We start from the raw sequence: 56566 nt of genomic DNA, 5'->3' as shown, positions 1-56566 counted from the left end.
CGGCAGGTCGAGCAGCTCCATGATCGCGTTCCCGTCGAGATCGGGCCGGACGCGGTCGAGATCCTCGGCTTCGCGGAGCGCCTCGATCCGGCGCTCGAGGTCGTCGTAGGTCTCCTGCAGTCGGCGGGCGCGGCGCCGGTTGCGGGTGGTGCAGTCGGCTCGAACCAGCCGGTGAAGTCGGTCGAGCAGGTCACCGGCATCGTTCACGTATCTCCGGACGGCCGAGTCGGTCCACCGACCGTCGCCGTACCCGTGGAACCGGAGGTGGAGGAACACCAGCTGCGAGACGTCGTCGACCACGCTCTTCGGGTATTTCAGGGCCCGCATCCGCTTGCGGACCATCTTGGCGCCCACCACCTCGTGATGGTGGAAGCTGACTCCGCCGCCCTCCTCGTGACGGCGGGTCGCCGGCTTCCCGATGTCGTGGAGCAGCGCGGCCCAGCGCAGCACGAGATCCGGTCCGCCGTCCTCCAGGTCGATCGCCTGTTTGAGCACGGTCAACGAATGCTGATAGACGTCCTTGTGCTGGTGGTGCTCGTCGATGGTCAGCTGCATCCCCGGGATCTCCGGGATCACGCGATCGGCGAGCCCCGTCGCGACGAGGAGTTCCACCGCGTCGAGGGGGTGGTCGCCGCAGATCATCTTGTCGAGTTCCACCCGCACCCGCTCGGCGGTGATCCGCTCGATCTGGTCCGCCATCTCCCCGATCGCCCGTCGGACGCGTTCGGTCGGCGCGAAACCGAGCTGCGCGACGAAGCGCACGGCCCGGAGCATCCGGAGCGGATCGTCGTTGAACGACGACTCGGGCGCCGCCGGCGTGTCGATGACGCCGGCCAACAGATCGGACATCCCGTCGAGCGGATCGCAGAACTCCTGCTCGCCGCCGGGCAGCAGGCGGACGGCCATCGCATTGATCCGGAAGTCCCGACGCACCAGATCGTGTTCGAGGGTGTCGCCGAACGTCACCGTCGGGTTGCGGCTCTGCTGGTCGTACAGATCCGAGCGGAAGGTGGTGATCTCGATGGTCTGCTCACCCTTCGCCGCGCTCACCGTGCCGAAGTCGATCCCGGTGTCCCAGACGGCGTCTCCCCACCCGCGCAGGATCTCGGCGATCGCCTCGGGCCGAGCGTCGGTGGTGAAGTCGAGGTCGTTGCCGAGGCGGCCGAGAACCGCGTCGCGGACGGATCCGCCGACGAGGTAGAGCTCGTTGCCGCGGTCGGCGAAACGGTCGGCGAGCGGCGCCAGGACGTCACGCAGAGAATGCAGTGTCACCGCTGCCGCAGCCAGGAGGTCGGTGCGACGGTCGGCGCCGTCGGCGTCGGTCATCGGGCGTCGCGGAGCAGGGTCGGTCATGGGATCAGAGACTACCGACTCCCACGGGGCCCACCGGAGTTCGGCGGTCGCCCCGGCCTGTTAAGCGAACACACGGTAACAAGCGGCTAGCATCGGGGTGTGTCCGCTGAATCCTCGCTGCAGCGACCGGACGTCGGTTCCGACGGTCCGGCCGTCGATGGCGCCTCGGGTCAGCGGCCCGGCCGCAACGGCGCTCGCGGCACGGGTGCGGGGAGCGCGTCGGGGCCCGGCGAGGGCTCGTCGTCCGGCGGTGGACGGCAGTCCGGCGGCCAGCGGTCCGGAGGTCAGCAGCAGACGGTCGATCAGCAGTCGGGCAGTGGAAACGGCTCTCAGGGCGGGCGGTCGCGGCAGCGTCGCGGCCGACGCCGACGGGGTCGACGCTCCCGCAACGGTCAGCAGCGGGGCCCGGCGACGGCTGCCACCGACCAGTCCGCGAAGGGCGGCGACAAGCCGCGGCCGGCGGCGGGTCCTGCGGGGCCCGCACAGTCCACCGGCGCACGAGCCGGTGCGGGGAAGCAGGGGACGGGCCGTCCCGAGACGCCGGCGGCGACCGGCGGCGAGTCCGCCGACGGCGACGCGCGGACCAAGCCGTCCGATCTCGCCGGCCGCAACCGCCGCAACACCAACTCTCCGGCCTCGATGCCGCGGACCCGTCGACGGTCCGGGCGTCGTCCCGACCAGGACGGCGCACCGCGGCTCCACACGGTCCGCGAGACGTCGGCCGGCGGACTCGTCCTCTCCGACATCGACGCCCCCTTCGAGGAGTTGTCGGCCGCGCTGATCGGTCGCATCGACCGCCGCGGCCGGATGATGTGGTCGCTCCCCAAGGGGCACATCGAGACCGGTGAGACCGCGGAACAGACGGCGATGCGCGAGGTCGCCGAGGAGACGGGGATCAGCGGGACGATCGTCGCGCCCCTCGGCAAGATCGACTACTGGTTCGTCAGCGAGGGCAAACGGATCCACAAGACCGTCCACCACTATCTGCTGCGTTTCACCGGCGGTGAACTGTCGGACGCCGACTACGAGGTGAGCGCCGTCGCGTGGGTGCCGCTGACCGAACTGCCCCGGAAGCTGACGTACTCTGACGAGCGGCGTCTGGCGCGGATGGCCGAATCGGTGATCGCCGACCTGCAGAGTGATCCGGATCGATTGGCGGAGTCGGAGGCCAGTTGCCTCCGCACCGAGCCGAACGACTATGAGAAAGCCGCAGCCGCACGCAATCAGCGCCGAAACGAACCCCCGCCGGCTCCGAAGCCTCGCCGGCGGCGTCGTCGACCGCGCCGCAGTGGCTCCGGTGACAGCTGACCGCGGCGGGGGGAGTCGCCGGTCCATGCCCGTCGCGCCGTGGTTCGTCGGTGCCCAGACCCGTACTGCCCAGAACCGTGCTGGCCAGAACCATTCCTCCCTGTCTCGAATCACCCGGACGGCCGTCTCGCTGACGGCCGTCGTCGCGCTGCTGCTCATCGCGGTCGGCGTGACTCCGCCGTCGGCGCGCGCGGATCCGGCGAGCGCCGACGCGTATGCCACGCTCGCCCTCACCGAGGTGACGCCGTCGACGATCACCAGTTCCACGGGCGACACCGTGACCGTCAGCGGCCGCATCGTGAACACCACCGACCAGCCGATCACCGATGTCACCGCCCGGCTTCAGCGGGCCGAGCCGGTGCATGAGTCGTACCAGCTGCGCAGCGCGCTCACGGCGCCGGCGGGGGAGTACGGCGTGGCGGCGCCCTCCCGGCGGGTCGCCAACCGGATCGGTCCGCACAAATCGGCGGACTTCACCGTCTCGGTCTCGGTGCGATCGCTCGCCCTGAACCGTGCCGGCGTCTACCCGTTGCTGGTCGACGTGGTCGGCAGCCCGCAGGGCGGCGGCGTCGTCACCATCGCCGAGTCGCGCACCCTGCTGCCCGTGCTGAGTCTTCCGGCCGACAAGTCCCGCGCACGGGACTTCGTGGAACCCGGCAGCGGCGTCGCAGCCGATCCGCTGCTCGGCCGCGACGGTTCACTGGCCCCGAACACCTCCAGTCCCGCTGCGCTCACCATGCTGTGGCCGCTGGCCGCATCGCCCCAGGAGGCGGCGGGCGTGCTCGGCGGCGGCACGTCGGAACTGCGGCTCACCAACGACTCGCTGAGTCACTCCCTGCAACGCGACGGACGGCTGGGGCTCGCGCTCTCCGCCCTCGAGGAACTCACCGGAACCCGCGAGGACGGTGGCGGCGCCGAGGACGATCCGGTCCGCGATGCGCTGTGTCTGGCGGTCGATCCCGATCTGCTGACGACGGTCTCCGCGATGTCCGACGGATACGCGATCACCACCGATCCGGCCGACCCGGAGGCCTCCACGCACGAGGGTCAGGGCGCGTCGACGGCGGCGTCGTGGCTGCGGCGGCTCACGCGCGTCGCGGCCCGCATGTGCGTCACCGCTCTCCCGTACGCGCAGGCGGGTCTCGACTCCCTGGCGACCGTCGCCGAGCCGCAGCTCAGCGAGCGCGCCGTTCTGCGACCGTACGACGTCGTCGACTCCGTCCTGGGCGTCAGGTCGGTACGCGGTATGACGGTCCCCGCGACGGGCACCCTCACCACTGCGGGCCGGGATCTGCTCGCCGGACTCCGCGTCCGTGCGGCCGCGGTCGCGTCCACGTCACTGCAACCGATCTCGCCGGCCGACAGGTCCCCGACCTCGGGGATCCCGTCCGGACGCTACGGCGTCGGCAGCCTGTCGGTGCAGAGCTATGACGCCGCGGTGTCGGCCGCGCTGGGCGCCACCGGCATCACCCCGGTGGTTCCGGGGATCATGCCCAACTGGCAGCAACCCCATCTCACCGATGAATCGGCGGCGAGCAGACGCCAGACCGCGCTGGCCGCGCTCGCGTTCCCGATGCTCAGCGCCCCGCCTCCGGTCACCGACGACGGCGCGCCCCCGGATCGTCGCCTGCCGACGACCGGCCGCTCCGCATTCGTGATGCCGCCGACCTATTGGTCGCCGACCGTCGACGACGCCCGCGCCCTGCACAGCACGGCGTCGCTGCTGATCGCGTCGGGGACGGCCCGCCCCGTACCGTTCGCGACCGTCGTCGATCAGATGCCGTCGGCGAGCGCCCCCGCCCACCTCGAGGTCCCCGGTGACGTGACGCCGTCGGCCGCGGCCGGGCGCCCCGTGTCGGAGTCGGAGGCCTCCGCGGTTCGTGAACGCGTCACCGCCGTCGACCGGATGCAGGCGGCGCTGGTCGGTACCGCCGACACCGTGACGACGCCGGCCACCTACATGGCACCGCTGCGCGACGACCTCCTGCGCGCCCTGTCGAGCGCCTCGACCACCGACGCCGGCATCGCCGGGCATCCCCGGCGTGAACGTCTCACCGCGGTCGCCGTCACCCTGCGTCATATGCGCGAAGCCGTCGGCCTGCTCGACCCGAGCGGACGCTACACCCTGGCGTCCGAACGCAGTCCCCTGCTGCTCGTGGTCCGCAATTCGCTGGCGCTGCCGATCCGTGTCCGGCTCGACATCGACGCGCCCGACACCCTCGAGATCGGGGACCTGGGCACCTTCGAGATCCCGGCGAACGGTACGCGACAGCTCCAGATCCCCACGCATGCGTCGAGTTCGGAACCCGCGAAGGTGCACATCAGCCTGGTGACCTCCAGTGAGGTCCCGCTGAGTGCTCCCGTGGAGCTCTCGGTGTACGCCAACGCGTACGGCAAACCTCTCTTCTGGATCACGATCGGCGCGGCGATCGTCTTGATCCTGCTGACGGCCCGACGTTTGTGGCACCGTTTCACAGGTGAGCCCGATCCCGCCGATGAGGATCGGCCCGAACCGGATGAGCACGAACTGGAGTTGGCGACCCTGACGTATCAGCAACGACTCGCGGCCGAACGCGCCGAACCCGGACTCGTCGAGACCGACGTGAACGTGGACGGTTCTGCCGCGACGGCGTCTGACGACGGGGAGGCCGCGACCGACGAGGAGCGCCGATGACCGATCGTCGATCCCCGGCGGTGTCGCGGTCTGCGGCGGCGACCGTGGAGAATCAGCCCGACGATGCGAGCGTGATGCGGACGGGCGGCTCGATCGCCGTCGCGACGCTGACGAGCCGGATCACCGGTTTCGTCCGCACGGTCCTCGTGCTCGCCATGCTCGGCCCCCCGCTCGCCTCGGCGTTCCAGGCGGCGTATGTGCTGCCCGGCATGATCGCCGAGGCGCTGCTCGGCGCCGTCCTCACCGCGATCGTGATCCCGGTGCTCGTGCGCGCCGAGGTGGAGGACGCCGACGGCGGCGCGGACTTCATCAACCGGATCTTCACCCTCACGGTGACCGTGCTCGGCGCGGCGACCGTCGTCGCCGTCATCGCGGCACCGGTGCTGACCATGCTCAATGTGGGTGACGGCACGGTCAACCGGCCGCTCACGACGGCGCTCGCGTACCTGTTGCTCCCCGAAGTCCTGTTCTACGGTCTGACGGCGCTGTTCATCGCGATCTTGAACATGAAGGGTCTGTTCAAGCCGGGTGCCTGGGCGCCGGTGATGAACAACATCGTCCAGATCACCACGCTGGTGCTCTTCTACCTGACGCCCGGCGAGATCACGCTCAACCCGGTCCGCCTCTCCGACCCGAAGCTGCTGGTCCTGGGTCTCGGCACCACCTTGGGCGTCGTCATCCAGGTGGCGGTCCTGCTGCCCTACCTGAAGAAGGCCGGGGTGCAGTTGCGCATCAAGTGGGGCATCGACGCCCGCCTGCGCAGCTTCGGCAACATGGCCGTCGCGATCATCTCGTACGTCGTGGTCCTCCAGGTGGGACTGTTCGTCACGTACCGGATCGCGTCGGGCGCCACCGCCGCCGGCATCTCCGCGTACGCGACCCACTGGCAGCTGCTCCAGCTGCCGTACGGCGTCCTCGGCGTCACCATCCTCACCGCGATCATGCCGCGCATGTCGCGTAATGCGGCCGCCGACGACACGCGGGCGGTGATCGACGACATGTCGTTGGCGACGCGTCTCACCATGATCGCGCTCGTTCCGGTCGTCGCGTTCATGACGTTCTTCGGCCCCGCGATCGGCGTGGCGATCTTCAACTTCGGGAAGTTCGACGCCGAGACCGCCTCCCAGGTCGGCTCGGTGCTCGCGTGGGGTGCGTTCACCCTCATCCCGTACGCGATGACGCTCGTCCAGTTGCGGGTGTTCTACGCGCGGGAGGACGCGTGGACGCCGACGCTGATGGTCGTCGGCATCACCGGCGTCAAGATCGCGGCCTCCTACCTCGGTGCGGCCGTGTTCAGCGACCCCGAGATGGTGGTCCGCTGGCTCTCGTTCGCCAACGGGCTCGGCTACCTCGTCGGTGCCGTCGTCGGGCAGATCCTGCTGCACAAGCGTCTCGGCGTGGCCCGCCTGTCGGATGTCGCGCGCACCACGCTGATGACGATCGGCGTCTCGGTGGCGACCGCGGTCGTCGTGTGGGCGGTCGCCGAGCTGACCGGCCTGGCCCGCATGTCCACGCACGCCGGCAAGATCGGTTCGGTCGCCTACCTGGGGATCGTCGCGGTGGTGGTCCTCGGCGTCACGTACCTGATCCTGACCGCACTCAAGATCCCCGATCTGGTCACCATCAGCGCGTCGCTGATGCGTCTGGTCGGTCGTTTCGTGCCGGCTCTCGCACCGAAGGACGTCGTGGCCGCCGACCGGGCCCGCGATGTCACGATGACCGTGCAGTTCCCGCGGATCTCGCCGGACGACCCGACCCCGTATTCTGGTCAGGTAGACGTTCGTCGCCGCTTCGACCGTGGAACGGCGACGTGGCAGGAGTACTCGGTGCTGTCCGGCGGTGCCGTGGGCGAGACGATGGTGATACCGGCGGTCGGGGCGCCGCAGACCAGTCGTCCGCCGCGGCCGAGGCCGTCGGGCGCGGCGCCGACCCGTCCCCGAGGAGCACGCCCCATGGACGACCAGAGCGCAGGCGAGCCGCACGGTTCGCCGCAGGCTCCGGCGTCCGACGCTGCCGACGATCGGACCCCGGCGCGCGGTCCGTCCGAGGGGCCGACCCGAGTCATGGGTGTCCCGCCCGCATCGGCCGGAGCTCCGGCCGGTCCGCCGCGCGGCCCCCGACTGATCCCCGGGGCGGCGATCGCCGGCGGACGCTACCGGCTTCTCGCCAAGCAGGGCGGCACCCGCGGGATGGAGTTCTGGCGGGCCAAGGACACCGGCCTTGACCGCGAGGTCGGCCTCACGTTCGTCGACCCCGATCAGCGGGCTCCGGCGGTTCGCCCGGGGGACCACGGCCCCGCACAGGGACCGCAGGACGTGCTCAACCGCACGCGGAGCCTCGGCCAGCTCCATACGGCGGGCGTCGCGCGAATCCTCGACGTGGTACGCAGCGCTTCGGGCGGCGTGATCGTCACCGAATGGGTCGCCGGATCGTCGCTCGCCGAGGTCGCCGCCACCGAACCGTCGGCGATGGGTGCCGCGCGGGCGGTCCGGGCTCTGGCCGCGGGGGCCGAGGCGGCCCACCGTGCCGGCACGGTCCTCTCGATCGACCACCCGGACCGGATCCGGGTGAGCTCCGGCGGTGACGCCGTGCTCGCCTTCCCCGCCGTCGTTCCGGGCGACGAACGCGACGACGACGTCCGCGGGTTGGGGGCCGTCCTCTACGCCCTGCTGCTCAACCGGTGGCCGCTCGACGGCGACACCGGGCATCGGCTCGTGACGTCCAATGACGGCGGCGGTCGGGTCGGTGGCGGTCGAGTCGGCGGCGGTCGGGTCGGCGGCATGGTCCCTGCCGATCCCGACCCCGAGAAACCCGACCGGCCGGTGCCGCCGCGCACCGTGAAACCCGAGGTGCCGTTCGAGGTGTCGGCCGTCGCCTCGCGCGCCCTCGAGGGCGACCGCGGAATCCGCACCGCGGCGACGGTCCAGCACGTCCTCGACCAGGCGACCGTCGTGGACTTGAAGACCGACATGATCCCGCGCGTCGAATCGCGGCAGGCTCCGGTGTCGGTGGCCCCGCTCTCCCGTACCCGCAAGGAACGCCTGATGGGTGAGGGGGATGCCGGCCGGCGGAATGTCGCGCTCCTCGCCGGCGCCGGACTGTTCGTCCTGTTCCTGGTACTCGCGATCATCGTCGCGCTCACCAACATGTTCGCGTCGTCGTCGGACGAGGGCGACATCGACTCGATCCTCCCGGACGAGTCGTCGGTGTCGCAGTCGGCGACGACGCCCGGCGGCGTCTCGCTGCGGGGCATCTCCCTGCTCGACGTGTCGGATCAGCCGGCCGATTCGACGGCCGACCTCGAGCACGTGATCACCGGCGCGTCTCCCGCGTGGCGGACCGACACCTATCGGGGCAGCAGCCGGTTCGGCGGCCTCAAGGACGGGCTCGGTCTGGTCTTGGCCACCGGCGGCGACAGGACGGTGCACAAGGTCACGGTGGAGACGAGCACCCCGGGTTTCACGGTGGAGCTCCGGACGTCGGAGAGCAAGTCACCCTCCTCGTTGGATGCGACGACGAGGGTCGGGGGCGGTTCTGTCGGCGAACGCACCACGGAGCTGACCGTCGATTCGCCCGCTCCGGCGCCCTATCTCATCATCTGGCTGACGTCTCTCCCGGAGGGTCCCGACGGGTATCAGGCGGTGATCTCGCGGATCAGCGTGGAGTGAGTCGCCCCGCGGTTCGCGAAAATTCATTGTCATCTCCGGCTCGACATGGGGTCGAGTCGCGCGACCTTTCGTCGGTGATTACGTAGTATCGGATTCGATGACTACACAGGGTGCTGGGCGCATTTACGGGGGAGTGTCCGCGGCCGATCGGCAGAAGCTGCGGCGTTCCGCGCTGGTGGAGGCCGGCCTCGAGCTGTTCGGCACCGAGGGGTACCCCAATGTGTCGGTCAAGAAGATCTGCGACGAGGCGTGTCTCACCCAGCGGTACTTCTACGAGTCGTTCGCCGACCGGGTGGAATTGTTGGCTGCGGTGTACGAGCACTGTGTCGACATCGGTCGCAGCGCGACGATCGCCGCGGCGGCAGATGTGCTGGGGCGGATGGAGATCGAGGGCGACGCGGTCCCCGCCGTCGCGATCCCGGCGCTCGCCGAGGAGGCCCTGGGTGCTTTCATCTCCGCGCTGGTGGACGATCCGCGCCGCGCCCGCGTGATCCTCATCGAGGTCGTCGGGGTGGCCCCGGAGATCGAGAAGCTGCGACTCGGCGCGATTCACGACTGGGCCGATCTGATCGCCGGGTTCGCGTGCGGCGGGCGGCCGCCGACCCCGGCCCAGAAGTTGGCGGCCATCGGCATGGTCGGGGCGATCACGCAGTTGCTCGTCGACTGGCAGACGGCGATGAGTGCGCCGATCAGCGATGAGGCGGGTCCGGACCTGTTCAACGTCGAGGCGATCCATCGAGTCGTCACCGACATCTTCATCGCCAGCTACAACCGGATCTTTCGTCCCTGACCTCGCAATCATCACTTGAGGGCAGTCAGCACTTGAGGGCGGTCAGCGCTCGAGGGCGGTCAGCGCTTGAGGCGGGCCGTGATCTTCTCGATGGCGTCGTCGAGGTCGGCGATCACGAACAGCCACTCCGAACCGTCTCCCAGGGTGAGGCTCAGGCGTTCGCGTTTGCCGCCGGAGAAGAACTTCCCCGTGCCGGGCGCGCGTCCGGCCCCCGCCACGAAGGTCAACGCGACGGAGAATCGGGCACCGGCGGTCCGTTCGGACTTCGGTTCGAAGACGACGTGCGTCTTCGTCAGTTCGAGTCGGCCCGGAACGGCGAGGCGACCCATCGAACGGGCGGCGCGCCACGACGCCTGCGGTTTCTCGTCGGTCATGACCGTCAGCTTAGTGAACGTCTCGCCCGACGCCCGAGTGACCCGCACAGTGCGGTGTGTATCGCGTCGACCTGCACCGACGGCAACTATCCACAGCCTCCGGCAATTCATCCACAAAGATGCGAAAAGCACGAAACGGACGTGTCAACGGGCTTACTGTCATCGCATGACTCGGGGGATGGTCGATCAACGAAGCGACGCGGATCTGCTGAACGCGCATGTCGAGGGTGATGCCGCCGCGTTCCGCGAACTGTACGACCGCCATTACCGGCATCTGTGGGCCATCGCATTGCGGACCACCGGGAATCCGGACGACGCCGCCGACGCCCTCCAGGACGCGCTCATCTCGATCCATCGGACGGCGACCACCTTCCGCTCCGACAGCTCGGTGTCGAGCTGGCTGCACAAGATCGTCGTCAACGCCTCACTGGACCGACTGCGGCGCAATCGCTGCCACGAGACGCTCCCGCTGGTAGAGCACGAGTCGGCCGTCATGGCCGACACCAAGAACTACACGGAAGCCATCGACCTGTCGCTGTCGATCGGTCGCGCACTCGACGTTCTCCCACCGGAGCAACGCGATGCCGTCATCCTCGTCGACCTGCACGGTTACTCCGTTCGCGACGCCGCGTCAACATTGGATATCGCTTCGGGAACGGTTAAGAGTCGGTGTTCCCGAGGCCGCGAGAAGCTGGCACTCGTCCTGGAATATCTACGCGACGACTACTAGTTCTCCCTCCCGCGAAACGAGCGCCCGATGCCCACACCCCGCACGGCCCCACCACGCAACGTCCGATCACGCCGCGCCCGATCATGCAACGCCCCGGTGCTCCCGCACGGCACAGGCGCCCTCCGAGGATCGCGTCGATGACGATCATCCGAGCCGCGCGTCGCCGCGGTCCGCTGGCACTCATCGGTTCCACGACCGGTCTGCTCGTGAGCGCTCTCGTCGCACTGTGCGCCGGCTTCATCGCCGCATCACTCGTCGCGCTCGCCGCATCGAGCGTCTACGACACGCTTCCCGTCGTGTACGTGCTGTTCTCCGTCGGCGTGACGGGATGCATCCTGCTGGCGGCATACCTTCAGCGGAGTGCCGCCGCCCGTGCGATCGTGCTGTGCAGCGCCTGCGGTGCCGGGGTCGCGTTCGCCCTGGCGATCGGCAGACTCCGCGGGATCGCCTGACACTCCCGGTCCCCGACACCATGTGACACGTCCGCTTCGCAGAAACCGTGCGTTCGCGACCATCGGGGTGACACACTCGTCACGTGCACACCTCGACGACAGACATGACGACGACGGCTCGCATGCCCGCGCCGCCGTTCGACCGTCGTCTCATCGCCGACTTCCACGCCGGTCTCCTGCCACCGTCGGTGGCCGACCACATCCGCCGCCACCTGGACGACGATCCGCATGCCGTCGACGTGCTCGCAGCACTCGCCCGCGTGCGCACCGAGCTCGCCGCCCTCGGCCGCGAACCCGACCCCGACGTTCCGCCGCACATCGAGGCGCGACTCGACCGCCTCGTCGACGAGCTCACCGACTCCTGACACGCCTCCGCCGACGTCCCCGCCGATACCCGCGCGGGAACATTGACACATACTCTGGTGTTGACGAGTACGGCTGCGGCGCGCACCAGACGTGCGCCCGCACGTGATCGACCCACAGGAAAGCGCCGCAGACGAGACCACTGCGGGCGCGATCACGCACGGCACGCGACAACGGAGGATTGATGAGCGAGACCGATACCCAGATCCACGACCTGATCATCGTCGGATCGGGACCCGCCGGCTACACGGCCGCCATCTATGCGGCCCGTGCGGAACTGGCGCCGCTGGTCTTCGAAGGCATCTCCTTCGGTGGCGCCCTCATGACGACCACCGACGTCGAGAACTTCCCCGGCTTCCAGAAGGGCATCCAGGGCCCCGACCTCATGGACGAGATGCGCGAGCAGGCCATCCGCTTCGGTGCCGACCTCCGCATGGAGGACGTCGACGCGGTCCGCCTCGAGGGCGACGTCAAGGAGGTCGAGGTCGGCGGCGAAGTCCACCGAGCCCGCGCCGTGATCCTCGCGATGGGTGCCGCAGCGCGCTACCTCGACGTTCCCGGCGAACAGGAGATGCTCGGCCGCGGTGTGTCATCGTGCGCCACCTGCGACGGCTTCTTCTTCAAGGACCAGGACATCGCCGTCGTCGGCGGCGGCGACTCCGCGATGGAGGAGGCGACATTCCTCACCAAGTTCGCGCGCTCGGTGTCGCTCATCCACCGCCGTGACGAGTTCCGTGCGTCACGCATCATGCTCGACCGCGCTCGCAACAACGAGAAGATCAATTTCGTGACCAATGCGACCGTCTCCGCGGTCAAGGGCGACACGGCGGTCGCCGAACTGGAGATCACCGACACCCAGACCGGCGAGGTCACACCCATGCAGGCCACCGGCATGTTCGTCGCGATCGGCCACGACCCCCGCAGCGAACTCGTCCGCGGTCAGGTCGAACTGGACGACGAAGGCTACGTCCTCGTCGACGGTCGCAGTACCTACACCAACATCCCGGGCGTCTTCGCCTGCGGCGACCTCGTCGACCGCACCTACCGGCAGGCCGTCACCGCCGCCGGCAGCGGCTGCTCGGCAGCCATCGACGCCGAACGCTGGCTCGCCGACAACCACGCCTGAGACCGCATCACGCCCATTCACACAGGAGGCACCATGTCCAACATCGTCACCGTCAGCGACGACACCTTCACCAGCGAGGTCATCGAGTCCTCGAAGCCGATCCTCGTCGACTTCTGGGCCACCTGGTGCGGTCCCTGCAAGATGATCGCCCCCGTCCTCGAGGAGATCGCCGACGCGAACAGCGACAAGATCACCATCGCCAAGGTCGACGTCGACAAGAACCCCAACGTGGCACGCGACTACCAGATCATGTCGATCCCCACGATGATGCTGTTCTCGGAGGGCAAGCCGGTGAAGACCATCATGGGCGCCAAGCCGAAGGCCGCGATCCTCCGGGAACTCGCCGACGTTCTGGAGTGACCGGCCGTGTGACGGCCCGATAATGGTCACAGATCGACCTGATCATTTGTCCGGTGTCCCCCGGACTGAGAGAATGGACGGGGTTTGGGCCGTCAGCGGCTTGAGGCCCTGGGCTAACCAGTCGGCTGTGGGTCCTCGTCCAACAGCACGACGGCAGCGAGAGAGCGGGACATACGTATGCAGGTGTTGCGTCTGGGTGACCACGGGTCAGCAGTTGCCGAGATCCGGGCCATCCTGGCCAGTCGCGGACTGCTGCCCGCCGAACCCACGACGCCCTCCGACGCCTCGGGCGGCCCCTGGAGTCCGCCCGAGGCCGTGTTCGACCGCGCCTGCGACAGCGCGGTTCGCGCCTTCCAGCAGGAGCGCGGACTCATCGTCGACGGAATCGTCGGATTCGCCACCTACACCGCACTGCGCGAGGCCTCCTACCGGCTCGGTGCCCGCGTCCTCCTCTACCGACTGTCGGCACCGATGTCGGGCGACGACGTCGCCACCCTCCAATCCCGCCTGCAGAACCTCGGCTACTACCACGGACTGGTCGACGGCGTGTTCGGCGACGTGACCCACAACGCCGTCACCCTGTACCAGACCGAGTACGGCCTGTCCGCCGACGGCATCTGCGGCCCGTCCACCCTGCGTTCGCTGGAACGACTCGGTACTCGAGTCACCGGGGGATCACCCCACGCCATCCGCGAAGAGGAGCACGTCCGCAAGTCGGGGCCGCAGCTCACCGGAAAGCGGATCCTCATCGATCCGGGCACCGAGGAACCGATCGGCGCCGAGAACGACATGCTCTGGGACCTCGCCGCGCGACTCGAGGGCCGCATGTCGGCCGCCGGCATGGAGACGTTCGTGTCCCACGACGCCAAGAGTCGCCCCTCGGACGACGAGCGGATCCGGGTCGCGAACCTCGCCGACGTCGACCTGATGATCTGCCTGCGGACGGGTCACTATCCCAACCAGAAGGCCAACGGCGTCTCGACGTTCTACTTCGGCAACACCCACGGCTCGTACTCGACGATCGGTAAGAACCTCGCCGGCTACATTCAGCGCGAGATCGTCGCCCGCACCGACTTCCTCGATTGCCGCACCCACGGACGGACCTGGAACATCTTGCGTTCCACGAGAATGCCGGTCGTGGTCATCGAGGCCGGTTACGCGACGAATCCCGACGACGCCGCGCGGCTGTCGGACCGCGCGATCCGCGACACGCTCGCCGAGGCCGTCCTCGTGGCCGTCAAGCGTCTCTACCTGCTCGGGGAGAACGACCGTCCGACGGGTACGTACACGTTCGCGGACCTCCTCGCCGCCGAACAGATCACCGGCTGACCGAATCCGAGAGATCGTCAGCAGCTCACCGGCTGCGGCCGTCCCGCCGACGGCATCGGCGACTCGACGTAGTCGACGAGCTTACGCAGCGCCCGCTCCACCTGACTCTTCCAGCCGAGCCCCTCGTCGAGCTCCAGGCGCAGGCGCGGCAGATACGGATCGTCGGCGACGATCTCGAATCCCGCGTCGGTCAAGAAGTCGCGGTCGAGGAGACACCGGTGGCACATGTCGGCACCCGATCCGCTGCCGAGGACGAGGGTTGCGAGGTCCTTCGCCAACGGGCTGTCCTCTCCGCTGAAACCGAAGGCCTCGATCGCGCGGACCCCGCGCCGGACGAGATCGATCACGACGGCGTCGAGGACGTGAATCGCCTCCGTCTCGAATCCGGGTTCCATCGTGATCGTCGTCAGCAAGACGGCATCGGTTCCCACCGGCGCGGTGGGGAAGCGGCGGGCGCGGGGCACGCGCGACGGTGGTGCGTAGAAGGCCGCGCCGACGATGCGGTCGGTACTCGGCTCCACGGCGACCTGGCAGCACGCACCCCACTCCAGCATCACTCCCGACAGCCATGCCTCTTTATCGAACTCGCTCTCGGGTCCGCTCACCTCATTGCGCATCCCGGAGACCGCGTGATCCAACGCAGGGGAGTCGAACGCAGGGGTGTCGAACATCGGGCTCTCCGCGCTCGATCCCAGCTCCCAGAAGACACATCGACGGGAGTGCATCGGAAGAGCATCGAAACCGTCGAGCTCGAACGGATACACCGTCAGGCCCATCAGACTTCCTCGCTCCCGATCATCAGTTCGATATGAATCGCGACTACTTCACTTTCGATGGATTGTCACAGTGACGAAATCGTCCGGTACGTCGGTGACACCCTCGAACACCCTATTTCGAGCTCTCCTCGGCGATCATGTTCACGATCCGTTCCAAGTCGTCGACGGAGCCGAACTCGATGACGACTTTGCCCTTTCGCTTACTCAGGCTCACCGACACCTTGGTGTCGAGACGGTCCGACAACCGGTCGGCCACGTCCTGCAAACCCGGCATCTGCATGGGCTTGCGCTTTCGCTGCGGTTGCTTCTCCTCACCACCGTCGCGGTTCGCGAGGGTCACCGCCTCCTCGGTCGCACGGACCGAGAGACCCTCCGCGACGATACGAGCTGCCAGTGCGTCCTGCGCTTCCGTACCCGTCTCGAGCGACAGCAGCGCCCGGGCATGACCGGCCGACAGGACGCCCGCAGCCACTCGGCGCTGTACGGGTATCGGCAACCGCAGCAGCCGGATCATGTTGGTGATGACCGGGCGTGATCGTCCAAGCCGGTTCGCCAGCTCCTCGTGTGTCACGTCGAACTCGTCGAGCAACTGCTGGTAGGCCGCCGCCTCTTCCAAGGGGTTCAGCTGGGCCCGATGAATGTTCTCGAGCAACGCATCCCGGAGCATATCGGCGTCCGGCGTCTCCCGAACGATCGCCGGCAACGCCTCGAGCCCGACGTTCGTACCGGCTCGCCACCGACGCTCGCCCATGATGAGCTGATACCGCGGACCGCCCGGAGCGGGGGAGGGAAGCTCACGCACCACGATCGGCTGCATGAGGCCGAACTCGCGGATCGAGTGCTCCAGCTCGTTCAGCGCCTCTTCGTCGAAGACTGTGCGCGGCTGATGCGGATTGGGTTCGATGTCGGACGGTGCGATCTCCCGGTACGTCGCACCGACGTCGGCCACACCGACCTCCGACGGACCCGACTCCGAGGGGTTGGTGTCCGCAGGATTCGAGTCCGAGGAATCAGTGTCCTCCCGGTTGGACGACTGCGCCCCCCCGGTCGACGTCGGCGGCGCGGGCGGAGTGTTCCCACCGAGGACGACGTCGGCGGCCGCCGAGCCCATCTTGCTCGTGTTCATGCTCCGGTCGTCCTCCGTCGGACCGGTCGGAATCAGGGCCGCCAAGCCACGACCGAGGCCTCCGCGACGCTGCGTCTCACGCTGACTCATGAACCGTTTCTCCCTTCCGCGACACCGCGCATGGCGAGTTCCCGCGCCGCATCCAGATAGCTCATGGATCCACGTGAACCCGGGTCGTACTCGATGATGGTCATACCGAATCCCGGTGCCTCCGAGACCTTGACGCTCCGAGGGATGATCGTGGACAACACCTTCTCGCCGAAGTGACCGCGGACCTCCGCGGCCACCTGGTCGGCCAGCTTGGTCCTGCCGTCGTACATCGTCAGAAGAATGGTCGAGACATGCAGGTCCTTATTGAGATGTGCCTGCACGAGTTCGATGTTGCGCAGAAGCTGTCCGACGCCTTCCAACGCGTAGTACTCGCACTGGATGGGAATCAGCACCTCGCGGGCAGCCACCATCGCGTTCACCGTGAGCAGACCGAGCGACGGCGGGCAGTCGATGAGGACATAATCGATGTCCAGCTCCGTGAGGAGCTCCATGTCGATGGCGTTCCGCAACCGGCTCTCGCGGGCCACCATCGACACCAGTTCGATTTCGGCACCCGCGAGATCGAGGGTCGACGGGACGCAGTACAGCCGGTCACTCGACGGCGACCGTTGAATCGCATCGCGCAGTGGAACTTCGTCGAGAAGCATCTCGTACACGGATGCGATGCCCGGCTTCCGGTGATCGATACCCAGTGCGGTGCTGGCGTTACCCTGCGGATCCAAATCGACGACCAGGACGCCGAGTCCGTGGAGAGCCAGTCCGGCGGCGAGGTTCACGGCGGACGTCGTCTTGCCGACCCCACCCTTCTGATTCGCAATCGTCATGATGCGGGGGGCCGGCGGGCGGGGGAGCCGACCGGCTCCTCCCGGCGTCAGCACTTCGCTGGCACGTGCGGCAGCCGCTGCAATCGGGGTGTCATCAAACCCTTGCGAGACGGACGGTGCGGGCGTTTCACGTGAAACGTTGTACTCGTTGTCGGGCACCCCGGGACTCCTTTGGTCAGTGCTTCCATTGTGCGCCCTGCGTCGAAATGACACCAATGATCTCGCCTCCTTCTCAGCCTCGTCGACCGGATCGCCGCGTCGACCCCCGCGTCGACATCTGGGTCCGACGACCGACGATCAGCGTCGTCGGCGTCTCCAGCCGTGCTCCACATGTCACGACCTTCAGATCTGTGATGCCGAGTCGCCTCGCCTTCTCACGATCGCGCTCGATCTCGTCGGCAGCTGATCGTCCTTTGAGGGCGACCAGTCGACCGTCAACGCCGATCAGTGGTGCCGACCATTTCGTGAGACGTTCCAGGGGGGCCACGGCGCGAGAGGTGACCACGTCGGCCGGTTCCACTCGCTGCAGGACCGCCTTCTCCTCGGCCCGCCCGCGGACAACGGTCACGTTGGTCAGCCCGAGGGCGTCGACCATCTCGTCGAGAAATGTCGTTCGTCGGAGCAGCGGCTCGATCAGCGTCACCGGCAGGTCCGGTCGCGCGATCGCCAGGGGAAGTCCGGGCAGGCCCGCTCCGGAACCGATGTCGATCACTGTCGCGTCGCGGTCGATCACCTCCGAGACCACGGCACAGTTCAGGATGTGTCGGGTCCACAGTTGGGGGAGTTCCCTCGGACCGATGAGTCCGCGCAACACCCCTTCGTCATTCAGTGCTGCCGCATACCCCTCGGCGAGGGGAAGCCGATCTCCGAAGATCTCGCCGGCGATCGCCGGTGTCGGTTCTCCCTCGGGGTCGGGTCCGTCACCCATGGTTCCTCATTCGTCAGGTTCGATGTTTCACGTGGAACAGAGGTCGGCTCGCGACACGTCTGTTTCACGTGAAACGGCGTCGGTGGTCATCCGGATAGAGGCGTAGCTCCTGCCGATTCCGGAGTCGCAGATCCCGTCTCTCCGTGGCGGGCGCGTCTCCGCACGTGCGTCTGGCTACGGTGCGTTATCCGCTGCCATCAGTTTAGTCGGCGACTGTGGCCCCACATCAGGCCACCTCGAATTGCACAGACAAAGCTCCTTCATCCACAGAACCACCTCGCCTTTGTGCATGAGCATCCTCAGTCCGCCTGGTCCTACCCACAGGGTTTTCGAATCGGCACGATTGCCCAGGGGAGGGGAGTGGTTCTGGGAAACGCCCGCCGACTGTGACCGACGGCCGGCTGCCACAACGCCGGCGATGCATGCGGTGGGTCCATGCAGTGGGTCCATGCGGATGGTGTTTCACGTGAAACGGTCGTCTGCCGTTTCACGTGAAACAGGTGGCGCGCGGTTCCACGTGAAACACCGGGGCGGTCTCGGGAACGACGAGGGCCCCGGAACGGTTCGCACCGTCCCGGGGCCCATCGCGTCAAAGTCGGGCTCCTACCCGACTCCGCTCATCACTCCTTGATGACGACGACGCGCCGCTTGGGCTCTGCGCCCTCGCTCTCGCTGTAGACGCCATCGACCGCGGCGACCGCGTCGTGCACGATCTTCCGTTCGAACGGAGTCATGGGATCCAGCGATTCACGCTCTCCCGACTCCAAGACACGCTTGGCGACGTCGGTACCGATCCGTGCCAGTCGTTCGCGTCGGTCGGCTCGCCACCGAGCGATGTCGAGCATGAGGCGGCTTCGGTCACCCGTCGCCTGCTGCACGGCGAGGCGAGTCAGCTCCTGGAGGGCGTCGAGCGTCTCGCCGTTACGACCGACGAGCTTGGAGAGATCGTTTCCGCCGTCGATGCTGACGACCGCACGATCACCGTCGACGTCGAGATCGATGTCGCCGTCGAAGTCGAGGATGTCGAGAAGCTGCTCGAGGTAGTCGCCGGCGATCTCACCTTCTTCGACCAGGTGATCGTCTTCGTCATCCTCGTCGTGATCGTCATCATCCGCGTCGGCACCGGCGTCCTGATCGCCGTCAGCGTCGGTATCACCCTCATCGGTCGCGCCGTCCTGCGTCGCGCCGTCCTGCGTCGCGGCGTCTTCTGTCGCGACGCCGTCAGTCACAGCGTCTCCAGTCACAGCGCCGTCAGTCACAGCGCCATCCGTCACCGCATCATCGGTGACGATGTCGCCCTTCGCGGGGTCGATATCGGTCGCGGGATCGCGCGACTCGGTCTGGTCAGTCATTCGGGTACCTCACTTCATGGACAAGTCTGGTGTGGGTCGCGGGATCGTCAGCGACGACCGCCCGGTCGGCCCTTCTTCTTGTTGCGCTTGCTGCCAGATTGGCGGGCACCACCGGGCCGCGTCGGCTTCTGACCCGGGGACGGCTTCTTCCCGGCCGCCGGTTTGGTCTTCGTCGCGGTGTCGGTCGTGGCTTCCGCATCGGAATCGTTCACGACGTCGTCGGCGTCGTCCGATCCGCGCTTAGGCTTGTCCGGCCGAGCGCCGGGTTTCGGTGCCGCCGCACGCAGACGTTCCTCCTTGGCCTGCTTGGCCTCTTCCTCTTCGCGGGCGATCCGGCCGAACACGAGGTGCTGCTGTCCGTAGGTCCATGCGTTGTTCGACACCCAGTACAGAAGGATGGCAACGGGGAAGAAGACGCCCATCACGAGGATGCCGAGCGGGAAGACGTACAGGGCGAGTTTGTTCATGATGCGGGTCTGCGGATTGTCCTCGGCGGCCGCGGTCTGCCGGGCCACCGACGCCCGCGAGTTCATGTGCGTGGCGAACGAGGCGATGAGCATCAGCGGGATCACGACGGCCGCGATGTGCCACCGCGTGAAGTCGACGCTGTCGAGGCTGCCCGATGAGACGAAGGCCTTCCACTGCTCTTCGGGCTGCGTGACGAACGATGAGAGCGGGATCCCGAACAGACGGGCGTCGAGGAAGTCCTGCACCTGCTCCGGGCTGAACGCGTAGTTTCCGATGGCCCGGTTGTCGGCCAGCGACAGATCCGCCCCGGTGTGTCCGAGCTGGAAACCGCCGCCGGTTCCGCCGTACCGGTTGAACGACCGCAACACATGGAACAGACCGATGAACACCGGGATCTGCATGAACATCGGGAGACACCCGAGGAGGGGATTGAAGCCGTGCTCCTTCTGGAGCTTCTGCATCTCCTCGGTCATCTTCACGCGGTCGTTGGCGTACTTCTTGCGAATCGCCTGCATCTGCGGGTTGATTTCCTGCATCTGCCGCGTCGTGCGTATCTGCTTGACGAAGGGCTTGTACAGGATCGCTCGCAGGCTGAACACGAGGAAGACCACCGACAGGGCCCAGGCGACGCCCGAACCTCCGGGAGTGTCGGGGAGGATCTTGTCGAACAACCAGTGCCAGACCCACATGATCCAGGTCACCGGGTAATAGATGAAGTTGAGCACCGCTCACTTACCCCTATCTGACGTCGGTGCCGAAGCACCTGTGTGTGAAGTCTGTGTTCGGCGCAGCCACTGCACCGGGCCCTGTTCGGGGACCGGATCGTAGCCGGGCTTATGCCACGGTCCGCATTTGAGCAGGCGCCATACGGCCAACACCGTTCCCCAGAGGAAGCCGTGTCTGTCGAGTGCTTCGACTGCATAGGCACTGCACGTCGGCTCGAACCGGCAGCTCGGCAATCTCATCGGGGAGACCCATGTCCGATACAGCTCGATGACGAAGATCAGTGCCCGGCGCGGGAATCGGTAGATCTGCTCTGCGGCGGTCATCGGCTCACCGCCGTCGCCCGGTCGCGGGACGCCGCCACCTTTCGATGACCGAATGCCTCGCGAAGCGTGTCCGCCAACTCGGTACTCGACCGTTCGACCACACCCGGGTGTGCCCGGATCACCACGAAGGTCTCGGCACCGAGAAGGTCCGGTGCGGTCGCGGCGAATGCGTGGCGGAGTCGACGCGCCGTGCGATGACGGACCACCGCGTTGCCGACCCGCTTCGAGATGATCAGCCCCAGCCACGGGCCGCCGGTCATTGCGACATCGGGACGGACGGCGGAGTCATCGGGCCAACGCGGGGGTACGCGAGCGACGTGAACACTCAGATCACGCGCCGAAACCCGCACACCACGACTGAGTGTGCGGGTGAAATCGGACTTCCTCGAAATCCGCACTGAGTCGGCCGACACCGATCGCCCGGGCCGGATCGCCGAGTCAGGCGGTCAGCTTGGCGCGGCCCTTGGAACGGCGACCGTTCACGATCGCGCGGCCGGCGCGGGTACGCATGCGAAGACGGAAGCCGTGCACGCGAGCGCGACGTCGGTTGTTCGGCTGGAAAGTACGCTTCCCCTTAGCCATGAGGGACTCCTTGTGTCGGTACTGCGGTTGGTCTTGGGCCCCACACCGCCGGCTCGCGTGCAGGCTCCGCCGTGAGGTGAGCGCGCGCAATCCAGTCCGTGTTCAGGCGACCTTTCGAGGGTACTGGCCGGGTGAAACCAAATCAAACGACGATCGACCTGCACAGACCCCTCGAACTGAATGACATCCGTGTGATTTGTTAACAGGCCGATCCACAGGTGTGGACAACTTTGTGGACAAGTCGCACTTCCACCGGGTTTCGTGGCACCCTCAAAGACGCAGAGTCAATCCACACCAGCAAGCAAGGGGGACCGCGTGGCGGGCGACCGGGAGTCATTCGGCGACATCTGGAACGCTGTGGTCGATGAACTGTCCAGCGCTGGCGGCTCCCTCGACGGTGAGCCGCTGACCCGACAGCAGAAGGCCTGGTTGTCACTGGTCAGGCCGCTGACGATGACCGAGGGGTTCGCGCTGCTGGCCGTGCCCTCGGCACTCGTTCAGGAACAGATCGAGAGGAATCTTCGCGACACCGTTCGGACCACACTGAGCCGTCATCTCGGTCAGGGCGTCGACATCGCGGTGCGCGTGGAGGAGCCCGACGACATCCCTCCCCATCCGGTGGACGGTTCCGGCGCGGCTGGGGACAACCCTGTGCACACTCCCGGTCCGACTCGAACTCCCACGGGTGCAACAAGCGTCACACCCGACACACCCCCGGTGCCGTCGGCGTCGCCGTCGGACGATCAGTTCGCCACCCTCAACTACGAGCAGCAGCGACCGGTGGAGCGACGTGAATGGTCGTCCTACTTCGCGCAGCGCGAGACCAGCGCACCAGACAACGGGACCACCTCGCTCCATCCGCGCTACACCTTCGACACCTTCGTCATCGGCGCGTCGAACCGATTCGCGCACGCCTCGGCGGTGGCCGTCTCCGAGAACCCGGCGCGGGCCTACAACCCGCTGTTCATCTGGGGTGAGTCCGGCCTCGGCAAGACGCATCTGCTGCACGCCGCCGGCCATTACGCACAACGACTGTTTCCCGGGATGCGCGTCAAGTACGTCTCGACCGAGGAGTTCACGAACGACTTCATCAACTCGCTGCGCGACGATCGCCGCGTCGGGTTCAAACGCCGCTACCGCGACATCGACATGCTGCTCATCGACGACATCCAGTTCCTCGAGGGCCGTGAAGGCATTCAGGAGGAGTTCTTCCACACCTTCAACACCCTCCACAACGCGAACAAGCAGATCGTCGTCTCCTCCGATCGTCCGCCGAAGCAGTTGGCGACGCTCGAAGACCGCCTCCGGACTCGATTCGAGTGGGGTCTGATCACCGACGTCCAGCCGCCCGACCTCGAGACCCGGATCGCGATCCTTCGCAAGAAGGCGCAGATGGACAAGCTCGCGGCACCCGACGACGTCCTCGAACTGATCGCCTCGAAGATCGAGCGCAACATCCGCGAGCTGGAGGGCGCACTCATCCGCGTCACCGCCTTCGCGTCGCTGAACAACGCGGAGCTCGACACCGGGCTCGCGGAAGTGGTGCTCAAGGCACTCATCCCCGATTCCGGTCCGATGGACATCAGTGCGGCCGGGATCGTCGCGGTCACCGCCGACTTCTTCGACCTCACGGTGGAGGACCTGTGCGGTCCGAGCAAGGTGCGGTCGCTGACCCTGCCCCGCCAGATCTCCATGTACCTGTGCCGTGAACTCACCGATCTGTCCCTGCCGAAGATCGGGGAGACCTTCGATCGCGATCACACGACGGTGATGCATGCGGACAAGAAGATCCGGAAGATGATGCACGAGAACCGCAACACCTACGACCAGGTGCAGGAGCTGACGGCGCGCATCAAGCAGCGTGCCAACCGCTGATCGTTCCCGCCGGCTTCCAACCCGCCGGCTCCCGACCCGTCGGCTCCCGACGACGAACCGCAGAACGACGAACCGCAGAACGACGACTCTCAAGGCGTCCCAGAGACTCGGGTGTCGTCCGGTCGACGCACACCCCGACGCCCGGACGACGCTGGAGGTCTCATCGCCGGCTGCGAAGTCCCAGGACACCGGCGCCCGCATCCTGTGGACAGCCTGGTGACAACCGGGGCCGAATCTGTGGACGGCGCCGGGGACCGATGCGGACGATCACAGCCGTCCACACACCGTCGAGGTTGTCCACCGGTGTCATCCACCGATGCTCCACATCAGTGGAGACGAGGTGACCTGCGCAGACGACGACAATCCACAGAACTCACAGCGCCTACTACTACTAAGAATTTCTCTTTAGAGAAGATCTTTTAAAACAGGCTGTGTGCATACACAGCACCGAGGGCTCGCTCGCCACACGCTCGGGCGGCCCTCGATCACTCGAGCTCGCCCCAAGTTCGCCGCACATCGGCGAAGCGCTCTAGAGTGGGATTCGGCGACCAGTAATCGCCGGCTCCGCACCATCTCGTGGCGGACCCGGTATGTCGAGAAGGGGTTACACCGCAGATGAAGTTTCGTGTCGTGCGTGACGAGTTCGCCGATGCCGTCGCGTGGGTGGCCCGCAGCCTTCCGGCGCGCCCCCCGGTTCCCGTTCTCGGCTGCGTGGTCCTGACGGCCACCGACACCGGCTTGCGCGTCGCCGGATTCGACTACGAGGTCTCGGCCACCCAGACCATCTCCGCCGAGGTCGCCGAATCGGGGACCGCCCTGGTGTCGGGCCGACTGCTCGCCGACATCACCAAGGCGTTGCCCGGCAAGCCCGTCGACGTGACGATCGACGGCGCTCGTGTCGCCATCGCGTGCGGCAGTGCCAAGTTCTCGTTGCCGACCATGCCGGTGGAGGACTACCCGGAACTTCCCGAGGTCCCCGAGAACACCGGATCGGTGCCTGCCGATCTGTTCGCCGAAGCCGTTTCGCAGGTCGCCGTCGCGGCCGGCAAGGACGACACGCTGCCGATGCTCACCGGCGTTCGCGTCGAGATCGAGGGCGACAAGGTCGTGCTGGCGGCCACCGACCGTTTCCGTCTCGCCGTGCGCGAACTCCAGTGGCAACCGACGGAGGCCGGTGCGTCGGGGGCGGCGCTGGTGCCGGCCAAGACGCTCTCGGAGGCGGCGAAGGCCGCGGGCGCCGATGCCACCGGGAACGTCGAGTTGGCGTTCGGCTCGGCGCACGCCATCGGTTCGGACGGCATGCTCGGCATCACGAACAACGCCAAGAAGACCACGACCCGTCTCCTCGACGCGGAGTTCCCGAAGTTTCGTCAGCTGTTCCCGCCCAACCACACGTCCGTGGCCACCATCGAGAGCGCTCCGCTGATCGAGGCGATCAAGCGCGTGTCGCTGGTCGCCGAGCGCGGAGCCCAGGTGCGTCTGGACTTCACCGACCAGTCGGTGCTGCTCACCGCGGGCGGCGATGAGGCCGGGAAGGCCGAGGAGGAACTGCCCGTCGACTTCCACGGTGAGTCGATCCTGATCGCGTTCAACCCGCACTACCTCCTCGACGGTCTGGCCGCCATCGGTTCTCAGACCGTGGAGTTCGGGTTCACCAATCCCGAACCCGACGGTTCCGGGCAGCGGCGGGCCGCGATCCGGCCGGCGGTGCTGCGGCCGGCGTCCGGGGAGAGCCCGGCGCGTGACGAGTCCGGCGCGTACGCCGCGTCCGACAGCGATTTCAGCTATCTCCTGATGCCCGTGCGACTGCCGGGCTGATCGGGAGATGCAGTCGATCGAGTAGGCCGTCGTGTTCGTTCGAGAGCTGACGCTGCACGATTTCCGATCCTGGCCGCAGATCCACCTCGATCTGCAGCCGGGAACGACGATCTTCGTGGGGCGCAACGGTTTCGGTAAGACGAACCTGCTGGAGTCGTTGTTCTACACCGCGACGCTGCGTTCGCATCGCGTGTCGTCGGACGCTCCGCTGGTGCGCAGTGGCGCCGATGCGGCACGGATCGTGGCGACCGTCGAGAACGAGGGTCGCGAGCTCACCGTCGAGCTGACCGTCGCCGCGCAGGGTGCCAACCGGGCGGCGGTGAACACCCGACCGGTTCGGCGTACCCGCGAGGTGCTCGGGATTCTCCGGACGGTGCTGTTCGCGCCGGAGGATCTGGCGTTGGTCCGTGGCGATCCGGGTGAGCGGCGGCGCTTCATCGACGAGCTGGTCGCTCAACTCCGGCCGATGGCCGCCGGCGCCAAAGCCGACTACGACAGGGTGCTGCGGCAGCGGTCAGCCCTGCTGAAGTCGGCGGGCGCCGCGCTGCGCCGCGGCGGAGACCAGGCCGACTCGGTGCTCTCGACGCTCGACGTGTGGGACGGACAGCTCGCCGACCTGGGCGCTCAGGTGACGGCGGCCCGTCTCGCCGTTCTGGGGCAGTTGGCCCCCCACGTGGTGGCCGCGTACGCGTCGATCGCTCCGCATTCGCGGCCCGTTCGTGTCTCGTACCGGTCGGCTGCGGGGTCAGCGGTCGACGAGAGCGCGGGCGGGGACGGCGCCGTCGACGACATCCGCGCGGCGATCGCCGAGCAGCTCGCCGCGGTGCGGACGAAGGAGATCGAGCGTGGCCTGTGCCTCGTGGGACCGCATCGGGACGATCTGCTGCTCGAACTCGGCGACGATCCGGCGAAGGGCTTCGCCAGCCACGGTGAGAGCTGGTCGTTGGCGCTGTCGCTGCGATTGGGCAGCGTGGAGCTGCTGCGCGCCGACGGTGTGGAACCGGTGATCATGCTCGACGACGTGTTCGCCGAGCTCGACGTCGCCCGCCGCACCAAACTCGCCGAGTTCACCGCCTCCGCGGATCAGCTTCTGATCACGGCGGCGGTCGCCGAGGACATTCCCGATCAGGTGGTCGGACGTCGCATTCGTGTCGGGGTCGTCGACGATGATGGAGCTCGACACTCGGTCATCACCGACGATGAGACCATCGGAGTGCGGGAGACCACGGGAGTGCGGGAGACCGGCGGAGTGCGAGACACCATCGGAGCAGATGAGGAGGTCGGCGATGTCGGACGAGGAGCGCGGGACGACGCCGAGTGAGTCGGCGGACGGTCCCCTGACCGGTCAGACCGGGTACGACCTCGCGCGCGCGGCGCTCGAGGAGGCTCGCGCCGCCGCCCGGGCCGCAGGCAAACCGGTCGGCATGGGCCGGGCCGCGCCGATCCGGCCGCGTGGTCGGACCGGGGATCGCTCCCGTCGTCGCTGGTCGGGAGCCGGGCCGGATCCCAGGGATCCGCAACCCTTCGGCGCGATGATCGGCGCCGTCGCCAAACGGCACGGCTGGCAGCCGAAGATCTCCGAGGGGACCCTGTTCGGCATGTGGCCGTCGATCGTGGGTGACGACATCGCGGCGCACGCCACGCCGACACGTCTGGACGGCACGGTCCTGCATGTGAGTGCCGAGTCGACGGCGTGGGCCACCCAGCTCCGGTACATGCAGGGACAGATCATCGCGAAGATCGCCGGCGTGATCGGTCACGACATGGTGACCCGACTGCGCATCACCGGCCCCCAGGCGCCGTCGTGGCGGAAGGGTCCGCGGCACATCTCGGGCCGCGGACCCCGGGACACCTACGGCTGATCGTTCCGTGTCGTCGGATCGTCGCCCTCCTGCGCGCCAGAGCGACTGAAAGCCGATCGGGCATGGTCGGTCCCGTCAGAACCGTCGATCGTCGTTCTGTGACGCATTCAGGGCGTGGGGATACCGGCTTCTGGTCGCTTCCCACGTACACTGAGGTGTAACTGTCCCCAATCAGAATGGGAGCTGACCCTCCGTGGCAGACACCAGCGGCAACGCACCCAAGAAGTCCGGTAAGTCGAAGCCGCCCGAATACGGCGCCGACTCGATCAGCATCCTCGAGGGTCTGGAAGCGGTTCGCAAGCGTCCCGGCATGTACATCGGCTCCACCGGTGAGCGGGGACTGCACCACCTGATCTGGGAGGTCGTCGACAACTCGGTCGACGAGGCGATGGCAGGCTATGCGAGCCGCGTCGACGTCACCCTGCTCGCCGACGGCGGCATCCAGGTCGTCGACGACGGTCGAGGCATGCCGGTCGGCATGCACGCGACCGGTGTTCCGGCCGTCGAGGTCATCATGACCCAGCTGCACGCCGGCGGTAAGTTCGACTCGGATTCGTACGCCGTCTCCGGCGGCCTCCACGGTGTCGGCATCTCGGTCGTCAACGCGCTGTCGACGAAGGTCGAACTGGCGATCAAACGCAACGGCTCCAACTGGGCGCAGACGTACGATCAGGCCAAGCCCGGCCCGCTGATCGAGGGGGACGCCACCTCCGCGACGGGCACCACGGTGCGGTTCTGGCCCGACGACACGATCTTCGAGAGCACAGAGTTCAACATCGAGACGATCGCTCGACGTCTGCAGGAGATGGCCTTCCTCAACAAGGGCCTCACGATCACGCTGACCGACGACCGCATCCACGAGGCGGTCCTCGAAGCCGAGGTCGAGGAGGGCGAGGACGGCGATGCGAGCATCAAGTCCGAGGAGGAGAAGGAGTCGGCGAAGGCCCGCGTCAAGACCCGGACCTATCACTACCCGGACGGGCTCGTCGACTACATCAAGCACCTCAACAGCCGGGCGAAGTCGCCGATCCACAAGACCGTCGTCGGTTTCACCGCCAAGGGTGACGGCCATGAGGTCGAGATCGCGATGCAGTGGAACGAGGGTTACGCCGAATCGGTGCACACCTTCGCCAACACCATCAACACCGCCGAGGGCGGAACGCATGAGGAGGGTTTCCGCGCGGCCCTCACCAGCACCGTCAACCGGTACGCCTTCGACAAGAAGCTCATCAAGGAGAAGGACGGGAAGCTGTCCGGCGACGACATCCGCGAAGGTCTCGCCGCCGTCATCTCGGTGAAGGTCGCCGACCCCCAGTTCGAGGGTCAGACGAAGACGAAGCTCGGCAACACCGAGGTCAAGAGCTTCGTGCAGAAGACGTGCAACGAGCATCTCTCGATGTGGTTCGACGCCAACCCCGCCGAGGCGAAGACCATCATCAAGAAGGCCGCCGACTCCCAGCAGGCCCGCCTGGCCGCCCGCCGGGCGCGTGAGCTGGTCCGCCGGAAGACCGCGACGGACATTGGCGGACTGCCCGGCAAGCTCGCCGACTGCCGCAGCAACGACCCCACCAAGTGCGAGGTCTACATCGTGGAGGGCGACTCGGCCGGCGGCTCCGCCAAGTCGGGACGCGATTCGATGTATCAGGCGATCCTCCCGATCCGCGGCAAGATCATCAACGTCGAGAAGGCACGGATCGACCGTGTGTTGAAGAACGCCGAGGTCCAGTCGATCATCACGGCGTTCGGCACCGGCATCCACGACGAATTCGACATCAGCAAGCTCCGGTACCACAAGATCGTGCTCATGGCCGACGCCGACGTCGACGGTCAGCACATCGCGACGCTGCTGCTCACGCTGCTGTTCCGTTTCATGCGGCCGCTCATCGAGCAGGGTCACGTCTACCTCGCGATGCCGCCGCTCTACAAGCTCAAGTGGCAGAAGGGTGCCGCTCCGGAGTTCGCCTACAACGACCGCGAGCGGGACGCGCTGCTCGAGGCGGGCAAGGCAGCGGGTAAGAAGATCAACACCGACGACGGCATCCAGCGCTACAAGGGTCTCGGTGAGATGAACGCCAGCGAGCTGTGGGAGACCACGATGGATCCGGAGGTCCGGGTCCTCAAGCAGGTCACCCTCGACGACGCGGCGGCCGCCGACGAGCTGTTCTCGATCCTGATGGGGGAGGACGTCGCCGCACGCCGCACCTTCATCGGACGCAACGCCAAGGACGTCCGCTTCCTGGACGTGTAGTGAGCCGGAACCGCCACCGAACCAACACTCGTGACCTCGGATGCACGCCGGGTCGCATGATGTCAGCAGCGGCATGCGCCGCGGGAAAGTGATTCATGAGCGACGAAACTGATCTGCCGGAGAACAACGGAGAGAGCGACCGCGTTCTGCCCGTCGACCTCGGTCAGGAGATGCAGAACAGCTACATCGACTACGCGATGAGCGTGATCGTCGGGCGTGCGCTGCCCGAGGTGCGCGACGGCCTCAAGCCCGTGCACCGGCGTCTGCTGTATGCATCGTTCGATGCCGGATTCCGCCCGGACCGTGGCTATGTGAAGTCGGCGCGTCCGGTGTCGGAGACGATGGGTAATTACCACCCGCACGGCGACAGTTCGATCTACGACGCCCTCGTCCGTCTCGCCCAGCCGTGGTCGATGCGGTATCCGCTCATCGACGGGCAGGGCAACTTCGGTTCCCGCGGTAACGACGGTGCCGCCGCGATGCGTTACACCGAGGCCCGGCTGACGCCGTTGGCCATGGAGATGCTGCGCGACATCACCGAGGAGACCGTCGACTTCGTCCCCAACTATGACGGGAAGACGCAGGAGCCGACGGTGTTGCCGTCGCGCATCCCGAATCTGCTGATCAACGGTTCGGGCGGTATCGCGGTCGGTATGGCCACCAACATTCCGCCGCACAATCTGCGGGAGGTCGCCGACGCCGTCTTCTGGGCTCTGGAGAATCCGGAGGCCGACGAGGAGACGACGCTCGCGGCGTGCATGGAGGTCGTCAAGGGTCCGGACTTCCCGACGGCGGGTCTCATCGTCGGTGGTCAGGGCATCCGCGACGCCTACATGACCGGTCGCGGCAGCATCCGGATGCGCAGTGTCGTCGACATCGAGGAGACGAAGACCGGCGGCACCCAGTTGATCGTCACCGAGTTGCCGTACCAGGTGAACATCGACAACCTGATCCAGAACATCGGCGAGCAGCTCAACGACGGGAAGCTCAAGGGCATCAGCAAGATCGACGATCTGTCGTCGGATCGCGCGGGCCTGAAGATCGCGATCACGCTGCGTCGTGACGCCGTCGCCCGCGTGGTGATGAACAACCTGTTCAAGCACACGCAGTTGCAGACCAACTTCGGCGTCAACATGCTGTCGATCGTCGACGGCGTTCCGCGCACTCTGCGGCTCGACCAGATGATCCGTCACTACGTGGCCCATCAGATCGACGTCATCGTGCGGCGGACCCGGTATCGGCTGCGCAAGGCCGAGGAGCGCGCCCACATCCTGCGCGGTCTGGTGAAGGCGCTCGACGCCCTCGACGAGGTCATCGCCCTCATCCGGGCGTCGGCGAACACCGAGGCCGCGCGGTCGGGCCTTATCGACCTCCTGGACATCGACGAGCTGCAGGCGGATGCCATCCTGGCGATGCAGCTGCGTCGTCTGTCGGCTCTGGAACGGCAGAAGATCATCGACGAGCTCGCCGAGATCGAGCGCGAGATCGCCGACCTGAAGGACATCCTGGAGCGGCCCGAGCGCCAGCGCGCGATCGTCCGCGACGAACTCAAGGACGTCGTCGACAAGTACGGCGACGACCGTCGTACGCAGATCGTTGCGGCCGAGGGGGATGTGACCGACGAGGATCTCATCGCCCGCGAGGAGGTCGTCGTCACGATCACCGAGACGGGATACGCGAAGCGGACGCGCACCGACCTGTACCGCAGTCAGAAGCGCGGCGGCAAGGGCGTGCAGGGCGCCACGTTGAAGCAGGACGACATCGTCGCCCACTTCTTCGTCTCCAGCACCCACGACTGGCTGTTGTTCTTCACCACCAAGGGGCGCGTGTACCGGGCGAAGGCCTACGAGTTGCCGGAGGCGAACCGCACGGCGCGCGGACAGCATGTCGCGAACCTCATGGCCTTCCAGCCGGAGGAGAAGATCGCGCAGGTCATTCGGATCTCCGGCTACGACGATGCGCCGTACCTCGTTTTGGCGACCCGCAACGGTCTGGTGAAGAAGTCGCGTCTGGACGCCTTCGACTCGAACCGGTCGGGCGGCATCGCGGCGATCAATCTGCGGGGCGACGACGAGCTGGTCGGCGCCCGGCTGTGCAGTTCGGACGACGATCTGCTGCTGGTGTCGAAGAAGGGTCAGTCGATCCGCTTCACGGCCGATGACGAGACGCTGCGGCCGATGGGTCGACAGACGTCCGGCGTCCAGGGCATGCGGTTCAACGCCGACGACGAGCTGCTCAGCCTCACCGTCGTGCGACCCGACACGTTCCTGCTGGTCGCGACGTCCGGCGGTTATGCGAAGCGCACGGACATCGAGGAGTATTCGCGTCAGGGTCGCGGCGGCAAGGGTGTGCTGACGATTCAGCACGATCCCAAGCGCGGCGATCTCGTCGGGGCGCTCGTGGTGGATCTCGACAGTGAGATCTACGCGATCACCTCGGGCGGCGGCGTCATCCGCACCAAGGCGAAGCAGGTGCGCAAGGCCGGCCGCCAGACCAAGGGCGTGCGCCTGATGAACCTGTCCGAGGGCAACAACGTGATCGCGATCGCGCGGAACGCCGACGAGCAGGATGACGATGAGGGCGCGGCTGACGAGAAATGAGCCGCCCACCGTTTAGGGTTGGGTAGCACCCGTTCAGTGAGGAATCGCCAGTGAGCACACCGAATCAGCCGGACGACACGAGCTCGGATCGCGCCGGCGTCACGCCGCCGTGGAAACGGGGCGAGAAGTCAGCGGCGACGGGTCTCACCGCTGGTCAGATGGCGAAGGCGGCCGGAGCGATCGGCGACGATCGTCCCGGTCCGGGTACCGGCTCGGGTTCGGGTCCCGCGTCGGCGGGGCGTCCGCCCGGCCCGCCGCGGCCCAACACGCCGGGTCCGGCTCCCGCCGCGCCGCCTGCGGCCCCGCAGGGCTCGTCTCAGTCGGGTTCGGGTCCGCAGGCACCGGGTCCGCACGGTTCTGGTGCCCAGGGTTCGGGCTCGCAGAGTGTGGGCTCGCCGGGTTCGGGTCAGCAGGGCTTCGTCGAGTCCGCGACGCGGAACATCCCGCGCGAGGATCTCGCGAAGCGCGATGAGCTGCCCGATCTCGACTCGATCCACCACACCGAGCAGGTCAAGGAGCAGGCGATCGCCCGGGCGACCAGTCAGACGATCCCGGCGCGCTCGGTCTCGACGCCGCTGCGTGCCGCCGTGCAGTTGAGGCGGGTCGACCCGTGGTCGGTGTTCAAGATCTCCGGTGTGCTGTCGGTCGCCGGGTTCTTCGTCTGGATGATCGCGGTCGCGATCCTCTACGGCGTCCTCGACGGGATGGGGATCTGGGAGCAGATCAACAGTTCGTTCGGGACCCTGGTGAGCGCCGACGGAACGAGCACCGGCGACGACTTGATCTCCGGGGGCCAGGTGTTCACCATGAGTGCGCTGTTCGGTGTGGTCGCCGCGATCCTCATCACCGGCCTGACCACGATCTCCGCGTACATCTACAACGTCTGCGCCGACATGGTCGGCGGCGTCGAGGTGACCCTCGCTGATCTGGACTGACCTGATGACCAGCCGTTTTGGAGAAGATCTGACGGTCGGGTAATCTTCATTCTCGGTTCACGGGCCTATAGCTCAGGCGGTTAGAGCGCTTCGCTGATAACGAAGAGGTCGGAGGTTCAAGTCCTCCTAGGCCCACCACAACTTCACCGACCGGGTTCCCCGGCACGGGGCCTTAGCTCAGTTGGTAGAGCGCCGCCTTTGCAAGGCGGATGTCAGGAGTTCGAATCTCCTAGGCTCCACAAGTACTGATCTCCACAAGGACTGTTCCAGACCAGAAGCGGTTTTCGTCGACGACGGAGACCGCTTCTTCTGCTCGGTGTCCCTCCCTCTCTTGTTGTCACGGACTCGTGCGCTCGGCGCGTCCGCCGTACCGACCGATCACTGCAGCCATTCGAGGGTGTAGACGTCCTGCCAGCGGACATGGATGTCGGCGCCGGCCTCCGCGGCGCGCGCGGGCCCGAGGCAGGACTCGATCACGGTGCGCACGGTGTCGCGGACGGTGTCGGCGCGGGCGTGCAGATCGTCGCGGTAGCGGGCGATCAATCCGATCGTCACGCCGGCGAGGTCACCGTCGTCACCGTGCAACTGGACGTGGACCACGAGGCGGCCCGACGCGGCGCGGACGCGAGTGGCCAGTAGCTGTTTGATCACCCGATCGTTGACGCGGATGTGGGCGTCGTCGGTGTCGAGGTCGCGGCCGGGACGGCGGACGCGGGGGAGTCCGGTGGTGATCGACGAGATCAGGCGCGCGACATCGCCCGACGGTTCGTCGAGGCGGCGGCTCGCGTCGACGAGCCAGATGTCGGTGGGTTCGCCGTCGATGTCGTCGTACGTCATCTGTCCTCCCTCCCCTCTGGTCGTCGTCCTTCCGGTCTCGCATCGGCACCCCTGACGGGTGCCCCCGGTCTCCACGGTGCCAGCCGAGTGGTCAGATACGTGCGGCCTCGTTGCAGATGGCCGCGCACCGAGCCGTCGCTGATCCGCAGGACCGCGGAGATCTCGGCCAGCGACAGGCCCTCCACCTCGCGCAGCCACCACACCGCCCGCGGAGTCGCGTGCATCCGCCGCAGTTCCGAGGCCAGTGCATCGCGGAACTCCCGGCGTTCAGCCGCTTCGGCGGGCAGCGGCTCGGTGGACTCCACGTCGATGAAGCTCTCCGACGGTGCGGGAACGTCGCGACGCTTCCGGTAGTGATCCATCACCTTGCGGTGCGCGATCCCGAGAACCCAGGTTCGCAGTGCACTGCGAAACGCGAAGTCGGGCAGCCCCCGCCACACGGCGAACAGTGTCTCCTGCGCGAGATCCTCGGCGACCTGCGCATCGTCGACCATCCGCCGGATGAAACGCAGGACGATCGGCGCGGTGCGGGCGACCAGGACCTCGAACGCCTCGGGGTCGCCCGCCGCGGCAGCCGCCGCCAACTCCTCGTCGGAGAAGCCGGCGAGCGAGACGTCGTCACTCATATCATCGGTGTGATGCACATCACTGCCTGGGTCGCGTGCAATTTTCGGGTGTTCCGCGACTGACTCTATACACGCCCCGAATCCGATGGGGGACACGAGAAAGGATCGAGATGAGCGAGCAGGCCACCACGAAGACCACCACCGACGCCGCAGAGGCGCCGCGGACGACCGGCAAGGACGTCGAGCTCTCCAGGAATTCGAGCACCTCGCTGCACGGATCCCACGGCACCACCTCGATCGCCGACGTCGTCGTCGCCAAGATCGCGGGCATCGCGACCCGCGAGATCGACGGCGTCTACGACCTCGGCGGCACCACCGAGCGGGCCGTCGGCAAGGTGCGCGGCGTGATCCCCGGCACCGGATCGAGCGTCACGCAGGGCATCGACGTCGAGGTCGGCGAGCGTCAGGCGGCCGTCGACGTCGCGATCGTCGCCGAGTTCGGGGTGGCGATCCATCAGCTCGCCGGCGCGATCCGCCGCAACATCATCAACGCGATCGAACAGATGACCGGCCTCGAGGTCACCGAAGTGAACGTCATGGTCCACGACGTGCACTTCGCCGATGACGACGACACCGACGCCGGCGAGCCGCGAGTCCAGTGATGACGGCCGAATCGGCGTCGGCCGCCGACGAACCGCTCGCCAAGCGGATCGCACGCGCCGTCCTCGCGGTGCCGGGAGTCGTCGACCTCGACGGTGGACTGTTCGGAGAGGTCGCGACCTACCTGCCCGGTGAACGGGTCAGCGGCGTGCAGCTCTCCGACGATGAGGGGTCTGTCCACATCGTCGTCGACCTGCGCCACGACTTGCGAGAAGTCGCCGCGGCCGCCGCGGCGGCCGCCGAGCAGATCGCCGACCGACCGTTCTCCGTCACCGTCGAAGACGTGACCTCCCCGGCATTGGAGGCATCCGAAGCGTCCGAGACGGGCACGACGGGGTCGGCAGGGTCGGCGTCAGCGGAATCCACTGCCGACACCGCACGGCAATTCGAAGGAGGATCCGATGAGTAAAACCGCAATGATCGGGCTGCTCACCGGTCTGCTGCTGGCGTTGGCGGCGACCACCGGTGGCTTCGGCGGCTTCGTCCTGGCGGTGGTGTTGGGCGCCGTGGGACTCCTCGTCGGCCTGCAAGCCGACGGGACCATCGACGTGCGCGCGATCGTGCGCAACCGCAACCGTGGTTGACGTGGCGCCCGGGGAGGGGCGACGCGACGAGCTGCCCGGACGGTTGACGGTCGTCGACGCCGTCTTCGAGAAGATCGCCCTCGGGGCGGCGCTCGAGGTCGACGGTGTGGTCCGCCACGGCGACTCCGTCGCGGGAAGGATCGGGAGCCTCGTCAGCCGCGACACCACGGCCGGAACGTCATTCCCCCGGGCACGGGTCGAGAGCGTCGGCGGCGCCGCACACGTCGTCGACATCACCCTCGCGGTGGTGTGGCCGTCGCCGATCGCCCGGATCTGCCGGGACGTACGGACGCGCGTCAGCGACGAACTCGACCGCCTCACCGGCGGCCGTCCCGTCCGCGTCGACGTGACGGTCGGCGAAGTGGTGGCCGGCGACGCGGCGCGGCTCCGCAAGCGCGGCATCGTCGAACTGCCCGACACCGACGGGGACCACGGGGCCGACGGGGACGACAGGGACGACAGGGACGACGGGGGCGACGAGCGCCGGACCCCCGAATCATCCGATGACCGCCAGGAAGATGACCGCGAGGAAGAGGTGACCTCATGACCGCGTCGACGGGAGAGCCGCTCGATCAGCGGGACATCGACGACCGCGAGACGCCGGTCGAGCGCGTGAACGCATCCGACATCTCCGACACCCCGGTCCGTCCGCCGACGGCGTTCCCGGGCGCCGCGATCGCCGGCGGAGTGCTGGGCGTCGTGCTCCTCGGCGGCTGCGGCCTCCTGATCCGCGACCTGCTCGCGGTCGCCGGAGTCCTCGACGACGACACCTGGGTGCACCGTGCGGCGGTGAACCTGGGAACCCAGACGTGGTCGGACTGGATGTGGGTCGTCCCCGCCGCCTGTGCGGTCGTCGGCCTGCTCCTCGTCCTCCTCGCGGCCAAACCGCGGCGCCGCACCCACGTGAACCTCACCGACTACCCGGTGGTGTGGACCCGACGCATCGACGTCGCCCGTCGCGTGAGCGCCGCCGTCTCCGATCTGCCGGACGCCCGGCACGCCGTCACCTCGGTGACCGGTCGGCGCGTCAAGGTGTTGGTGACGGCCACGACCGCGGTCGACACCGACCGCGTCGGCCGAACGGCGCGCGCGGCGATCGGCTCGGCGGAGGTCGGCCAGAAGATCGTCGTCAAGGTGAAGAAGGGGGTCGGTGAATGAACAGGGGAGCAGCAGCACTGCATCGACTGTCGCTCGGTCTGATCGGCGTCATAGCGCTGGTCGTCGCCGTCGCGATCGTCCTCGTCCGGCTCTCGGTGGATCCCGTCGCCGACTGGGTGGCCCGCCTCGACACCGCGAGGATCGCCGACACCGTCGGCGAGGACTGGTTCGCGGCCGTGATCGCCGGTGTCGCCGTGATCGCCCTGTACTGGGGGTGGCGACTGATCCGGACCACGATCGCACCGCGCCGACCGGACGTGCTGACGATCGGCGGCAGCGGCCCCGAGGGCAGCATGACGATCCCGCTCAAGCAGGTCGCCCGCGCCGTCGAGGGGGAGCTCACGGCGCAGACGATCCTGCGGGACGTCCGCGTCCAGGCGATCGACGACCGCGGCAGCAAGATGATCCTCGTCTCGGTCGCGGCCCGTCCGGAACGGTCGTACGACGAGGTGGTCGGCGCGTTGGCGTCGTCCCTCGACGACCTGCGGTCGGCCTTCGACGGGACGGATGTGCACGTGCGCGCGCTGATCCATCTGGAGAAGCGCGACGACTGACCGTGCGGACCGGGCACGGGGGTCCACCGAACGGAGTAATCTCCGACACACGGGGGAGTCAGATCGACGGGAAGTGGAGTCAGCAGTGATCGACAACCGATCCCGACGGACCCGGGCCGCGACGAGTGCGTTCCGCCGGATCCTCGGCACCGTCCTCGCGGCAGTGGTCGTCACCGCCCTCACCCCCGGCGTCGCAGCGGCCCGCCCGGTGAACGCTCCGGGCCAGATCATCGGGGTGTTCGACCGCCCCGACGGGTGGCGCGGACTCGACGGCGGTCGCGCCATCGACTACTGGACCCAAGACGGTCGAGGACGTCCCGTGCCGACCAGCGGCGCCCTCCTCGTTCCGCCGGGGCCCGCTCCCCGTGGCGGTTGGCCGGTGGTGGTCTACAACCACGGGACCTCGGGCTTCTCGGCCGGCTGCGGTGGCCAGAGCGCGCCGGCGGCCGGTGAGAACCGCTACATCACCCGCCTCGTCCGCAAGGGATACGCCGTGGTGGCGACCGACTACGTCGGCCTCGGCCGATTCCACACCGGCCCGCACCCGTACCTGAACACCCGCAGTGAGGCCACGGCCGCGATCGACCTGCTGCGCGCCGCACGCAGCGTGGAACCCGAGCTCTCGAACACCTGGGCCGTCACCGGCGACTCGCAGGGCGGTCAGGCGGCTCTGGCGACTGCGCACCGGCAGCGGACCTACGGGCCGCGGACCGACTTCCGGGGGACCGTGGCGATCGACCCCGAGTCGGACGTCGAGAAGATCGCCGGACTGCTGGGCCCGTACATTCCCCGGTTGCCGTCGTTGGCGGACGGAGCCTACGAGTACGTGTTGGCGATCCTGGCGGGCCTGCGGAGCACCGACCCGGGCGCGCGGGTGGACGACTATCTGACGCCGCTGGGTGAGAAGGTGGTCCACTCCGTGGGAACCGGCGAGTGCCGACCCGACGTCGACACGTCGATCCCACTGGGCGCTCTGTTGACCAAACCGCTCGGGGTCGGCCCGCTGGTCCCGGCGTTGAATCGATACATGCAGGTGCCGACGAGCGGATACGACCGGCCGATCCTGCTGGTCCTCAACACCCTCGACACGACCGTGCCGTCACCGCTGCACGCAGCGCTCGTCGCGCAGTTCGCGGCGGGCGGCGTCGACTTCGCGACGTCGGTCGCGAACGGATCACACACCGAGATGAACGCTCGGCAGTGGGCGGATTTCGACCGGTTCTTCGCCCGAGTCCTGAAGCGCTAGAGCAGGATCCAGAGGTAGGCGAGCGCTCCGAGAACCAGGAACGCCACCCACAGGTAGCCGACGACGATGGCGGCGGTCGCGAATTCGCGGCCCAGCGTGCCGTCGCGGTCGATCCGGGCGCGGCTGCGGTATCCCAGCCAGATTCCGAACGGGGAGAGGACGCCGACGGCCGACATCAGGAAGGCCCACACGGCGTTCCAGTTGAAGTCGGTAGCCGACGATGCGGCAGGGGAGGTCACGGAATCGGGTTCCTTCGACGGAGTCGGTACCACCGGCGTCGAAGTGCCGGCGGAGGCGGTGTTCGGTGAGCCGGAATCGGCTCCCGTCGGCTCGTGCCGCTGGTCGCCGCTGATGGGGGCAGGTCCCAGCGGCACCGGCGGCTTGGCGACGGCCGAATATGCGAGCGGACCCGACGGGCGGGGCGCGTTCGTGCCGGTGCCCGACGGGGGCGAGCCTGCCGGCGGGCGTCCCGCAGACGATGATCCCGCAGACGGTGATCCGGCAGACGGTGATCCCGCAGACGGTGATCCGGCAGACGGGGGCCCGGCAGGCGGGCGTCCTGTCGATGGCGGTCCGCCCGGGGTCGGTCGCGGGCCGGGAACATTCTGGGAAGACGCCGGACCCTGTGATGATGTCGGGCCCGGGGATGGGGTCGGGCCCTGTGACGGTCCCGATGCGGGGCCCTGGCGCGGCTGCAGCGTTCCGGGACCGTGGGTCGGCCGGGCGCCACCCGACTGTTGGCTGCCGGGCTGCGAAGTACCGGCTTGCGGCCCCCGGCCCTGCGGCGCACCGGGCCGCTGGGACCCCGACTGCTGGGACCCCGACTGCTGGGACCCCGACTGCTGGGGTGCACCGGGTCCCTGCGGCGCCCGCGGACCAGACGGCGACGGACCAGACGGCGACGGACCAGACGGTGACGGACTAGACGGCGGCGGAGTGTTCGGCGCCTGCTGACTCCGAGCGGGAACACCGGAGGACTGGTTACCGGAGGACTGGGAACCGGAGGGCCGGCTAACGGCCGATGCGGGATCGGCCTGAGACGCGGACGGGTTCCCCGGTCGACGATGCGACCCGCCGTCGGCGCCGGCCGGACGGTCCGGGGCAGACGAGGGCTTCACCGATGCCGCCCGTTCCCAAGGCGCCGGCGTGGGACCCGCCTGATCGTCGGCCGGGTCGTTCTCGCGCGAATCGTCGGAAGTCACGTCGTCCAAATTACCTGTTGACGGTCAAGACGCCGAAGAATCGCCGGCGGAATCGCCGAGGCGCGATTCACCGCCGGGCAGATCGTCGAGCCGCGGAGGAGCCGCGGCGACCGGCGGATGCTCGGTCCTCGACTTGCGCAGAACGATCGCGACACCGGTGATGAGCACCACGATCGTCGACACGAGGAAGACCACGAGTTTGTTCGGCATCCCTCCAGCGTGCCAGGCGCGGGTCCCTCATCGCCAGTGGCCGACGCCCGGATCACGGCGGCGTGCGCCCCGCATCGTCGAGTCATGGTTTTATGGACACTGTGAGTGAGCAGAACAAGACCGCGACCCTGCACACCAATCGCGGCGACATCGTCATCGAACTCTTCGGCAATCACGCCCCGGTCACCGTCGAGAACTTCGTCGGCCTGGCCCAGGGCACCAAGGACTACAGCACCAAGAACGCCAAGGGCGAAGCCAGCGGCCCGTTCTACGACGGCGCGGTGTTCCACCGCGTCATCGAGGGCTTCATGCTCCAGGGCGGCGACCCGACCGGCACCGGTCGCGGCGGCCCCGGCTACCAGTTCAAGGACGAGTTCCACCCGGAACTCCAGTTCGACCGCCCCTACCTGCTGGCCATGGCCAACGCCGGCCCCGGCACCAACGGTTCGCAGTTCTTCATCACCGTCGGCGCCACCCCGCACCTGAACCGTCGCCACACGATCTTCGGCGAGGTCAAGGACGCGGCCTCGCAGGCCGTCGTCGACGCGATCGCGACCACCGCGACCGATCGTCAGGACCGCCCGGTCGACGAGGTCGTCATCGAGAGCGTCGAGATCAGCTGAACTTGACGCAGACCTGCTACCGGCACCCCGACCGCCCGACCGCGCTCTCCTGCACGCGGTGCGGGCGGTCGGCGTGTCCGGAGTGTCTCCGGCCCGCATCGGTGGGCCAACACTGCGTCGACTGCGTCGGCGAGGCCGTCGGCTCGGCTCGCGTGGGCACAGCCGAATCCGTGGCCCTCGAGACCGAGTCGCGCGCCCCGATGATCACGTACGCGCTGATCGCGGTGAACGTGATCATCTACCTCGCGTGTGCGCTCGAGTCGGGGAGCATCTTCGATCCGCGCGCATCGACCGTGATGCAGTACGGCGCGCTGATCACCGGCGACGACTTCGACAACGAATACTGGCGCCTCGTCACCAGCGGTTTCCTCCACTGGTCGATCCTTCACCTCGCGGTGAACATGTTGGCGCTGTATCTCATCGGCGCCGACCTGGAACGAGTCTTCGGTCCACTCCGATACATGGCCGTCTACGGCATCGGGCTGCTCGGCGGCAGCGCCGCGGTCATGGCCTTCGAAGGCGGTCAGGTGGTGACGGCCGGTGCGTCGGGCGCGATCTACGGCCTGATGGGCGCCCTGCTCGTCGTGGTGGTCCGAATCAAGGCCCCCGCGTCCACGATCATCACGGTGATCGTCATCAACCTCGTCATCTCCCTGACCATCCCGGGCATCTCACTGCTCGGCCACCTGGGCGGTCTGGTCTTCGGTGCGGCGAGTGCGGCCGGTGTCCTGTGGCTGCCGACCGCGATCCTGCCGCCCGAGAAGCGCACCTACCGGCGGGTGAATCGGATCGGGTGGGCAACCCTGGCCGCCCTCCTGATCCTGGCGTTGGCGATCGGCACCGGCATCGCCGTCAGCGACAGCATTCACTGACCGCGTTCAGCGGTCGGCGTTCCGATCGACGACGGGGAGTCCGGCTTCGCTGAGCCGCTGCGCCACCAGCGTCGGAGCGGCACCGAGATCCCATCGCCCGAAGACGAGAAGCCGATCGTCGGCCAGGTCGATCGTCAGCTGGCGCGACCGCGCGAACAGGTGCCGCGTCGAGATCACCGAGATCTGCGCGATGTCGTCGACTTGCAGGGTCGCCGGACCGCGGAGCGTCTTGACCTGCAGCGCGGGACCCTCGAGGAGGGTCAGCCGCGGCCGTCGCACGAGGCTGATCGCACCGGCGACGATGACGGCCGCGGCGGCGATCCCGAGGAAGACCACGCCGACGGGGTCGGCGTAGGAGGCGGCGGCCGCGGCGCCCAGGGCGAGGCCCGCTCCGATCATCGCGATGCTCGCCGGCAGCGGCGTCGCCCACTCGTCATGCACAGCTGAATCCGATTCGTCCACAGGAGTCATCCACAATGGGGATGAATTACACACATGTCATTCCCCAGGTCGCAAGGGATGAGGGGGAGATCATCCACGGATCGCGTCAGCGCCACCCCATGGTCATCAACAATCCGACCACCATGAATCCGAAGCCGATCAACATGTTCCACGGACCGAGCTCGGTCATCCAGTTGAGGATCTCGTACTTCCCGACGGTGGCGCCCAGGTAGTACACGATCAGCCAGATCAGACCGATCAACATCAGCCCGAACATGACGGACTGGTACCAGATGCCGGACGGACCGGCCTTCACCTTCACCGGAGTGCGGCTGGCGGTGTTGATCGTGTAGTCGGTCTTCTTGCGAACCTTTGACTTGGGCATGCCTCTACGGTAACCGAGGAGCGCCCCCGGCGGTGAACCCGATAACCTGGTCGACGTGCGCATCCTCGTCATCGACAACTACGACAGCTTCGTCTACAACCTGGTCCAGTACCTGGGACAGCTCGGCGTCGATGCCGACGTCTGGCGCAACGACGATCCGCGGTTGGCCGACCTCGACGCCGTCGTCGCCGACGTCGACGGGATCCTCCTGAGCCCCGGACCGGGGACGCCCGACCGCGCCGGCGCCACCGAACCGCTCGTCCGGGCCGCGGCCGCCACCGGCACCCCGCTGCTGGGGGTGTGCCTCGGCCACCAGGCGATCGGGGAGGTCTTCGGGGCGACCGTGGTGCGGGCCGATGAACTGCTGCACGGAAAGACGTCACCGGTGCGTCACGACGGGACCGGCGTCCTGGCCGGACTCCCCGACCCCTTCACGGCGACCCGCTATCACTCGCTCACGCTGGCGCCCGAGTCGGTACCCGACGAACTGATCGTCACCGGCACGACCCCCGACGGCGTCGTGATGGCGATGCGGCACCGTGACCTGCCGATCCACTCCGTGCAGTTCCACCCCGAGAGCGTCCTCACCCAGGGCGGGCACCGCATGCTCGCGAACTGGCTCGCCGTGTGCGGTCTGACGGTGCGCGAGCCGCTCGTCGCCGACCTCGAGGGTCAGATGGCGCGGGCCCTGTCGGACGCGGAGTAGACGAGCCCAGAACCGCCCGGAACAGAACCGCCCGGAACAGTCCGGGGTCGGCGGGTCAGCCCGGAATCAGGCTGGCCCGACCGACGACCACCGACACGGTCTCGTCCTTGCGGAGCTTCCCACCCGCGCGCGGCGTCTGCGAGATCACCTTGCCGTCGTCACGACTCGTGAGTCCGACGGGACGTTCGGTGGAGCTGAGCGTATTGGTCTCCCAGCCGGCCTCCTCGAGGGCCCGCTGCGCCTCCGAGAGCGTCTTGCCGCGCAGGTCGGGGACGACGAACATGTTGCCCCGTGAGACCATCACCTGCACCGTGCTGCCGCCGGGCACCGTGGCGCCCGGCCCCGGCGAGGTGTTGACGACCTCGCCCTTGGGCAGCTCGGAGTCGGCGTCGACCGCGGTCATGTCGAGGCCCAGCTTCTCCAACTCCTTGGCGGCGTCGTCGCGCGACTTGCCCCGCAGGTCGGGGAGTTTGACCTCCTTGGGGCCCGTCCCGACGTACAGCGTGACCGTGTCGGTCACCGGAACCGACGTGGAGAACTTCGGCGACGTCCGCACCACCTTGTCCTTGAGCTTCATGCTCGACTCGGTCTTCGACGTCTTGATCTTGTCGGGAGCGAAGCCGAGGACCTTGAGGGCCTCGGTGGCCTCCTTGACCGACTTGCCGTACAGATCCCGGGGGATCTCCTGCTTCTGGGGTCCCGACGAGATGTAGAGCGTGACCTCCGAACCCTTGGGCGTCGGCACGTCGTCGCCCGGCACCGTGCGGGTGGCGAGTCCCTCGGCGATGGTGCTGCTCGCCTCCTGCGTGCGTTTCACCGAGAACCCGTACTGCTCGAGGTTCGCCTCGGCGGCATCGGCGGTCAGACCGGTCACCTTGGGGACGGCGATCCGCTCCTCGTCGCCGCTCCACGGCGACCACGCCAACAGTGCGATGAGGAGGATCGCGATCGCCGCGACGGCGGTGGCGATCCGGACACCGCGGCGGCTGAAGAACCCGGCGCCGGCGGCGACCTCCTGCTCCTCGTCGTCGGGACGGGTGCGGCGGCGCCGGCTCGGGAGCGGCTCGTTGCGGACCGGCATCCGGCCGGGCGCCTCGATCATCTCGGTCCGCTCCTCGTCGGTGAGGAGCATCGGCGCCGACGGCTTGCCGCCGGCGAGCACCTTGACCAGGTCGGAACGGAACTCGGCCGCCGTCTGGTAGCGGTTGGCCGGATTCTTGCTCATCGCCATCATCACCACCGAGTCGAGCTCGGCGGGGATCTCGGACCGGACCTGCGACGGACGCCGGGGATCCTCGTGGACGTGCTGGTGGGCGACGGCGATCGGCGAGTCGCCGGTGAACGGGGGCTCACCGGTGAGCAGTTCGAACAGCACGCAGCCCATCGAGTAGATGTCGCTGCGCGGATCGACCTTGATGCCGCGAGCCTGTTCGGGCGACAGATACTGCGCGGTGCCCATCACCGCGGACGTCTGGGTCATCGTCGCCGACGTGTCGTCCATCGCGCGGGCGATGCCGAAGTCCATGACCTTGACCGCGCCGGTGCGGTCGATCATGACGTTCGCGGGCTTCATGTCGCGGTGCACGATGTTGTTGCGGTGCGAGAAGTCCATCGCCGCGGCGACGTCGGCCATCCAGGTGATCGCCTGCTTGGGCGCGATGTGCCCGCTCGACCGCAGCAGGTCGCGCAGGGTGTCGCCCTCGACGTACTCCATGACGATGAACGGCAGGGGGCCGTCGGGCGTCTCCGCCTCACCGGTGTCGAAGACCTGGACGATGGTCGGGTGGTTCAGTTTGGCCGCGTTCTGGGCCTCCCGACGGAACCGGAGGTAGAACGTCGGGTCGCGTGCGAGGTCGGCGCGCAGCACCTTGATGGCGACGTCGCGGTGCAGGAGGAGATCCCGTGCGAACTGCACCTCCGACATGCCGCCGAAGCCGAGCGTCTCGCCCAGCTCGTAGCGGTCGGAGAGATAGTGAGGATCAAGCACTGAGCATCACCCTACCGGAAAAGGCCAGGTGAAACCGGGTCGACCGGTGGTCTCACTCGTCGGAGGCTCGGGGGTGTCGGTCGTCGGCTCCGGGGTCTCGCTCGTCGGCTCGGGCGTGTCCTCGGTCTCGCTCGACGTCGGCCGTTCACGGCTCGTCTCCCGCGTCGGAGCCTCGTTCGAGGTCGGCTCCTCGCGTTCCTGCGGCGTCTCCGGGGCGCTGTTCTGCGTCGGCGTCGGCGTCGGCTTGTCGTCCTTCGGACTGTCGGTCAGGGTGTAGCCGATCAGCGCGATCGCGACCAGCAGCAGGAGCGCGGCGATCGCGGTGAGAACCTTCTGACCCGTGCTCCACCCCTGGTCGGCGGGCTCGGGTGGCAGCGGGGCGCGCGATGCGGCCGGCGGTTGGTGCGCGGTGACCGGTCGGCTCGACGCGGTCATCGCGCGGGTCGACGACGTCGGCACCGCGGCGGGTGCGCCGCCGGCGGCGCGCGGAACCGGGGGCCGATGTCCGGCGCGGACCGCGGCCACGGCGTCGGCGAACTCGCCGCCGGTGGCGTACCGCTGGGCGGGATCCTTCGACAGCGTGATGTCGATGAGTTCGCGGACGGGAGCGGGAACGCTCTCCGGCAGCGGCGGCGGTGCCTCCTGGATGTGCTTCATCGCGACGTTGATCGCGCCGTCGCCGAGGAAGGGTCGCCGACCGGTCAGGGCCTCGAAACCGACGACACCGAGCGAGTAGACGTCCGACGCCGCGGTGGCCTCACCGCCCATCGCCTGCTCGGGCGAGATGTACTGGGCGGTCCCCATCACCATCCCGGTCTGCGTGACCGGTGCGGCGTCGACGGCCTTGGCGATGCCGAAATCGGTGATCTTCACCTGACCGGCGGGTGTGATGAGGATGTTGCCCGGCTTCACGTCGCGGTGCACGAGCCCGGCGGTGTGCGCCGCCTGCAGGGCGCGGCCGGTCTGCTCGAGCATGTCGAGGGTGTGGGCGAGCGACAGCTGCCCCATCCGGGTGATCACCGAGTTGAGGGGTTCGCCGTCGACGAGCTCCATCACGAGGTAGGCGAGCGGGTCGCCGCCGTTGCCGTCGGACGTCTCGCCGTAGTCGAAGACGTTCGCGATGCCCGGGTCGTTGAGGCGGGCCGTGGTCTGCGCCTCGGTGCGGAACCGACGCAGGAACTCGGAGTCGTTGGAGTACTCGGCCTTGAGCACCTTGACGGCGACGCGGCGTCCCAGGCGGGTGTCCAGTGCCTCCCAGACCTGACCCATGCCGCCGGTCGCGATCAACCGGACCAGTCGGTACCGGTCGGCGATGACGGCGCCGTTCTGCAGGCTCATCGAGGACCTCCCGTGTATGCATTCATGACTTTACGTGCGATGGGGGCGGCGACGACGCCGCCGTACGCCCCGGCGCCCTTGGCGCTGTTCTCGACGACCACGGCGACGGCGATCTCGGGACTCGACGCCGGCGCGAACGCGATGTACCAGGCGTACGGTGTGCCTTCGCTGGCGCCGACGGCGTGATCGGCGGTCCCCGTCTTCGAGGCGATTCCGGCCTGTGCGCCCGCCGTGTGCTGTTCGGAGCGGACCATCATGTCGGAGATCACCGACGCCTGCTCCGAGGACAGCGGATGGCCGGCCGGCGACGGCGACGTGGTCGAGACCGTCTTGAGGTCGGCGGTCTGGATCTTGTCGACGAGGTACGGCTTCATCCGGACCCCGCCGTTGGCGATGGTCGACGCGATCATCGCGTTCTGCAGCACCGTGAGGCTCACGACCTCCTGGCCGATGGCGGCCTTGCCGAGGGTCGCGGGATCGGTGCCCGGGTCGTGGACCTGCGACGGACTCACGTTGATGGGGATGCCGAGCTCCTCGTCGAAACCGAACTTCTCGGCCATCGAGGTGAGTTTCTCGCCGCCGTCGCCGCCCATCTTCTCGTTGATGAGCTCCACGAACGCGGTGTTGCACGAGTACTCGAACGCCTGCGTCAGCGTGACCTGGCCGCCCGAGGCCTCCGGGCAGGTCTGTCGGCTGTCGTTCGAGATGGAGGTGCCGGGAAGCGGGAGCGTCGCCTGCGACGTCAGCCGGGTGTCGGGCGACACGCCGTCGGCGATCGCCGCAGCGGTCGTGACGACCTTGAACGTCGATCCGGGCGGTGCCAGCGTCGCGAGCGCCTTGTTCTTCAGCGGGCCGGCGATCGCCTTCGGGTCGTACTCGTCCCACGTGTTCCAGAACGCCGTCTGGTCGAGGACGGCGAGCTTGCTCGGGTCGTACATCGGCGTGGACGCCATCCCGAGGATCTTGCCGGTGCTCGGTTCCATCGCGACGACCGCGCCGCGGCACGGACCGTCGCAGTCGGCGCCGGTGAGCGCGTTGTACGCGGTCTGCTGCACCTTGGGGTCGATGGTGGTGACGACGGTGCCGCCGCGCGGGTCGCGGCCGGCGAACATGTCCATGAAGCGTTGGGTGAACAGGGCGTCGTCGCTGCCGCTGAGCACCGAGTTCTCCGAGTACTCCAGACCGCGTCCCTCCATGAACGGCGAGTAGAACCCGGTGACCGGCGCGTACATCCGGCCGTCGCGTCCGTCGAGGTAGACGCGACGGTACTTGTAGGTCTTGTCATCGTTGGGCACCGACCGGGCCAGCACGACGGTGCCGTCGCGCGTGACGATGGTGCCGCGAAGCCGCTGATTCTCCTCGAGCCGCGTCCGCTTGTTGTGGACGTCGTTGCGCAGGGAGTCGGCGCGGAAAACCTGCACGTACGTGGAGTTCGCGAGCAGCGCGACCACGAGGATGATCGCGACGACTGCGACGCGCTGGATGGGACGGTTCATTGCGTCGGCACCACCCGGGTGGCCATGGAGTCGACGGCCTTCGGCTTCCGCTTCGGTGCGTCGGGGCGGCGCGCAGCGTCCGACACCCGGATGAGGATCGCCAGCAGGATGTAGTTCGCGAGCAGCGACGATCCGCCGTACGCGAGGAACGGCGTGGTGAGACCGGTCAGCGGGATCAGCTTCGAGATGCCGCCGTACACGACGAACACCTGGATGATGACGGTGAACGACAGACCGGCCGCGAGGAGTTTGCCGAAGCTGTCGCGGACGGATACGGCGATCCGCAGACCCCGCACCGCGAAGATCAGGTACAGGATCGTGATCGCGGCCAAGCCGACCAGACCCAGCTCCTCACCGAACGAGGCGAGGATGAAATCGCTCTCCGCGAGCCCGACCTGGGTGGGGTGCCCGGATCCGAAACCGGTGCCGAAGACGCCGCCGGTCGCCAGTCCGAAGAGGCTTTGGGCCAGCTGGTTGCTGAAATCGTACGACTCCTGGCTGAACGGGTCGATCCACAACCGGACACGTTGCTGGAAGTGCGGGAACAGCTGATAGGCCAGGACGGCGCCGGCGACGAACAGGGTCAACCCGATCGCCACCCAGCTGACCCGCTCGGTGGCGATGTAGAGCATCGCCAGGGCCGTCGCGAAGATCAGGAGCGACGTGCCCAGATCGGATTCGAATCCGAGGACGGCGATCGCCACGGCCCACGCACCCAGCAGCGGCCCGAGGTCGCGGATGCGCGGGAAGTCCATGCCGGCGAAATGCTTGCCCGCCGTCGTGAACAGGTCGCGGCGCGACACGAGGAACGACGCCGTGAAGATGATGATGAGGATCTTCGAGAACTCGCTGGGCTGCACGCTGAACGGACCGAAGGCGATCCAGTTCATCGACCCGCCGCGTTCGGAGAGGGAGGCGGGCAGGACGGCGGGGATCACCAGGAAGATCAGACCGCCGATGCCGAGGGTGTACGCGTACCGCGACAGCGTGCGGTGATCGCGGACCACGATGAGCACGCCCGCGAAGACGGCGACGCCGATGAGCGTCCAGATCATCTGCTGGTCGGCCTGACCGCTGGTCGGCGGCACCATGTCGATGCGGTAGATCATCACCAGGCCGAGCCCGTTGAGCGCCGACACCAGCGGCAGCAGCAGGGGGTCGGCGTGGGGGGCGAAACGTCGGATCGCGGCGTGCGCCAGGCCGTACACGACGATGAACGCCGCGGTGTACTTCGCGATGTTCCAGCTCGGCGGCTCACCCTGCGCCGACTGGACGATGAACAGTGCTCCGGTCACGACGACTGCGGCGAACAGCAGAAGAAGCAGCTCGGTGGTCCGAGCCGTGTTCTTCGGTGGTGCCGCGGGCGGGGCGTGAGACGCCGGAGCAGACGTCATCGCACCTCCCGGCAGTGCTTCGTGTCGGTCGGCGCATCGGTGGGCGACGCGGGCAGGGTGGCCGAGGCCGTCGCATCATCGCCCGGGGAGTCCGGGGCCGGCTCGGTGGGGTGCGCGGACGGGCCGCCGGGCCGCTTCTCGGGGCCGCGGGGCTTCTGGGGATCGTGGGGCGCCGGTGGAGCGGGCGGCGGACAGATCGGCAGGAACCGCAGGTTGTTCACCGACTCCGCGATCTCGGTGTCGGACTCGTTCTTGATGCTGTTCTGCTGCACCGTCTGCCGGCTCAGCTGGTTGAGGTCGTCGAGTCGCATCGGCTGGCACGCGCGGTCACTGTCGACGTCGATGAGCGTCGCGTCGGGCTTGTCCCGGTCGAGGTTGTCGACGCAGACGCGTTTGCTGGGCGATTGGACCTTCACGAACAGCAGGGTGTCCGGACTGCCCTGGTACACCTCGACGTTGCCGTCGACGGCGGTGATGAAGTTGCTGGCCATCGTCTTGGCACGGACCACGAAGAACGCGGTGACCAGTGCGGCGATCACAGCGAGGACCGCGATGATCGCGATGGGGAGCCGCCACCGGCGGGTGGGCGCCGGCTCGTCGTCGCGGTGGATCGTCGGGCGGGCGGGCGCGGGCGCCGGGGGGCGCAGTGCGGCGGCACGACCGGCCGCCGTCGACGGGTTCGGGACATAGCCGGCCGAGTCGTCGTCGCCTGCGGCGCCGCCGAGGATGGGGACCGACTCGCCGATCTCGCCGTCGACCACGTCGGCGACGATCACGGTCACGTTGTCGGGGCCGCCGCTGCGCAGCGCGAGCTCGATGAGCCGGTCGGCGCAGTCGCGGTGGTCGGCGATCGATCCGAGCGTGTCGGCGAGGGTCTCCTCGCTGACGACGTCGGACAGGCCGTCACTGCAGATCAGGTAGCGGTCGCCGGCACGGGCCTCCCGCATGCTGAGGGTGGGCTCCACCTCCTGACCGGTGAGCGCCCGCATGATCAGCGAGCGTTGCGGATGCGAGTGGGCCTGCTCGGGAGTGATGCGGCCCTCGTCGACGAGCGTCTGGACGAACGTGTCGTCGCGGGTGATCTGCGTGAGGTCGCCGCCGCGGTACATGTAGCCGCGGGAGTCGCCGACGTGGCACAGGCCGATGCGGTTGCCGTCGAACAGGATCGCCGTCAGCGTGGTGCCCATGCCCTCGAGCTCGGGCTGCGCGACCACCTGGGCGGCGATCGCGGCGTTGCCTTCGGCGGTGGCCTGGCCGAGAGCCGTCAGCATGTCGCCGCCGGGCTGATCGTTGTCGAGGGACCGCAGCGCACCGATCACGAGCTGGCTGGCGACCTCGCCCGCGGCGTGACCGCCCATGCCGTCGGCGAGCGCCAGCAGGCGCGCCCCGGCGTAGACGGAGTCTTCGTTGTTGGAGCGGACCAGTCCGCGGTCACTTCGCGCGATGTAGCGCAGCACAAGAGTCACGGGCGTAGCTCAATCACGGTTTTGCCGACCCTGATCGGGGTGCCGATCGGGGCTCGGACTGCGGTGGTGACCTTGGAACGGTCGAGATAGGTGCCGTTCGTCGAACCGAGGTCCTCGATGTACCAGTCGTCGCCGCGCCGCGAGAGCCTCGCGTGGCGTTCGGACGCGTAGTCGTCGGTGAGGACGAGGGTCGAGTCGTCGGCGCGGCCGATGAGGACCGGTTGCGATCCGAGGGTGATGCGGGTGTTGGCGAGCGCGCCGGCGGTCACCACGAGGTACCGGGCGGCGCCCCGCGGCCGGGCCCCGCGTTGCCGGTTCTCGCGCCGTCCGCTCGTCAGCGGGACGCGGAAACCGCTCGCGGCAGCCAGGTCACTGCGGAGCGCACGGATGATGGCGTACACGAAAAGCCACAGCAGTATCAGGAATCCGAATCGGATCACCTGCAACAGAATGCCCTGCATCTACTCCCATCACCTCCCTCGAAGACGAGTAGCCGGGTCGAGCGCGGTCGTTCCCGGTATGCGTTTGCCCGGTCGGGGGACTCGATCGTCTCCCGACTGCATCCTATGCGGGCCGGACTACTGGAAGCGGACGGTGATGTCCGAATGGCCGAGGCGGATGCGGTCGCCGTCCGCGAGTTCCCAGCTGCTGACCTGAAGATCGTTCACCGTGGTGCCGTTGGTGGAGTTCAGATCGGTGAGCATCGCGGTCTGGCCGTCCCAGCGGACCTCCACGTGGCGACGGGAGACGCCGGTGTCGGGGAGACGGAACTGGGCGTCCTGTCCGCGGCCGAGCACGTTCGACCCCTGGCGGAGCGTGAACGTGCGGTTGCTGCCGTCTTCGAGGATCAGCGTGATGGTCGACGGCGCGTAGCCGCCGCCGGCGGGCGCGTAGGCCTGCTGCGGCTGGCCGTACCCCTGGTCGTAGGCGGGCTGTTGGGGCTGGCCGTATCCGGGGTCGTAGGCGGGCTGCTGCTGGCCGTAGCCGGGGTCGTAGCCGCCCTGGTCGTAACCCTGGGGCTGACCGTATCCCTGGTCGTACGCCGGCTGCTGGGGCTGGCCGTATCCCTGGTCGTGGGCGGGCTGTTGGGGCTGGCCGTATCCGGGGTCGTAGGCGGGCTGCTGCTGGCCGTAGCCGGGGTCGTAGCCGCCCTGGTCGTAACCCTGGGGCTGACCGTATCCCTGGTCGTACGCCGGCTGCTGGGGCTGGCCGTATCCCTGGTCGTGGGCGGGCTGTTGGGGCTGGCCGTATCCGGGGTCGTAGGCGGGCTGCTGCTGGCCGTAGCCGGGGTCGTAGCCGCCCTGGTCGTAACCCTGGGGCTGACCGTATCCCTGGTCGTACGCCGGCTGCTGGGGCTGGCCGTATCCCTGGTCGTGGGCGGGCTGTTGGGGCTGGCCGTATCCGGGGTCGTAGGCGGGCTGCTGCTGGCCGTAGCCGGGGTCGTAGCCGCCCTGGTCGTAGCCCTGGGGCTGGCCGTAGCCCTGGTCGTAGCCGGGCTGGTCGTAACCCGGCTGCTGCGGCTGCCCGTAGTTCGGGTCGGCGTAGCCGCCCTGCTGCTGGCCGTAACCCTGCTGACCGTATCCCTGGTCGTAGCCGGGCTGGTCGTAGGCGGGCTGCTGCGGCTGACCGTAGTTGGGGTCGTAGCTCTGCTGCTGTCCGTACTGGTCGGCGTAGCCCTGTTCGTATCCGGGCTGGCCGTATCCCTGGTTGTAGTCGCCCTGGGGGTACTGACCGCCCTGGTGGGGCTGGCCGTAGTTCTGTCCGCCCTGATCGTTTCCGGGGGGATTGGTCATGGCTGAGGCTCCTCGGTCGGGACTGTCGGGTCGGTGTGTCTGTTGCTGCGGTGCCGGCACTCCGGGCGGGGACAGCGGTCTGCGGTGGGCGTCGGGGTCGACGACACCCTTGGTGCGGAACTGCCCGGTGTGGAGCGACGGTTCTGGGTCGAACTCTACGACGACAGACCCGTAAGTCTGCCACCCATTGTCCCGAATGAAGTCCTCCAAGTGCCGGGAGAAGATCTTCCGGTTGAGTTCGTACTCCTTTGAGAGTTCGGCCAGATCCGATCCGCTGAGGGTCACGATGTAGCTGTTGGCCACCAGGGTCGCACCGTCGCCGAGGTCCTCGCCGGAGATCTCCGCCTCCCGCTGGAGGGCGTGCTCGATCTCCTGCGGAGCGACCTTGCCGCCGAAGACGCGGGCGAAGCCGCCGTCGACGGCGGACTCGAGCTTGCGCTCGATCCGGTCAAAGATGCTCACGGAGATTCAAGCCTTCCAGTGTAGGGCGTGTCGGCGTGCATACCTCGAACTGGCATGTTACCGCTCATAGGTGCGCGGGGAAGACCTGTGAATGACTCCTGTACCGCTCGTCACACTGGTAACAGGGGTCGTCGATGGCCGATTTCCCGCGTCGCCGCAGGTCATACGGATGCGCCGACATGGCTTTTCGTTTGGCCGCGCGAGCATGCTATCTTTTTCAAGTCCACACGGACGCCAGTCGTTCAATCGACGGCCACGGGCGAGTGGCGGAATGGCAGACGCGCTGGCTTCAGGTGCCAGTGTCCTTCGGGACGTGGGGGTTCAAGTCCCCCTTCGCCCACAGTTTTGCGGTTCAGGATGGATCGCGCTGAGAGGTCAGGTTGCAGAATTGCGGCCTGACCTCTTGCTTTGCATTGTGTCGAACAGTCGTTGCGCGGGCGGTGCCAGCTTCCGGATCGGTGGCTGGAACATCTGCGCTGTATCGCTCAGGGCTTTCGCAGCCTCGACCAGGGCCTCTTGCTGTCCGTGCTGCACTCCGCTCAGCTCGCCGACCGGATCAACGCACTAGGAAATCCGACGAGCCATAAAACTGAACTGATCGACGTCAAACGGTCACGGTCGTGGACCGGCAGTGCCGAGGTGGAACGTGAAGCCGCGGCCGGGGTTCACTGGTACAACACCGAGCGCCGCCACTGGTCGATCGGCTACACCGCTCGACTCGAGCACGAGGAGCGCCGCCGTCTAAACGTCCCCTCGACACCCGAGGTTGACTAATCAAAACCTCGGGCCGGACCAAGGCGGTTCAGTGGAGCAATGCCGCTAGTTCCTCGGGCGTGAGCCATGGCGTACGGCGGTGGATCATGCGGTGGCAGTTTGCGCACAGCACGATCAGGTCGTGGAGGTCGTTGACTACCTCGTCGGTGACGTGGAGGGGCACGCGGTGGTGCACCTCCGCGTATCCCTTGCCATGCGCGCCGTAGGCCTTGCCGAAGTCGAAGCTGCACACCTCGCAAAACACGCGCCCCTGGTGAGCGGCACGGAACTGCGCGAGCTTGGCGTCGCGGAGGCCACGGTCGCGCTCCCGCATCGTGGTCAAGCGGCGCACCACCCTGCCCTCGGCGGCGGTCACGATCTCGGCTGCGCTCGCTTCGCCAGGGACAGAGGTGTCCTCGTCGCTTTCGGTGCCCAGCTTGAGCACCTCGCTGGCGAGGCGGTGCATGGTTTCGTAATCGGCGGCGAACGCCGCTGCCATCGCCTTCGTAGCGCGTCCGCCCCGTGTGGTTGCGCCTGTGTAGTCGGGATGGGCAGATCGAAGGTCTTCGAGCTTGCGGTGCACACTGGAAGGGCTGCGGAACTCAGGGGAGTGAGCGGGCAGCGGTTGTTCCTCCCGCAGGTAAGCCGACAGGTTGCGCACCTCATCGCTGTCCTCGCGGACGGTCCGCCACTCGTTCGTAGCGATTACGTCGCAGGCGAGCAGTAGTTCATCCCACGTCCAGTCGGCATCTCCCGTGATGGTGAACCCGAGCGCGCGCAGTTCATCCGCGACAGCGGCACCGCCCTGGAAATCGGCAGACCTGACACGCTGCCCTGTGACCAGGCGGTGAGCGACGCCCGCGACAGCCTTCGAGTCGTACGCCTGACCATGGTGGATCAGGAAATACTCCCGCGCCGCCTCGAACCCGTTGTCGGCGAGGAACTGCTTGCGCCCAAGGTCGTCGCACTCGGCGATGGCAGAGAGCACGGCGTCGCGGGTGAACTCGAGCTTCATGGGGGGATTTCTAGCAGAGATTACCGACAAACTGCTCGCGAACGGGTCTCACGTATCAGTCGGGACCACGGCCATCTGCTGTCGCTTGTCGGGCGACATGAGTGGCGAGCCGCTTGATCTCGGTCACGGGCGGGTACATCCAGTCGAAGGCGATCTTCTCAATTCCTCCCCCAGTGGTCTCGTGGAGAGATGCGAGCCGCATCCGAAGCACGGACTTCCATTGAGCAGGGATTCTGACCGTCCATCCGCTTGCGTGCCACGATCTGTGGACCTTCTCGTTGTTCTTGCTCTCGAGCGGGCGGCGTGATCGTCGAGCGCGGCGAGGTCGCCGCGGACACCGATCCGCGAATGGTGTTGGAGATGGCGGCCAGCTCGATCTACTTCCGCGTTCTGTTCACCGACGACCCCGTGGACGCCGACCTCATCGCCCACATCGCTCGACGGACCATCCGCGCGTTCACGTGATCCGGCCCGTCCGGTCGAGCGCCGTCGGCGTTCCGCCTCACCGCCGTGTCGGATCGGCGAGCCGACCGGCCGGCGGGCGCACCCCGTTGGTGATCCAGCGGAGCAGCCACTCGGCAGGCCCGTAACGGTGGCGCCGGAGCCATCGGGCGCTGACGCCGAGCTGCACGACGAAGACGCCGACCGCCACCGCGATCGTCACCAACGGGGAGAAGCGTCCGGCCCAGCCGAGTCCGATCCCGCTGAAGAGCAGCAGGCCGACGACGGACTGGGCGAGGTAGTTGGTCAACGCCATCCGGCCGGCCGGGGCGAACCATGACCGCAGGGCAGATGGTCGAGAACGATGTATCAGCCGCAGGAGAGTGGCGACATAGGCGGCGGTCAGCAGGGGTGCCGTCGCCGCGCTCACGGCGACCGCCAGCGTATTGCCATTGCCGCCCGTGCTCGCATACGCCACGGCACCCGCCAACCCGATCGGGAAGCAGACGAGTTGGATCCGCCGGAGGACCCGCTCGTCACCGCGGATCCCACTGAGCAGGCGTCGCCGCCCGGCCACCATTCCCAGCAGGAACAGGGCGAAGGCCGTCGGCCCCTGCAGGCTGACCGATTGGACGACGAGGAGCCCGAGTCCGTCGACGTGGTGGCCGATCACATCGCTCCATCCGCCGAGCAGCGATGCGGTTGCGGCGGCGCCGTTCGCCTGAGCCTCCGCCTCCGACGGCAGAAACGCGGACCTGTCGAGAAGGAGTCCGCTGACGACGAGGCTCACGACGACCGTGCCGTAAACGCCCGCGGCCACACGAAGAGCGGTGCGATCACTGACGTCACGCATCAGGAGCAGAGCGAGGCAGACGACCGCGTAGGTCATGAGGATGTCGCCGCCGTAGAGGAACACCGTGTGCAGTGCGCCGATCGCGAACAGTCCGACGATGCGACGCAGCATTCGCGGCCGGATGTCGGTGCCGGCGCGCTGCGCCGACGCCATCTGCAGGGTGAAGCTGTAGCCGAACAGGAACGGCGGATTCAAGCGGTGGGCGCAAGAAGCTCTGCGAGCTTCTCTGATGGTGTCAGATAGCCCAGAGTCTTGCGCGGTCGGCTGTTGAGGCTGTCCTGGATCGCGTCCAACTCCTCGCGGGTGACGGCGCTCAGGTCAGTGCCCTTGGGCAGGTACTGACGCAACAGGCCGTTGGTGTTCTCGTTGCTCCCGCGCTGCCAGGGCGAGTGGGGATCGCAGAAGTAGATCGGGATACCCGTGGCAGTGGTGAACGCCGCGTGCTGCGACATCTCCGCGCCCTGGTCCCAGGTGATCGTTCTGGCCAACGAGGACGGTAGTTT

General features: G+C 67.8%; 56 protein-coding genes and 3 tRNA genes (1 of these 59 cut by a window edge). 32 read left to right on the top strand and 27 right to left on the bottom strand.

Features of this window, described 5'->3' with window-relative positions; all coding sequences use genetic code 11:
* Positions 1–1326, bottom strand: the 5' portion of a protein-coding gene (locus G528_RS0105485; RefSeq protein ID WP_026918100.1) for a CCA tRNA nucleotidyltransferase. The gene continues 144 nt to the left of window position 1, outside the view; the window shows 1326 of its 1470 coding nt (coding positions 1–1326); the start codon lies at positions 1324–1326; its stop codon lies beyond the left edge, outside the window.
* 126 nt (positions 1327–1452) lie between these two features.
* On the opposite strand from G528_RS0105485, the gene G528_RS0105480 reads away from it, so the two are divergent.
* The 4 genes from G528_RS0105480 to G528_RS0105465 all read left to right on the top strand — a co-directional run bounded on the left by G528_RS0105480 (position 1453) and on the right by G528_RS0105465 (position 9793).
* On the top strand, positions 1453–2661 hold the full coding sequence (locus G528_RS0105480) for an NUDIX hydrolase (protein WP_026918099.1): 1209 nt from the start codon (positions 1453–1455) through the stop codon (positions 2659–2661).
* Positions 2662–2686: 25 nt separating this feature from the next.
* Positions 2687–5335: a DUF6049 family protein gene (locus tag G528_RS16490; protein WP_245569683.1), complete on the top strand. Its 2649-nt coding sequence runs from the start codon at positions 2687–2689 to the stop codon at positions 5333–5335.
* A complete protein-coding gene (locus tag G528_RS0105470; protein WP_051198341.1) occupies positions 5332–9003 on the top strand; it encodes a lipid II flippase MurJ in 3672 nt (1223 codons plus the stop codon). Before G528_RS16490 ends, G528_RS0105470 begins: the two co-directional genes overlap by 4 nt.
* Before the next feature lie 97 nt (positions 9004–9100).
* Complete coding sequence (locus G528_RS0105465) at positions 9101–9793, top strand: TetR/AcrR family transcriptional regulator (RefSeq protein ID WP_026918097.1); 693 nt, start codon at positions 9101–9103, stop codon at positions 9791–9793.
* 59 nt (positions 9794–9852) lie between these two features.
* On the opposite strand, the gene G528_RS0105460 is transcribed toward G528_RS0105465, so the two are convergent.
* Positions 9853–10167 (bottom strand): hypothetical protein, encoded by a 315-nt coding sequence (locus G528_RS0105460; protein WP_026918096.1) that lies wholly within the window; start codon positions 10165–10167, stop codon positions 9853–9855.
* 166 nt (positions 10168–10333) lie between these two features.
* Between G528_RS0105460 and sigM the strand changes: the two genes are divergently transcribed.
* The 6 genes from sigM (at position 10334) to G528_RS0105430 (ending at position 14527) form a co-directional block, all read left to right on the top strand.
* Positions 10334–10897 carry an RNA polymerase sigma factor SigM gene (sigM, locus tag G528_RS0105455; RefSeq protein WP_026918095.1) on the top strand — a complete coding sequence of 188 codons (564 nt, stop codon included), beginning with the start codon at positions 10334–10336 and terminating at the stop codon, positions 10895–10897.
* Positions 10898–11034: 137 nt separating this feature from the next.
* Positions 11035–11349, top strand: coding sequence for a hypothetical protein (locus tag G528_RS0105450; RefSeq protein ID WP_026918094.1), 315 nt, complete (start codon positions 11035–11037; stop codon positions 11347–11349).
* Positions 11350–11453: 104 nt separating this feature from the next.
* Complete coding sequence (locus G528_RS0105445) at positions 11454–11714, top strand: hypothetical protein (protein WP_026918093.1); 261 nt, start codon at positions 11454–11456, stop codon at positions 11712–11714.
* A 182-nt stretch (positions 11715–11896) separates the two neighbouring features.
* On the top strand, positions 11897–12838 hold the full coding sequence (gene trxB / locus G528_RS0105440; RefSeq protein ID WP_026918092.1) for a thioredoxin-disulfide reductase: 942 nt from the start codon (positions 11897–11899) through the stop codon (positions 12836–12838).
* Positions 12839–12871: 33 nt separating this feature from the next.
* Positions 12872–13198 carry a thioredoxin gene (trxA, locus tag G528_RS0105435; RefSeq protein ID WP_026918091.1) on the top strand — a complete coding sequence of 109 codons (327 nt, stop codon included), beginning with the start codon at positions 12872–12874 and terminating at the stop codon, positions 13196–13198.
* A 177-nt stretch (positions 13199–13375) separates the two neighbouring features.
* The gene (locus G528_RS0105430; protein WP_026918090.1) at positions 13376–14527 is read left to right on the top strand and encodes an N-acetylmuramoyl-L-alanine amidase; all 1152 of its coding nucleotides are present in this window, start codon (positions 13376–13378) and stop codon (positions 14525–14527) included.
* 17 nt (positions 14528–14544) lie between these two features.
* On the opposite strand, the gene G528_RS0105425 is transcribed toward G528_RS0105430, so the two are convergent.
* The 9 genes from G528_RS0105425 to rpmH all read right to left on the bottom strand — a co-directional run bounded on the left by G528_RS0105425 (position 14545) and on the right by rpmH (position 21683).
* Complete coding sequence (locus tag G528_RS0105425) at positions 14545–15303, bottom strand: hypothetical protein (protein ID WP_026918089.1); 759 nt, start codon at positions 15301–15303, stop codon at positions 14545–14547.
* Between the two features lie 112 nt (positions 15304–15415).
* Entirely contained in the window at positions 15416–16519 is a 1104-nt protein-coding gene (locus G528_RS0105420) for a ParB/RepB/Spo0J family partition protein (protein ID WP_026918088.1), read from the bottom strand.
* The gene (locus G528_RS0105415; RefSeq protein WP_084638051.1) at positions 16516–17463 is read right to left on the bottom strand and encodes a ParA family protein; all 948 of its coding nucleotides are present in this window, start codon (positions 17461–17463) and stop codon (positions 16516–16518) included. The genes G528_RS0105420 and G528_RS0105415 overlap by 4 nt, the downstream gene beginning before the upstream one ends.
* Before the next feature lie 73 nt (positions 17464–17536).
* Positions 17537–18232, bottom strand: coding sequence for a 16S rRNA (guanine(527)-N(7))-methyltransferase RsmG (rsmG, locus tag G528_RS0105410; RefSeq protein ID WP_026918086.1), 696 nt, complete (start codon positions 18230–18232; stop codon positions 17537–17539).
* Positions 18233–18852: 620 nt separating this feature from the next.
* Entirely contained in the window at positions 18853–19461 is a 609-nt protein-coding gene (locus G528_RS0105405) for a Jag family protein (RefSeq protein ID WP_245569682.1), read from the bottom strand.
* 170 nt (positions 19462–19631) lie between these two features.
* A complete protein-coding gene (yidC, locus tag G528_RS0105400; RefSeq protein WP_026918084.1) occupies positions 19632–20777 on the bottom strand; it encodes a membrane protein insertase YidC in 1146 nt (381 codons plus the stop codon).
* A gap of 3 nt (positions 20778–20780) precedes the next feature.
* On the bottom strand, positions 20781–21101 hold the full coding sequence (yidD, locus tag G528_RS18165) for a membrane protein insertion efficiency factor YidD (protein ID WP_084638050.1): 321 nt from the start codon (positions 21099–21101) through the stop codon (positions 20781–20783).
* Positions 21098–21514 carry a ribonuclease P protein component gene (gene rnpA / locus G528_RS0105395; protein WP_026918083.1) on the bottom strand — a complete coding sequence of 139 codons (417 nt, stop codon included), beginning with the start codon at positions 21512–21514 and terminating at the stop codon, positions 21098–21100. Before rnpA ends, yidD begins: the two co-directional genes overlap by 4 nt.
* A 25-nt stretch (positions 21515–21539) precedes the next feature.
* On the bottom strand, positions 21540–21683 hold the full coding sequence (gene rpmH, locus G528_RS0105390) for a 50S ribosomal protein L34 (protein ID WP_006337454.1): 144 nt from the start codon (positions 21681–21683) through the stop codon (positions 21540–21542).
* A 315-nt stretch (positions 21684–21998) separates the two neighbouring features.
* On the opposite strand from rpmH, the gene dnaA reads away from it, so the two are divergent.
* The 9 genes from dnaA (at position 21999) to G528_RS0105345 (ending at position 33260) form a co-directional block, all read left to right on the top strand.
* The gene (dnaA, locus tag G528_RS0105385) at positions 21999–23558 is read left to right on the top strand and encodes a chromosomal replication initiator protein DnaA (protein WP_026918082.1); all 1560 of its coding nucleotides are present in this window, start codon (positions 21999–22001) and stop codon (positions 23556–23558) included.
* Between the two features lie 615 nt (positions 23559–24173).
* Positions 24174–25376, top strand: a complete 1203-nt coding sequence (dnaN, locus tag G528_RS0105380) for a DNA polymerase III subunit beta (RefSeq protein ID WP_026918081.1) — start codon at positions 24174–24176, stop codon at positions 25374–25376.
* A 31-nt stretch (positions 25377–25407) separates the two neighbouring features.
* Complete coding sequence (recF, locus tag G528_RS16485; protein ID WP_084638049.1) at positions 25408–26697, top strand: DNA replication/repair protein RecF; 1290 nt, start codon at positions 25408–25410, stop codon at positions 26695–26697.
* On the top strand, positions 26663–27238 hold the full coding sequence (locus G528_RS0105370; RefSeq protein ID WP_026918080.1) for a DUF721 family protein: 576 nt from the start codon (positions 26663–26665) through the stop codon (positions 27236–27238). Before recF ends, G528_RS0105370 begins: the two co-directional genes overlap by 35 nt.
* A 193-nt stretch (positions 27239–27431) precedes the next feature.
* Positions 27432–29486, top strand: coding sequence for a DNA topoisomerase (ATP-hydrolyzing) subunit B (gyrB, locus tag G528_RS0105365; RefSeq protein ID WP_026918079.1), 2055 nt, complete (start codon positions 27432–27434; stop codon positions 29484–29486).
* Between the two features lie 95 nt (positions 29487–29581).
* A complete protein-coding gene (gene gyrA, locus G528_RS0105360) occupies positions 29582–32086 on the top strand; it encodes a DNA gyrase subunit A (protein ID WP_026918078.1) in 2505 nt (834 codons plus the stop codon).
* 50 nt (positions 32087–32136) lie between these two features.
* Positions 32137–33021, top strand: coding sequence for a DUF3566 domain-containing protein (locus G528_RS0105355; RefSeq protein ID WP_026918077.1), 885 nt, complete (start codon positions 32137–32139; stop codon positions 33019–33021).
* A gap of 61 nt (positions 33022–33082) precedes the next feature.
* Positions 33083–33159 (top strand) — tRNA-Ile (locus G528_RS0105350).
* 28 nt (positions 33160–33187) lie between these two features.
* Positions 33188–33260: transfer RNA gene (locus tag G528_RS0105345), tRNA-Ala, on the top strand.
* A 139-nt stretch (positions 33261–33399) separates the two neighbouring features.
* On the opposite strand, the gene G528_RS0105340 is transcribed toward G528_RS0105345, so the two are convergent.
* Together G528_RS0105340 and G528_RS16480 are read right to left on the bottom strand one after the other, a co-directional pair.
* Positions 33400–33858, bottom strand: a complete 459-nt coding sequence (locus tag G528_RS0105340) for a hypothetical protein (RefSeq protein WP_026918076.1) — start codon at positions 33856–33858, stop codon at positions 33400–33402.
* The gene (locus tag G528_RS16480; RefSeq protein ID WP_035719070.1) at positions 33855–34484 is read right to left on the bottom strand and encodes an RNA polymerase sigma factor; all 630 of its coding nucleotides are present in this window, start codon (positions 34482–34484) and stop codon (positions 33855–33857) included. Before G528_RS16480 ends, G528_RS0105340 begins: the two co-directional genes overlap by 4 nt.
* A 110-nt stretch (positions 34485–34594) precedes the next feature.
* On the opposite strand from G528_RS16480, the gene G528_RS0105330 reads away from it, so the two are divergent.
* From G528_RS0105330 to G528_RS0105300, 7 genes are all read left to right on the top strand, one after another.
* On the top strand, positions 34595–35086 hold the full coding sequence (locus tag G528_RS0105330; protein WP_026918075.1) for an Asp23/Gls24 family envelope stress response protein: 492 nt from the start codon (positions 34595–34597) through the stop codon (positions 35084–35086).
* On the top strand, positions 35086–35493 hold the full coding sequence (locus G528_RS16475) for an Asp23/Gls24 family envelope stress response protein (protein WP_051198339.1): 408 nt from the start codon (positions 35086–35088) through the stop codon (positions 35491–35493). Before G528_RS0105330 ends, G528_RS16475 begins: the two co-directional genes overlap by 1 nt.
* Positions 35486–35668 carry a hypothetical protein gene (locus G528_RS0105320; protein ID WP_026918074.1) on the top strand — a complete coding sequence of 61 codons (183 nt, stop codon included), beginning with the start codon at positions 35486–35488 and terminating at the stop codon, positions 35666–35668. Before G528_RS16475 ends, G528_RS0105320 begins: the two co-directional genes overlap by 8 nt.
* 1 nt (position 35669) lies before the next feature.
* Positions 35670–36215 (top strand): Asp23/Gls24 family envelope stress response protein, encoded by a 546-nt coding sequence (locus G528_RS16470; protein WP_245569681.1) that lies wholly within the window; start codon positions 35670–35672, stop codon positions 36213–36215.
* Positions 36212–36826, top strand: coding sequence for a hypothetical protein (locus G528_RS16465; protein WP_245569680.1), 615 nt, complete (start codon positions 36212–36214; stop codon positions 36824–36826). Before G528_RS16470 ends, G528_RS16465 begins: the two co-directional genes overlap by 4 nt.
* The gene (locus G528_RS0105305; RefSeq protein WP_026918073.1) at positions 36823–37380 is read left to right on the top strand and encodes a hypothetical protein; all 558 of its coding nucleotides are present in this window, start codon (positions 36823–36825) and stop codon (positions 37378–37380) included. Before G528_RS16465 ends, G528_RS0105305 begins: the two co-directional genes overlap by 4 nt.
* An 88-nt stretch (positions 37381–37468) precedes the next feature.
* The gene (locus G528_RS0105300; protein ID WP_245569697.1) at positions 37469–38626 is read left to right on the top strand and encodes an alpha/beta hydrolase family protein; all 1158 of its coding nucleotides are present in this window, start codon (positions 37469–37471) and stop codon (positions 38624–38626) included.
* Here G528_RS0105300 and G528_RS18160 read toward each other — a convergent pair.
* Both G528_RS18160 and G528_RS16455 read right to left on the bottom strand, forming a co-directional pair.
* Positions 38623–38865 carry a DUF4190 domain-containing protein gene (locus G528_RS18160; RefSeq protein WP_156890359.1) on the bottom strand — a complete coding sequence of 81 codons (243 nt, stop codon included), beginning with the start codon at positions 38863–38865 and terminating at the stop codon, positions 38623–38625. The genes G528_RS0105300 and G528_RS18160 overlap by 4 nt on opposite strands.
* A gap of 987 nt (positions 38866–39852) precedes the next feature.
* On the bottom strand, positions 39853–40038 hold the full coding sequence (locus G528_RS16455) for a hypothetical protein (RefSeq protein ID WP_035719066.1): 186 nt from the start codon (positions 40036–40038) through the stop codon (positions 39853–39855).
* A 92-nt stretch (positions 40039–40130) separates the two neighbouring features.
* Between G528_RS16455 and G528_RS0105280 the strand changes: the two genes are divergently transcribed.
* Positions 40131–40661 carry a peptidylprolyl isomerase gene (locus G528_RS0105280; protein WP_026918070.1) on the top strand — a complete coding sequence of 177 codons (531 nt, stop codon included), beginning with the start codon at positions 40131–40133 and terminating at the stop codon, positions 40659–40661.
* Positions 40662–40813: 152 nt separating this feature from the next.
* On the top strand, positions 40814–41533 hold the full coding sequence (locus G528_RS0105275) for a rhomboid family intramembrane serine protease (protein ID WP_026918069.1): 720 nt from the start codon (positions 40814–40816) through the stop codon (positions 41531–41533).
* 6 nt (positions 41534–41539) lie between these two features.
* On the opposite strand, the gene G528_RS0105270 is transcribed toward G528_RS0105275, so the two are convergent.
* Together G528_RS0105270 and crgA are read right to left on the bottom strand one after the other, a co-directional pair.
* Positions 41540–41974, bottom strand: coding sequence for a PH domain-containing protein (locus tag G528_RS0105270; RefSeq protein ID WP_245569679.1), 435 nt, complete (start codon positions 41972–41974; stop codon positions 41540–41542).
* A 106-nt stretch (positions 41975–42080) separates the two neighbouring features.
* Complete coding sequence (crgA, locus tag G528_RS0105265; RefSeq protein WP_026918067.1) at positions 42081–42359, bottom strand: cell division protein CrgA; 279 nt, start codon at positions 42357–42359, stop codon at positions 42081–42083.
* 55 nt (positions 42360–42414) lie between these two features.
* Here crgA and G528_RS0105260 point away from each other — a divergent pair, with 55 nt between their 5' ends.
* Positions 42415–43065: an aminodeoxychorismate/anthranilate synthase component II gene (locus tag G528_RS0105260; RefSeq protein ID WP_026918066.1), complete on the top strand. Its 651-nt coding sequence runs from the start codon at positions 42415–42417 to the stop codon at positions 43063–43065.
* A 55-nt stretch (positions 43066–43120) separates the two neighbouring features.
* Here the strand turns inward: G528_RS0105260 and pknB are convergent, their stop codons facing one another.
* The 7 genes from pknB to G528_RS0105225 all read right to left on the bottom strand — a co-directional run bounded on the left by pknB (position 43121) and on the right by G528_RS0105225 (position 53001).
* Entirely contained in the window at positions 43121–45052 is a 1932-nt protein-coding gene (gene pknB, locus G528_RS0105255; protein WP_026918065.1) for a Stk1 family PASTA domain-containing Ser/Thr kinase, read from the bottom strand.
* Positions 45053–45058: 6 nt separating this feature from the next.
* Positions 45059–46390, bottom strand: a complete 1332-nt coding sequence (locus G528_RS0105250; RefSeq protein ID WP_026918064.1) for a serine/threonine-protein kinase — start codon at positions 46388–46390, stop codon at positions 45059–45061.
* A complete protein-coding gene (locus tag G528_RS0105245; RefSeq protein ID WP_026918063.1) occupies positions 46387–47886 on the bottom strand; it encodes a peptidoglycan D,D-transpeptidase FtsI family protein in 1500 nt (499 codons plus the stop codon). The genes G528_RS0105250 and G528_RS0105245 overlap by 4 nt, the downstream gene beginning before the upstream one ends.
* The gene (locus G528_RS0105240; protein ID WP_026918062.1) at positions 47883–49280 is read right to left on the bottom strand and encodes an FtsW/RodA/SpoVE family cell cycle protein; all 1398 of its coding nucleotides are present in this window, start codon (positions 49278–49280) and stop codon (positions 47883–47885) included. The genes G528_RS0105245 and G528_RS0105240 overlap by 4 nt, the downstream gene beginning before the upstream one ends.
* On the bottom strand, positions 49277–50746 hold the full coding sequence (locus G528_RS16450; RefSeq protein ID WP_051198335.1) for a PP2C family protein-serine/threonine phosphatase: 1470 nt from the start codon (positions 50744–50746) through the stop codon (positions 49277–49279). Before G528_RS16450 ends, G528_RS0105240 begins: the two co-directional genes overlap by 4 nt.
* Positions 50743–51207 carry an FHA domain-containing protein FhaB/FipA gene (locus G528_RS0105230; protein ID WP_026918061.1) on the bottom strand — a complete coding sequence of 155 codons (465 nt, stop codon included), beginning with the start codon at positions 51205–51207 and terminating at the stop codon, positions 50743–50745. The genes G528_RS16450 and G528_RS0105230 overlap by 4 nt, the downstream gene beginning before the upstream one ends.
* 117 nt (positions 51208–51324) lie before the next feature.
* Entirely contained in the window at positions 51325–53001 is a 1677-nt protein-coding gene (locus G528_RS0105225; protein WP_026918060.1) for an FhaA domain-containing protein, read from the bottom strand.
* 257 nt (positions 53002–53258) lie between these two features.
* Here G528_RS0105225 and G528_RS0105220 point away from each other — a divergent pair.
* Both G528_RS0105220 and G528_RS16445 read left to right on the top strand, forming a co-directional pair.
* Positions 53259–53341, top strand: a tRNA-Leu gene (locus G528_RS0105220).
* A gap of 185 nt (positions 53342–53526) precedes the next feature.
* Complete coding sequence (locus tag G528_RS16445; protein WP_051198333.1) at positions 53527–53775, top strand: hypothetical protein; 249 nt, start codon at positions 53527–53529, stop codon at positions 53773–53775.
* A gap of 28 nt (positions 53776–53803) precedes the next feature.
* Here G528_RS16445 and G528_RS0105210 read toward each other — a convergent pair whose 3' ends face one another.
* The gene (locus tag G528_RS0105210; RefSeq protein WP_026918059.1) at positions 53804–54769 is read right to left on the bottom strand and encodes a ScoMcrA-related endonuclease; all 966 of its coding nucleotides are present in this window, start codon (positions 54767–54769) and stop codon (positions 53804–53806) included.
* Positions 54770–55018: 249 nt separating this feature from the next.
* On the opposite strand from G528_RS0105210, the gene G528_RS18150 reads away from it, so the two are divergent.
* Complete coding sequence (locus G528_RS18150) at positions 55019–55234, top strand: TetR-like C-terminal domain-containing protein (protein WP_281170336.1); 216 nt, start codon at positions 55019–55021, stop codon at positions 55232–55234.
* 37 nt (positions 55235–55271) lie between these two features.
* Here the strand turns inward: G528_RS18150 and G528_RS16440 are convergent, their stop codons facing one another.
* Positions 55272–56258 (bottom strand): DUF418 domain-containing protein, encoded by a 987-nt coding sequence (locus G528_RS16440; protein ID WP_245569677.1) that lies wholly within the window; start codon positions 56256–56258, stop codon positions 55272–55274.
* Positions 56255–56566, bottom strand: a 312-nt coding sequence (locus G528_RS0105195; protein WP_026918058.1) for an IS30 family transposase, incomplete at its 5' end; no start/stop codon positions are given. The genes G528_RS0105195 and G528_RS16440, both read right to left, overlap by 4 nt.

The organism is Gordonia shandongensis DSM 45094 (assembly GCF_000423025.1).
In the GTDB taxonomy this organism is placed as follows: domain Bacteria; phylum Actinomycetota; class Actinomycetes; order Mycobacteriales; family Mycobacteriaceae; genus Gordonia; species Gordonia shandongensis.
This window is presented reverse-complemented; position numbering and strand designations above follow the sequence as displayed.

Excerpts from the sequence above, each read along its gene's own strand:
- G528_RS16490 (WP_245569683.1), top strand. The coding sequence starts at position 2,687 with ATGCCCGTCGCGCCGTGGTTCGTCGGTGCCCAGACCCGTACTGCCCAG.
- G528_RS0105470 (WP_051198341.1), top strand. The coding sequence starts at position 5,332 with ATGACCGATCGTCGATCCCCGGCGGTGTCGCGGTCTGCGGCGGCGACC.
- G528_RS0105465 (WP_026918097.1), top strand. The coding sequence starts at position 9,101 with ATGACTACACAGGGTGCTGGGCGCATTTACGGGGGAGTGTCCGCGGCC.
- G528_RS0105460 (WP_026918096.1), bottom strand. The coding sequence starts at position 10,167 with ATGACCGACGAGAAACCGCAGGCGTCGTGGCGCGCCGCCCGTTCGATG.
- sigM (WP_026918095.1), top strand. The coding sequence starts at position 10,334 with ATGACTCGGGGGATGGTCGATCAACGAAGCGACGCGGATCTGCTGAAC.
- G528_RS0105450 (WP_026918094.1), top strand. The coding sequence starts at position 11,035 with ATGACGATCATCCGAGCCGCGCGTCGCCGCGGTCCGCTGGCACTCATC.
- G528_RS0105445 (WP_026918093.1), top strand. The coding sequence starts at position 11,454 with ATGACGACGACGGCTCGCATGCCCGCGCCGCCGTTCGACCGTCGTCTC.
- trxB (WP_026918092.1), top strand. The coding sequence starts at position 11,897 with ATGAGCGAGACCGATACCCAGATCCACGACCTGATCATCGTCGGATCG.
- trxA (WP_026918091.1), top strand. The coding sequence starts at position 12,872 with ATGTCCAACATCGTCACCGTCAGCGACGACACCTTCACCAGCGAGGTC.
- G528_RS0105430 (WP_026918090.1), top strand. The coding sequence starts at position 13,376 with ATGCAGGTGTTGCGTCTGGGTGACCACGGGTCAGCAGTTGCCGAGATC.
- G528_RS0105425 (WP_026918089.1), bottom strand. The coding sequence starts at position 15,303 with ATGGGCCTGACGGTGTATCCGTTCGAGCTCGACGGTTTCGATGCTCTT.
- G528_RS0105420 (WP_026918088.1), bottom strand. The coding sequence starts at position 16,519 with ATGAGTCAGCGTGAGACGCAGCGTCGCGGAGGCCTCGGTCGTGGCTTG.
- rsmG (WP_026918086.1), bottom strand. The coding sequence starts at position 18,232 with ATGGGTGACGGACCCGACCCCGAGGGAGAACCGACACCGGCGATCGCC.
- yidD (WP_084638050.1), bottom strand. The coding sequence starts at position 21,101 with ATGACCGCCGCAGAGCAGATCTACCGATTCCCGCGCCGGGCACTGATC.
- rpmH (WP_006337454.1), bottom strand. The coding sequence starts at position 21,683 with ATGGCTAAGGGGAAGCGTACTTTCCAGCCGAACAACCGACGTCGCGCT.
- dnaN (WP_026918081.1), top strand. The coding sequence starts at position 24,174 with ATGAAGTTTCGTGTCGTGCGTGACGAGTTCGCCGATGCCGTCGCGTGG.
- G528_RS0105370 (WP_026918080.1), top strand. The coding sequence starts at position 26,663 with ATGTCGGACGAGGAGCGCGGGACGACGCCGAGTGAGTCGGCGGACGGT.
- gyrA (WP_026918078.1), top strand. The coding sequence starts at position 29,582 with ATGAGCGACGAAACTGATCTGCCGGAGAACAACGGAGAGAGCGACCGC.
- G528_RS0105340 (WP_026918076.1), bottom strand. The coding sequence starts at position 33,858 with ATGACGTACGACGACATCGACGGCGAACCCACCGACATCTGGCTCGTC.
- G528_RS16480 (WP_035719070.1), bottom strand. The coding sequence starts at position 34,484 with ATGAGTGACGACGTCTCGCTCGCCGGCTTCTCCGACGAGGAGTTGGCG.
- G528_RS0105330 (WP_026918075.1), top strand. The coding sequence starts at position 34,595 with ATGAGCGAGCAGGCCACCACGAAGACCACCACCGACGCCGCAGAGGCG.
- G528_RS16475 (WP_051198339.1), top strand. The coding sequence starts at position 35,086 with ATGACGGCCGAATCGGCGTCGGCCGCCGACGAACCGCTCGCCAAGCGG.
- G528_RS0105320 (WP_026918074.1), top strand. The coding sequence starts at position 35,486 with ATGAGTAAAACCGCAATGATCGGGCTGCTCACCGGTCTGCTGCTGGCG.
- G528_RS16465 (WP_245569680.1), top strand. The coding sequence starts at position 36,212 with ATGACCGCGTCGACGGGAGAGCCGCTCGATCAGCGGGACATCGACGAC.
- G528_RS0105305 (WP_026918073.1), top strand. The coding sequence starts at position 36,823 with ATGAACAGGGGAGCAGCAGCACTGCATCGACTGTCGCTCGGTCTGATC.
- G528_RS16455 (WP_035719066.1), bottom strand. The coding sequence starts at position 40,038 with ATGCCGAACAAACTCGTGGTCTTCCTCGTGTCGACGATCGTGGTGCTC.
- G528_RS0105280 (WP_026918070.1), top strand. The coding sequence starts at position 40,131 with ATGGACACTGTGAGTGAGCAGAACAAGACCGCGACCCTGCACACCAAT.
- crgA (WP_026918067.1), bottom strand. The coding sequence starts at position 42,359 with ATGCCCAAGTCAAAGGTTCGCAAGAAGACCGACTACACGATCAACACC.
- G528_RS0105250 (WP_026918064.1), bottom strand. The coding sequence starts at position 46,390 with ATGAGCCTGCAGAACGGCGCCGTCATCGCCGACCGGTACCGACTGGTC.
- G528_RS0105245 (WP_026918063.1), bottom strand. The coding sequence starts at position 47,886 with ATGAACCGTCCCATCCAGCGCGTCGCAGTCGTCGCGATCATCCTCGTG.
- G528_RS0105240 (WP_026918062.1), bottom strand. The coding sequence starts at position 49,280 with ATGACGTCTGCTCCGGCGTCTCACGCCCCGCCCGCGGCACCACCGAAG.
- G528_RS0105230 (WP_026918061.1), bottom strand. The coding sequence starts at position 51,207 with ATGCAGGGCATTCTGTTGCAGGTGATCCGATTCGGATTCCTGATACTG.
- G528_RS0105210 (WP_026918059.1), bottom strand. The coding sequence starts at position 54,769 with ATGAAGCTCGAGTTCACCCGCGACGCCGTGCTCTCTGCCATCGCCGAG.